The sequence below is a fragment of the Massilia sp. Dwa41.01b genome (assembly GCF_014171775.1).
In the GTDB taxonomy this organism is placed as follows: domain Bacteria; phylum Pseudomonadota; class Gammaproteobacteria; order Burkholderiales; family Burkholderiaceae_D; genus Telluria.
Map to the genome: position 1 here is coordinate 3356460 of NZ_CP050454.1, position 56704 is coordinate 3413163.

Here is a 56704-nt window from a genome sequence, read left to right on the forward strand (position 1 = left end):
CAGGTGCAGGCCGAGCGCAACCAGCATCAGGTTGGCGAGCCAGCAGGCGGCAGCCTGCGCGGCCGGCAGCGCCGTCATGGTCGCCGCGCCCTGCGCCAGTCCGCCCGCCAGCGCGCCGGCCGTCATGTAGCTGGCGATGCGCCCGCCGTTGTAGGCAGCGACGTGCACGCCGGCTCCCGCGCTGCGCGTCGGATGCAGCGTGATGACGCCCGTGCGGGCACGCGGCGGTGCCAGCGACAGCGCGCCGACGATGCCGCCGCACATGCCGGCACAGTGCACGCTGCCGAGCAGGCCGACCAGGAACAGCGGCAAGGGATGGATGTTCATGCGGGTCAGACGGTGCGCGAATAGCGTGGCATCGCCATCGGCTGCCCGAGGTAGCGGTCGAACACCATGCAGACGTTGCGGATCAGGAGGCGGCCGCGCAGCGTGACCGAGATCCAGTCGCCGTCCAGGGTGACCAGGCCATCGGCCGCCAGTTCGCGCAGCCGCGCCAGCTCGGCGGCGAAGTACTTGTCGAAGCTGACCGGGAAAGCCTGTTCGATGGCGGAGATCGACAGCTCGAACTGGCACATCAGCTTCTGGATGATCGCACGCCGCAGGAGATCGTCCATGCCGAGCGCGATGCCGCGCGCCACCGGCAGCTCGTTGTTCTCCAGGGCTTCGTAATAGGCCTCCAGCGTCTTGGCGTTCTGGCTGTAGGTGGCGCCGACGGCGCCGATGGCCGAGACGCCGCAGGACACCAGGTCGCTGTCGGCATGGGTCGAATAGCCCTGAAAGTTACGGTGCAGGCGACCCTGGCGCTGGGCCACGGCGAGGTCGTCGTCGGGCTTGGCGAAATGGTCCATGCCGATGTAGACATAACCGGCCGCGCCCAGGCGCTCGATGCACAGCGCCAGCATGGCCAGCTTGTCGCCAGATGACGGCATGTCCGCTTCCAGGATACGGCGCTGCGGCTTGAACACATGCGGCAGGTGGGCGTAGTGGTAGATCGAGATGCGGTCGGGACTGGCATCGATGACCTTGTCGATGGTCGCCGCCATCGTGACCAGACTCTGCTTCGGCAGGCCGTAGATCAGGTCGATGCTGATCGAGCGAAAGCCGGCTTCGCGCGCGGCGGCGATGATGGCGCGCGTCTCGGCTTCCGGCTGGACGCGGTTGACGGCTTTCTGTACGTCGGGGTCGAAGTCCTGCACGCCCAGGCTGATGCGGTTGAAGCCCTGGGCGCGCAGGCTGTGTACGCGCTCCCTCGAGACCGTGCGCGGGTCGACCTCGATCGAATACTCGCCCACCTCATCGGGCGCGAACCTGAAGTTGCGGCGCAGGTGCGCCATCAGCTCGCCCATCTGCTCGTCCGAAAGATAAGTGGGCGTGCCGCCGCCAAAGTGCAGCTGTTCGACCTCGTTCATCCCGGCGAACAGCGCGCCCTGCATGGCGATTTCGCGCTTCAGGTAGCCGAGGTAAGTCGCCGCCTTCTCGCGGTTTCTGGTGACGATCTTGTTGCAGGCGCAGTAGTAGCAGACCGTATCGCAGAACGGGATGTGCAGGTAGAGCGAGAGCGGCCGCGCCGCGCCGCGGGTGCGCACCGCGGCCACCGCGTGCAGGTAGTCGCGGTAGTTGAAGGTTTCGTCGAAACGGTCTGCGGTGGGATAGGAGGTATAGCGCGGACCGTTCTTGCCCAGACGCGCGATCAGGTCGGCGTCGAAATCGACCGCAGGGGCAACCGCCTGGGCGATCGGGATGACCGCGGCGCCGCGCGGGGTGCTGATGGAGGGATGAAACATCTGGACGACTCCTGCTGCCTGCCGTGCCGCGGGCTGCGGCTCGACTCGATGAGGGAAGTCTATTGATGCTCGACAGCAAAATCCTTGACTTGCATCAAAAATCGCAGAGGGGCCAGCTAGCCGGGGGGTGCCAGGGCTCATGCTCGAAACACAAATTTTCATCCTGCCCGGCCAGGTGCGGACAGGGTCAGACATTTTCCACGCAGATGACATCGAAATGTGGTGGGCTCGTAGCGAAAATGTCAGGCGTGAGCACGGTGGTCGGCTTTACAAGCACTGTCGTTCCGGCAGCAAAATTTCGCACCTTGATCCTGAAGCAGGAATACACGATCGCCGGTACCTGGGAAGGAAAGCCCGTTCCGCCGACAAAGGAAACCCTGACGCATTTCCTGGCAGGTGGTGTCGGCATCGTCAAGGAAGTTCCGAGTACTTCGGTGCCGGGTCACTGCTCGAAAGGGCGACCGATACCGAGGGGCGCGGGTCGATGAACCGGAAATACGACGCGTCCGCCAACGACAACGACTGATCGGCCGGCCGTTCCCTGCTGTGTTCAAGCGCCACGTGCTCGCCGGCGTGAGCGGCATCCTCCGGGTTTCTGCGGTCTCATCAATGATAATATTGCCGCATGGACAATCTTACCCACTCCCTCGTCGGCCTGGCGCTGGGCGAACTGGCCCACCGCGTACTGCCGACCGAAGCCGACCCGGCACGCGCCAGCACGCGGCGACGCCTGCTGTTGAGCTGCGGCGCGCTGGCCAGCAATTTCCCCGACCTCGACCTGGTCCTGACGCCGCTGCTGCCTGATCCGTTCGGCTACCTGCTGCACCATCGCGGCCACACCCACACCCTGCTCTACGCCCCAGCCCCAGGCCCTGCTGCTCCTGGCCGGCCTCTGGCTGTTCTGGGCGAATGCGCGCGCTGCTGCGGGGCAGTTCGGCGGCGCGGTGCGGGCTGGGGGCGACGATCGTCATCGGCCTGCTGCTGCACCCGGGCATGGATGCGCTGAACGTGTACGGCGTGCATCCCTTCGCGCCCTTCGATACGCACTGGTATTACGGCGACATGGTGTTCATTGTCGAGCCGCTGTTCTGGCTGGCGTTGGGTACGCCGCTGGCGGCGCAGGTCGCCCATGCCGGATGGCGGCGCCTCCTGCTTGGCCTGCTGCTGGCGGCGCCCGTGCTGTTCACCGTGTTCGGCTTCCTGCAGCCTGGTTCCCTGCTCGGGCTGGCGCTGGTCTGGGCGCTGTCGCAGTGGCTGACGCGGCGCGCAGGCGAGCGGGCGGCGCTGATTGCAGGCGTGGCGCTGTGCTTCGGTTTCGTATTGCTGCAGGGGACGCTGGCCGGGCTTGCGCGCGACCAGCTGAGCGCCGCGCTGCGCCGCGACGATGCGTCCGTGCATATTCTCGACCTGCCGCTGTCGGCCTTCCCCACCAATCCGCTGTGCTGGGGGACCGTCGCCGTCACCCGTGACGACCTCGGCGGCTACCGCCTGCGCCGCGGCGTGCTCAGCCTGGCACCGCGCTGGGTCGCGCCGTCGGCATGCCCGGCGAAGATTGCCGGCGTGTACGTGAGCGCGGGCGCGGCGGATGTACCGCAGGGCATCGCCTGGGCCGTGGAAACCCACGGCTCGGTGGCGGGGCTGCGCGTCCTGCGCGAGCGCGATTGCCGGATCGATGCCCTGGCTGCGCTTTGCGCGGGCGCCAGTGCTCACCAACGGTAGCGCGACCGACCTGCGCTACGGCCTGCCGGGCGCCCGGAACTTCTCGACTCTGCCCTATGCAGCGCAGGCCGGCAAGCCCTGCCCGGCTCCCCTGCCGAAGTGGGGCTATCCGCGCGCCGATCTTCTCGGCCTGCCCTAGCCGCGCCGCGAGGTCAAGTCCCGCACATTGTCGAGTTGGTAACGGCACACGGCCGTTTCAACCGTCGGGCATGCGAAACAGATAATCCAGTATGCTTACCTGGAGTTACACACATTGCGGCGGACCGGCACGCGAGAGACCGCTTGCGCCTTATTGCAACCCGGGGAGGGAATGGATGGTCTCGAAACGATTGCTCTGTATCTCACCCGATGGTCATGGCGCGGCCGAGGTGCTGTGCGCTGAAATGCCGGGGTGGCAGATCCGCAGTGTCGGCAGTTTCGAGGAAGCCCGCTGCGCACTGCGCGAGGATGCCTATCTTGCCGGGGTGCTGGACCATGTCATCGGTGCGTGGCCCCACGGCGAGGTCGACCGTTTCCTGCGCCAGCACAGCCATGTGCAATGGGTCGGCGTGGTCGGCCGGGACACGCTGGCCGCAGCCAGCTGCCGCGAACTCGTCGCCGACTACCTCTGCGACTACCACACCGCCCCGCTCGACACCCGCCGCCTGGCCCATACCACGGGGCACGTGTACGGCCACGCCTTGTTGCGCAGGTCGCGCCCGCGCCCCGGCACCGCACCCTCGACCCTGATCGGCAGCTGCGCGGCAATGGCGCGCCTGCGCAGCCAGGTCGAGCGCGTGGCCAAGGTCGACGCGCCGGTCCTGATCTGGGGCGAGAGCGGCAGCGGCAAGGAATTGACGGCCCAGGCCATTCACCGCCAGTCGACGCGCGCGGCCGGTCCGCTGGTGCCGATCAACTGCGGCGCCATTCCACCCAACCTGATCCACTCCGAACTCTTCGGCTATGAACGCGGCGCCTTTACCGGCGCGGCGCGCGACAAGGTCGGCCTGATCGAATCGGCCAACGGCGGTACCCTGTTTCTCGACGAGATCGGCGACCTGCCGAAAGACTTGCAGGCGAACCTGCTGCGCTTCCTGCAGGACAAAACGATCAGCCGCCTGGGTGCCACGCGCGCCATTCCGGTCGACGTGCGCGTCATTTCCGCCTCTCACGTGAACCTGCAGCAGGCGGTGGCGCGCGGCGACTTCCGCGAAGACCTGTACTACCGGCTGTCGGTACTGCCCGTCACGGTGCCCTCGCTGCGCGAGCGGCGCGACGACCTGGTCGAACTGGCCGAGCACTTCTTCCACCTGCACGCGGCCGACCGCTCGCCGCACCTGAAAGGCTTTTCCAGCCGCGCCCTGGCGGCCATTGCCGCCCACGCCTGGCCCGGCAATGTACGCGAACTGATCAACCGCGTGCGCCGTGCCATGGTCATGGCCGACGGCAAATGGATCGAGCCGGACGACCTCGACCTGGTCATGCCCTCGCCGCCGATCGAGGCGAAACTGGACGACGCCCGCTGCAGCTCGGAACGCCTGGTCATCCGTGCCTGCCTCGACCGCAGCGGCCAGAACGTGAGCCGCGCCGCGCGCGACCTCGGTGTTTCGCGCACAACGATGTACCGCCTGCTGGCCAAGCACGGCATGCGTTCCTGATCCACCTGCCGTCACACGCTGCGGCGGCGCCCTGCCGCTGCCTGCCCTTCCCACGTCCGTCCCCCCCCCCCGCGCCGGTGGACGGCTGCCGGCGCGGTCGTCCCCGCCAGCCATGTCACGCGCATCCACGGCCGCGTTGTACACCGGCAGCTCTGCCACACATTCGCCCTGGCGTGCGCGCTTCATTACCGCCGCCCGAGGCAGCGCAACGCAGGTGACGGGCGGCTCGCCCGCATGTAGGCTGTATCCCGATCTGTTGGCAAGCAAAATCCTACAAGAAGCTGTCCGGCCCGTCTCCTCCAACGCTGCTACACAACTGCTCCACTTTCGGCTCAGCCATAAAACATTAAATTCCTACCAACAATGTCTTTTCGCAAATATGCGGTTTCTCAGGAGATTTGTGCTTTGAATTCAATTATTTGGGAATGAATCTTCAGGGGTGGCATCGGATTTGCATAAAGGGGTTCAACTGGTACGACTGCCAGTCCGAACTCAACCACACACCCTAGGGGAATTTGCATGAACAAGACCTTGCTCGTTACCGCCCTGTCGCTCGCTTTCGGCCTGAATGCCCAGGCCCAGACGACGGACCCGACCACCGATTCCTCGACCACCGTGACCCAGAGCGGCGGCGGCGCGAACGCCAATGGCGGCAGCGCCAGCATGGATGACAACTCGACGGTCACGACGACGACGACCAGCACGGACGACAATTCGAACCGCAACAACGATTCGTCGACGCGCGACAATTCCGGGCAGAACCGCAGCACCGGTTCGGCCATGGCCAGCGAGATGGGGGCCGCGGCTGCCAACAACGGCGGCACGGCGACCTCGAACTTCGCGAACTCGTTCAACACCTCGAGCGCCACGGCGACCAGCTCGCTGCAGGGCACCGTCACCGGCAATGCAATCAGCAACATCGGTAACGTCGCCAACAACTTCGGTAACGCCAACGGCGGCGGCGCCACCGGCGGCGCCGGCGCGACGGGCACGGGCGGCGGCGCCATGGGCAATGGTGGCAGCGGCGCCACCGGCACTGGCGGCACGGCGGCTTCCGGCTCGACCGGTGGCAATGCGACGACCGGCAGCGCCAGCACCGGCAACGCCATGGTCGGCACGGCGACGGCAGGCGCTGGCGGCGCCGGCGGCCTGGCATCGAACGCCGCGAGCGGCTCGGGTGCCTCGGGCGGATCGGGCGGCAGTGGCGGTGCGGGTGGCTCCAGCGGCAACGCCGGCGGCGGCATGGGCGGCGCCGGCGGTGCGAGCGGTGCCGGTAGCGGCGGCATGGGCGGCAACGCAATGGGCAATGAAGGCGGCAATGGCGGCAACGCCGGCCGCGTGGCCGCCGGCAATGGCGGCATGGGTGGTTCGACCGGGGCCGCCACCGGAGGCAACGGCGGCAATGGCGCCGATGGCGCCGCCGGCGGCATGGGTGGCATGGGCGGGACCGGCGGCAGCGGCGCGGCCGGCGGCGTGGCGACCGTGGGCGGCGCGACCTCCAGCGGCGATTCGAGCGGTGCGGGGGCTACCGGCAGCGGCAACATGGCCAGCAGCGGGGCCGGCGGCGCAAGCACCCCGGATGCCGGCGGCGGCGCCAGCGGCGCGGCCGACGGCGGCACCTCGACCAGCACGGGCGGCACCGTGACTGGCGGCAGCAACACCGCGACCGCGGGCACGGGCACCGGCGGCGCCGGCGGCGCCGGCGCGGCTGGCGGTACGGGCGGCGCGGGTGCGGCTGGCGGGGCCGGCGGCACGGCGGGCTCGGGCGCGACGGCCACGGCCAGCGCTGGCGCGGGCGCGGCCGGCGGCACCGCCACGGGCGGCACCGGCGGGGCGGGCGCGGCATTGACCAGCACCGGCGGCGCAGCCGGCAGCGGCACCAGCGGCACGGGCGGCGCGGGCGGGTCGGCCACGGCCGGCACCAGCACGGGTGGCGCCGGTGCGGCGGCGGGCGCCGGCGGCGCAGGCGGCTCGACCGGCCTGGCCTCGAACACGGGCGGTGCAGGCTCCTCGGGCGGCGCGGCTACCTCGGGCAGCGCCACCAACGGTTCGACCACCTCGGGCGCGGCGACGGCCGGTAACGGCGGCGCAGGCGGCACTGGCGGCACCGGCACCGGCGGCATGGGCGGCGCGTCCGGCGCCAACACGGCGGGCACCGGCACCGGCGGGGCAGGCGGCACGGCCACCGGCGGCGCCGGCGGCACCCAGACTGTCAGCGCGGGCACCTTCGACATGTCGAACACCATGAGCAGCGTCGGCCAGTCGGCCGCCGGTGTCACGGTACTGAGCCAGAACAACGGCTTCTCCTCCCTTGTCCAGCAGAGCGTCAACGTCCAGAGCAACCTGGCCGTCGGCCCGTAAGCGCCAGCGCACTGCCCTTCTACGGATGGGCAGTGCGCCGTTCGCGCATTGCTCGCGCATTGCGCGATAAGCAGTATCGGGACTGCCGCACCTACCGCCTGGCGGTCCCGGGATTTCAGGGAGAAACGATGAAAACGATTTTTGCATGTACCCCCCTGCGCCAGGCCTGGGCGCTGGCGGCGGCAGCCGCTTTCGGCTTGCCCGCCTTCGCGGGTGAACCGCCCTGATGACGGCCGCGGAGCTGAGCGCCATGCCGCTCGTGGACGAGGCCGCCAGCATGCTCGTACCCACGCCGGAGAACGAGCCCGTTCGCCAGGAAACCGCTACGTTCGCGATCGGCGGCGAAACGGCCCAGGCGGTCGACCCGGGCAAGCTCGAGCACCAACGCGGCCGCGCCGATACGGTGCTCAACGACACCAGACTGGGCGGCGACGTCGCCAACAACAGCGCCACCAACGTGAATACCGGATCGAACACGATCGATGCCGGCTCCTTCGCCAACATGTCCGGGATTCCGGTCGTCATCCAGAACAGCGGCGCCAACGTCCTGATCCAGAACGCGACCGTCGTCAACCTGCAGTTCCGATGAAGCGCCGCGCACTTTCCTGGCTTGCCTGGGGCGCCCTGCTGCTGCCGGCGGCGAGCGGCGCCGCCGAGATGGCCCTGCCCAGCGGCATGCGCGTCGGCATGCCCGTGAAAAGCATGAAGGACCTGCGTTTCCAGGCCACGCTGCGCCAGCAGTACGACTTCAGTTGCGGCTCGGCCGCGCTCGCCACGCTGCTGACCCACCACTACGCCACCCCGACCAGCGAACAGGATGCCTTCCGGGAGATGTTCGTCGGCGGCGACCAGCAGAAAATCCGCCGCGAAGGCTTTTCGCTGCTCGACATGCAGCGCTACCTGAAAAGCCACGGCTTTACCGCCAACGGCTTCCAGCTGCCGCTCGACAAGCTGATCGAGGCGAAGCTGCCGGCCATCGTGCTCGTCTCGGACAACGGCTACCACCATTTCGTGGTCGTCAAGGGTGCTGAAGACGGGCGCATCCTGCTGGGCGACCCGTCGCGCGGCACGCGCCTGATGCCGCGCGCGCGCTTCGAGTCGATCTGGACCAACAAACTGCTGTTCGTCATCCACGACGGCCCGCGCAAGCCCGGCTTCAACCAGGACGCGGACTGGCGCAACGCGCCGCGTGCGCCGCTGGACGATGGCCTCGGCCGCGCCGTCGACAGCACCTACGGGCTGCCGAAATTCGGCCCCGGCGATTTCTAAGGAACCACCATGCGGCATGCCTTCACACTGTCCGTCCTGCTCTTGCCCCCTGGCGGGACTATCCCAGCCGCGCAGGCCCGGATGCGCCGCCCGCGCTCTTCGCCGCCGCCAACGCCGTCGACGCGGCCGCGCTCGACGAAGCGCGCGGCGGCTTCATCACCGCCGACGGCCTCACGGTCACGCTGGGCCTGGAGCGGCTCGTTACCATCAACGGCAACGTTGTCGAGCGCACCGAACTGCAGCTGGGCGACATCGGCAAGCTGGCTTCCGGCCAGGCCAGCGTGTCGAGCGAAACGCTTGGCCAATTGCGCCTGATCCAGAACGGCGAAGTGCGCGCCATCACGCCGGACTCGACCACGCTGCTTGGCGGCACCATCATCCAGAACAGCCTGAACGACCAGCTGATCAAGAGCCAGACCGCCATCAATGCGACCGTCAACTCCGCCGGGATGTTGCGTGCGCTTAATTTCGGCGCAAGCCTGAATAATGCCTTGTCAACCGCCCTCGGCCCCCGCTGACGGCCCACCCACATGGAGCGATTTATGCAGACATTCCCGGCGCTACGTCTTGGCGCACTGGCCGTCGGCGCGGCATTGTGCGCCCTTCCGGCGCGGGCGCAGTCCGCCTCGGAACTGGCCGAACAGCTCAAGGCGATGCGCCAGCAGCTCGAGGAGCAGCGCGCCCGTATCGACGAACTCGAGCGTGACGTACGGTCCGCGCGGCAGCAAGCGCCTCTGCCGGCGCCGGACGCCCTGCCAGCGCCGGCGCTCGCGGGCGCTGCGACGCCCGTGGCCTCCGCCGACCTGCTGTCCGCCGCACGCGGCGCCGGACAGGCACCGGCGAATCCGGCATCGGCCTCCCCGCTCGCGGCCGGCTTGAGCGTGCCGGCCCCCGCAGCGCAGCTCGACCTGCTGCGTGGCACCGGCCCCGCGGGCGCGGCGCCGCAATCCCCGCCGCCCGGCGGCACCGGTGGGCGGGCCGGCCAGCGCGCCCACCGCCGCCACCAGCACGGCTGCGGTCGGCCGCGCCCCCACGCGCGATGCGCGCACGCCCGAGGTCGCGCCCATCTTCGAACAACCGGGCGTGCTGACGCCACGCGGCAAATATGTATTCGAACCGGCCCTGCAATATGGCTACTCGTCGAGCAACCGGGTCGCCCTGGTCGGCTATACCGTCATTCCGGCGCTCCTGATCGGCCTGATCGACGTGCGCGAGGTCAAGCGCAACACGACCACCGCCACCGTCACCCTGCGCCGCGGCCTCACCAACCGTGTCGAAGTCGAGGCCAAGCTGCCCTACGTCTACCGCAGCGACGCCACCGTCAGCCGCGAGGTGTTCACCGGCACCGCCGTGGAGCGTGCGTTCGAAACCAGCGGCAAGTCGATCGGCGACATCGAACTGGCCGCGCGCTACCAGCTCAACGACGGCGGCGTCGACAAGCCGTATTTCATCGGCGGCCTGCGCTTCAAGTCGCGCACCGGCAAGGATCCCTTCGAAGTCACCACCGACTGCCAGCGCCGCTGCATCGGCGAGAACATCACCGGCAGCGGCCTGCCGCTGGAGCTGCCGACCGGCTCGGGCTTCTACTCGCTGCAGCCGAGCCTGACCTGGCTGTTCCCGTCCGACCCGGCAGTCTTCTTCGGCAGCTTCAGCTACCTGCACAATTTCAAGCGCGAGGTCTCGCGCACGGTGCTCGGCGGAGAGCAGGAATCGCTCGGCGAGGTGGCACCGGGCGGCGTCATCGGCTTCAATTTCGGCATGGGCCTGGCGCTGAACGACAAGGCCTCGTTCAGCGTCGGCTACGACCACAACTCGGTGGCGCGCACCAAACAGTCCGGACGCACCGTGCCGGGTTCGGTGCGCATGCAGCTCGGTACACTCCTGATCGGCTATTCCTACCGCTTGAGCGACAAGAAAACGCTCAGCGTGGCGGTCGGTGCCGGCCTGACGCGCGATACGCCGGACGTGACGCTGATGGTGCGTGTGCCGATGTCGTTCTGACGCGGCCGGCGGGCCGCCAGCGGCGGGCGTATACCTCAGTTTGCTGCCACATGGTTGCGGCCAGGCTGTTGTCTTGGCGGTGAAGACAATCGTGTCCGCCGTTTTTCTAGGGTGGCCGGCTGGCTGCCGCCGTTGGTGCGGCCGGTTCAGACGCGGCGGTCGTCGCGTCAAGCGTACCGGTCCGGCCGGCTGCGGCCCGGCCAGAAACAGCCTGGCCGGTCGCGGCGCGTCAGCGGCGGACGCAATCACCTCACGGAAAAATGCAATCAGGGCAGGGACATGCCTATCGAAGCAAAAGCGGGTCCGCGCCGCTTCGACACGCTCGCGGATCGCGGCAAGCCGCGGCCCGTCACGCAGTTGCTCGGTCAGATCGGCAATGCTGCGGTAAAACACGCCGATGCCGAGTTCCCTGGCCAGGGTTTGCGTAGCCACGATCGCACCAGTATTGTCACGCTGGATCATCGGCAAGCCGGCAGCCGCCAGCAAGGCCATGCGCGCCGGGTAGTTCAGGTCGTCCCAGTTGGCGCGGCGAAGCTCGCCCCGGTTCTCGCTGGCAAAAGCATGCAGCCAGCCGGCGTCGTAGCGGGAAAATTCCTCGCGCCAGCGCGCGCCCTCGACATTCGCGTGCAGGTGCAGGTGGCGCGGCGCCAGCGCCCCCGCCTTGTCGATCCATTCGCGCCATTGCCCCTGCGTGAAGTCGCCATAGAAATGCAGGTGCACGCCCTCATGGGTCCAGCTCGGCCACGGTGTGCGGATGCAGGCCGATCGGCCGCCCCGGCACCACGGTATGGGGCGCGCCGTCCAGCGCCGACAGCCGCGGCGCCGCAGGTCCGTCGAACTGCGCCTGGCGCGGCAGGTCGCCGTCGAGCACGTGGCAGGGCCGCGTTCGCGACAGGCCCGGCACGATGGTATCGAACCAGTCGCGCATCTCGGGGCTGCTGAAGATGCAGCCATCGGCATGCTGGTAGAGCGCGACCAGCTGCGGCCAGGTTCCCTTCTCCAGGCAAATGAACGGTCCCTCCTTGAAATGCCAGACGAAGGGAATGCCGGACGTGGCGAGCATGACCTCGTGCACGAAGGGTACCGCCTGCCAGTTCAGCAGGCCGTAGATGAGGTCGGGCTGGACGCGGGCAATTGCGCCGCGCCAGTCGTCCATGGGCAGGTCCTCGACATGGCCGAAGGGCAGCGGCCCGACGGTGTTGTACCAGTAGGGCTGGCGCGTCCACAAACCGTAGAGCGTATGCCCTGCCTCCTCCAGCGCGAGGATGCGGTCGGCATTGTAGGCAAGTTCGCCAACGAGCAGGATCTTCAGGCCATCGGGCGCGCGTGGCGTTGGCGCCCGCGCACGTGTGCTCTCGTATTGGCTGAGCTCGTCGATGACGTTGCCCCGTGAAGTACGAAAGCGCAGGGGCTCGCGTACCCGGTAATGCTGGCGAAAAGGATTGATGCCACCCAGCGGCTCCTGCATCAGCTTGTGACGCTGGGCCGGATGGTCGACCCACTCGCAACTGACCTGTCCGGTAGCCACGAAACGGCCGAGCGGCCGCAGCCGGTGCCAAAACAATTGCTCCAGGTCGTCGGATTCAAATCCGCTACGCTCGGTCCAGCGCACTGCACAGCGCCGGTGCAGGCATTGGACGAGCTGCAGCCAGCTGTCGGGGATTTGCCCTGCGGCGTGGCGGTTATAGCTGTGGCGCAGGCCGGAATACGCCAGTATCGCACCGGGGTCCCCATCGAGCGCCGCGCACAGCTGCGCCAGGTGGTCGCGGTAATGGACATCGTCGCTGGGCAGGTAGGCCACCATGGACGCCCGCGCCATCTCGAGCCCGAGGTTAAGCGACTTGCCCAGCCCTTCGTTGCGCTCGTGGCGCACATACCGCACGCGCGGATCGCCGCGCCACGGCGCCAGCGCCGCGCGCGTTGCCGGGCTGGAGCCGTCGTCGATGACGATGACTTCCCAGTCGGCCAGCGTTTGTGCGAACAGGCTGTCCAGCGCCCGCGGCAGGAAGGCTGCCTGCTCGTAGGTCGGCATCAGGACGCTCACGCGTGGGATCGCTGTCGTCATCTGGCGCCCTCGCTGCCATTGGAAGCCCTGGCTTGCATTGGCGCCTGGCGCTGCATGAGGGGTAATGCGGTATGGTGCATGGCCGGCCTCGGGATGGATGACCTGTCCAGCTTAGAGCTGGGTGACGTCGACGGTTTGCGAGGAATCAGGCGTGCCTGGGGAACTGTTCAGTTGCTTGTGGCTCGGCCTTGACAGGCTGAGCTGTCGTGTGGGGCATGCGACGATGCTTATCGTTCGTTCGCGCTGCACGCCGCAAAAGAAACGGGCCCTCAATGAAGGGCCCGTTTCGACATTCTGGAGGCGAGGACAGGAATCGAACCTGTCTGAACGGCTTTGCAGGCCGTCGCATAACCTCTTTGCTACCTCGCCAGAACCAAGAATACAGCTGCCGAGCTGGCGAGCTTTGTGGCGGATCAATGATGGACGAGCTTGGTCGATGTGGGAGCCAGAAATGCAAAAATCGCCGGCGGGCGGCGATTTTCTGCTTGCATTCTGGAGGCGAGGACGGGAGTCGAACCCGTCTAGACGGCTTTGCAGGCCGCTGCATAACCGCTTTGCTACCTCGCCGGAGGATTAGGTACAACTGCCGGGCTGGCGGGTTATTTGCCAACACAACATGAGAAGCAATTGCTTTCTCGCATTCTGGAGCGGGAGAAGAGTCTCGAACTCTCGACCTCAACCTTGGCAAGGTTGCGCTCTACCAACTGAGCTACTCCCGCTTAGGAGTTACTGCCATTCATACACGCCGGTTCGAGAACCTGGAGCGGGAGAAGAGTCTCGAACTCTCGACCTCAACCTTGGCAAGGTTGCGCTCTACCAACTGAGCTACTCCCGCTTGGAGTGTGTTACCGCACCTGCATTACTGCTGCTCCAAACTGGAGCGGGAGAAGAGTCTCGAACTCTCGACCTCAACCTTGGCAAGGTTGCGCTCTACCAACTGAGCTACTCCCGCATGCTGGAAACATTGATTATCGCAGAAATTGTGACAACTTCCAAGACAACCGGTACTGCTGAGTTATCGTCGACTTCAGTGCAAACGTTGGAGCGGGAGAAGAGTCTCGAACTCTCGACCTCAACCTTGGCAAGGTTGCGCTCTACCAACTGAGCTACTCCCGCTTTGTCTGTCGTTTGCTGCGATGTCGTCGCAACAGGCAAGCATTATAGATGATCTGATCCGTACGTCAAGGATGACGAAGAAGTAATCTTACAAATTCCCGCTTTTTTCCTTGATCAGCGGCCACGCGCGGCGCAGATAGTAGAACATCGACCATACCGTCAGCACGCCGGCCACCCACAACAGGATCTCGCCCCAGTAGTGCATATCCAGGCCGAACAGGCGGTCATGGAACAGCAGCATCGGGATCGCCGCCATCTGCGCGGCAGTCTTGACCTTGCCCAGCGAACTGACGGCAACGGACTTGCGCGCGCCGATCTCGGCCATCCATTCGCGCAGGGCCGAGATCGTGATCTCGCGGCCGATGATGATGAAGGCGATGACCGCATCCACACGCTGGAGCTGGATCAACATCAGCAAGGCGCCGGCGACCATCAGCTTGTCGGCAACCGGATCGAGGAAAGCGCCAAAGGCCGAGGTTTCGTTCCAGCGCCGCGCCAGGAAGCCGTCGAACCAGTCGGTGATCGCAGCAACGATGAATACGAGCGTCGCCGCCAGGTTCTGTTCGGGACGCGTCAGCCAGTGTTCGGGAAGATAGTAGACGCCGACAACGAGGGGAATGAGTGCTACACGTAACCAGGTCAGGAGAATCGGGATGTTAAAAGGCATAGAGGTTGAACTGGTTTACCGTTAAAAAAGCGTGCGCCGCTAGTCTACATGGGTATTGCCTTTTGAACCAGTTCAGCTCGGCGGTAGCGAACGGGGCATGGATGCCGGCGATGGCGCAAGGTAGACGGCTCTGCCCGGATGTATGCCTGTCGATAGCGCATCCGCCGCGCATCACCCGCCAATGATACGCCGCGATAGTTCGGGCGGTGGTTGAACGCGTGGGCGGCGCATACGCACGCGAAGCGCACACAGTCGGGCGGAGCCGCCCACCCTGCGGTCAATGCAACTGCCGATAGATCTCTTCGGCGAGCGTACTCGAGATGCCTTCCACCGACATCAGGTCCTCCACGCTGGCGTCGACCACGCCGCGCAGGCCGCCGAAGCGGGCCAGCAGGCGCTGGCGGCGCTTGGCGCCGATGCCTTCGATCTCTTCCGGGCGCGAGGCCTGGCGCGTCTTGGCACGCTTGGCGCGCATGCCGGTGATGGCGAAGCGGTGCGCCTCGTCGCGGATCATGGCCACCAGCATCAGCGCGGCCGATTCCTTGCCCAGCTCCTGGGGCGCGCGGCCGTCGGCGAAGATCAGGGTTTCCAGGCCCACGCGGCGCGCCTCCCCTTTCGCCACGCCGACGATCAGCGAGATATCGAGGCCCAGCTCCTCGAACACCTGGCGCGCCATCTCGACCTGGCCCTTGCCGCCGTCGACCAGCACGATGTCGGGCACGACGCCCTCGCCGTTGGCCACCTTTTCGTAGCGGCGCGTCAGTACCTGGCGCATGGCGGCGTAATCGTCGCCCGGGGTGATGCCGTTGATGTTGAAGCGGCGGTACTCGCCGTTCTGCATCTGGTGATGGTGGAAGACCACGCATGAAGCCTGGGTGGCCTCGCCCGCCGTGTGGCTGATGTCGAAGCATTCGATGCGCAGCGTGTCGAGGTCCTCGCTGTCGAGATGCAAGGTATCGGCCAGCGCGCGGGTGCGCGCCTGTTGCGAACCCTGCTCGGACAGCAGGCGCGCCAGCGAAATCTCGGCGCCCTTGCAGGCCATCTCCAGCCACTGGCGGCGCTGCCCCTGCGGCTGGAAGATCAGGTTGATGCGGTGGCCGCACTGCTCGGCCAGGGCGCTGATCAGCTCGGGATGGTCGAACTCGACGTTCAGGACCAGGGTGCCCGGGATGAACTGGCCCGAGTAATGCTGGGCGAGGAAAGCGGCCAGCACTTCGACCTCGATCGGCTCTTCGCCGAGCGATTCACCGACGTGCGACGGAAAATAGGCGCGGTCGCCCAGGTGGCGGCCGCCACGCACCATCGCCAGGTTGACGCAGGCGCGGCCGCCCTGCACCAGCACGGCGATGACGTCGACGTCGGCGTCGCCCACGTTTTCCATGCTCTGCGCGTGCAGCACCTTGGACAGCGCCTGGATCTGGTTGCGCACGCTGGCCGCCTGCTCGAACTTCAGCTCCATCGCATACGACTGCATCTTCTGCTCGAGGTCTTCCAGCACCTCGCCCTGGCGTCCGCGCAGGAAGCGCGCGGCATTGTCGACGTCGCGCTTGTAGTCTTCCGGCGCGACCAGGTCGACGCAGGGCGCGCTGCAGCGGCCGATCTGGTGCAGCAGGCAGGGACGCGTGCGGTTGGCATACACGCTGTCCTCGCAGGTGCGCAGCATGAACACCTTCTGCAGCAGCTGGATCGATTCCTTGGCGGCCCAGGCGCTCGGGAAGGGACCGAAGTACTGGTTCTTCTTGTCCAGCGCACCGCGGTAGTAACCCATGCGCGGCGCTTCGCCGCTCGAGATCTTGATGTAGGGGTAGGACTTGTCGTCGCGAAACAGGATGTTGTAGCGCGGCTTGAGCGTCTTGATCAGATTGTTTTCCAGGATCAGCGCTTCGGCTTCGCTGCTGGTGACCGTCGTTTCCAGGTTGGCAATCTGCGACACCATCATCGCGATGCGCGGGCTCGACAGGTTCTTCTGGAAATAGCTCGAGACGCGGTTCTTCAGGTTGCGCGCCTTGCCGACGTAAAGGACGTTCCCATTGGCGTCGAAATAGCGGTACACGCCCGGCAAGCCTGGCAGCTTGGCGACGGTTTCCAACACGCGTACACGCGCCGACTCGCTCGGCTTCACCGGTTCCAGGGCGTCTTCCCTGAGCGTTGCTTTCAATTCTTCTTTCATCGCCTGCCAACTGTCCGGCCGCGCGCGCGGCGCGGGCACGGCCTTGTCCTGGTCCTGGTGGCGCGAGTACGGGCCTTCTTGCGCGCCGCGGTTTGGCATCGCCGCGCCGCCAGCGGCCACATAGGCCACCGCCTCGTCCACCAACTGCTCATCCCGCGCAGGCAAGCCCGCGTCGGGTACTGGAACTTCCTTGCCCACTGGTGCTTCGCTTGTCTGTTACTTCGCCGGGTCCTGGGTGACGATCACGAAAGCGACGCCGTAATCGGCCTCGTCGCTGATCGTCACCTGTGCCGTCAAACCGTTCTGGCGCATGAATTCTTCGAGGGCCCCGCTGCAGACGATGGTCGGCTTGCCGCTCGGGGCGTTGAGCATCTGCATCGAGCGCCAGGTCATGGGCATGCGCATCCCCAGGCCAATCGCCTTCGAGAACGCTTCCTTGGCCGAAAACCGGGTGGCCAGGAAGCGCAGCCCGCGCACCGCGTTCTTGGCGCTGCGGGCATGGTATTTTTCAAGCTCCTGCGGGCCCAGGATCTTTTCGGCGAAACGCGGGCCGCTGCGTGCGAGGGCCGCCTCGACACGCGAGATCTGCACGATGTCGGTGCCGATGCCATAAATCATTTCGCCCCCTCCTTCATTGCGTCCCCAGCGACACGCCCAGGCGCGCCGCGACCATGATCGCCTTCATCTCGCGCACCGCGTTCTCCCAGCCGGCGAACAGCGCGTGAGCGACGATCGCGTGGCCGATGTTCAGCTCCGCGATGTCGCGGATGGCCGCCACGGGCTGCACGTTGGTGTAATGCAGGCCGTGCCCGGCGTTGACCACCAGGCCATGCTTGACGCCGGCGGCGACGCCGACCTTGATGCGTTCCAGTTCCGCGGCCGCCTCGGTGCCTTCGGCCTCGGCATAGCGCCCCGTGTGCAGCTCGATCACGGTCGCGCCCGTGCGCGCCGCGGCCTCGATCTGCGCGGCGTCGGCATCGATGAAGAGCGAGACGCGGATGCCCTCGCCTTTCAGCTGCTTCACGGCCGCTTCCACCTCCTTGAAGTAACGGATGACGTCCAGCCCGCCTTCAGTGGTCACTTCCTCGCGCCGCTCGGGCACCAGGCAGACGTCCTGCGGCCTTACCTGGCAGGCGAAATCGATCATCTCCTGCGTCACCGCCGCTTCCAGGTTCATGCGCGTGGCCAGTTGCGGGCGGATCGCCAGCACGTCGGCATCCTTGATGTGGCGCCGGTCCTCGCGCAGGTGCAGCGTGATCAGGTCGGCGCCGGCCTGCTCGGCCAGCAAGGCCGCGCGCAGCGGGTCGGGATAAACAGTGCCACGCGCGTTGCGCACGGTGGCGATGTGGTCGATGTTCACGCCCAGGTCGATGACGGGGCCGACAGGTTGCAGGAAGCTCATGGTTTTTAGAAGTTTATAACTGCATCAGGTCGATCAAAATCTGGCGCGTATTGAGCGGCACGCCGCCCAGGTGATGCGCCAGCAGGAAGCGCATCAGCTGCTTGCTCTGGCTCTGCGTTGCCGGGTCGCCGTAATCCTCGCGCTCCATGTCCAGCAGGGTCTTGCCGGACACCACGGGCCAGACATCGGACACGCGCGCCTCGCGCGCACCGCGTTCCGGATCGACCACGTAGTCGCTCGTGGCCTGCACCACCTCACGCGTCGTCGTCGAGCGTCCCAGGTCGGCGGCCACGCCCGTTTCCTTAAGTAAGGCCCTTTCGAACTTTCGCAAGGCAATTTGCGCCGGTTCGTCGTGGGCCAGCTCGTTCAAGGTCGAAATATAGTGATCGAACAGGGCGCGGTGCGGGTCGTCGCGTGCCAGCAATTTCACCAGCAGCTCGTTCAGGTAGAAACCGCACAGGAGCGCCGTACGTTCCAGCGGCAGCATGCCACCCACCCATTCGGCATCGATCAGGGTGCGCAGTTCTGACTTCCCGCTCCACGACACGGCCAGCGGCTGGAAGGTCTGCAGCACGCCGCGCAACTTCGACAGCGGCCGCTTGGCGCCCTTGGCGACGACCGCGATGCGCCCATGGTCGCGCGTAAACAGGTCGACGATGAGGCTGGTTTCCTTGTAGGGATAGCTGTGCAGCACGAACGCCGGCTGGCCGTTGACGCGGGTATCGCGCACGGGGGTGCGGCTGCGGCGCGCAGCCGCCACCGGCGCCTGCGGGGGCACCGGTGCGGGGACTGGCAGGGGCGCACTGCCCCCGTTGTCGGTATCGAGGTCGGTATCGGGGGGCGTCATGCGTGGGGGTGGTCCTCCGGCTGCGGCTTACTCGTAGCCGTAGGCGCGCAGGCCCGCTTCGTTGTCGGCCCAGCCAGACTTGACCTTCACCCAGATCTCCAGGTACACCGGTCCGCCAAAGAGCTTTTCCATGTCCAGGCGCGACTGCGTCGAGATCTCTTTCAGGCGCGCTCCCTTGTTACCGATAATCATCGATTTATGGGTGTCGCGCTCGACCAGGATGGCGGCAAAAATGCGCCGCAGGTTGCCTTCTTGCAGGAACTGCTCGATGAGGACAGTGCTGGTGTAGGGCAGTTCGTCGCCCAGCAGGCGGAACACTTTCTCGCGCACGATTTCCGCTGCGAGGAACTTCTCGCTGCGGTCGGTGATGTCGTCCGGGCCGAAGACAGGCGGGTTTTCCGGCAGGTGGTTGCGGATCTCGCGCTCGAGCGAGTCGATCTGGAAGCGCAACTTGGCCGAGACCGGCACGATGGCCGTGAAGTCGCGCAAAGCGGCCACTCTCTGGGCGAAGGGCATCAGGGTCGCCTTGTCCTTCATGTGGTCCGACTTGTTGATGACCAGGATCACCGGCACGTTTTTCGGCAGCAGGTCCAGCACTTGCTGGTCGGCCGGGCCGAAGGTGCCGGCCTCGATGACGAACAGGACAACGTCCGAGGCCGTCAGCGTGTTCGAGACAGTCTTGTTCAGCGTTTTGTTCAGTGCATTCGCATGACGCGTCTGGAAGCCCGGTGTATCGACATAGATAAACTGGGCATCGTCGACGGTCTGGATGCCGGTGATGCGGTGGCGCGTAGTTTGCGCCTTGCGCGAGGTAATCGACACCTTGGCGCCGATCAGCTGGTTCATCAGGGTCGACTTGCCCACGTTCGGACGGCCGACGATGGCGATGTAGCCGCAGCGGAAGCCCGCGGTCGCGGCGCCGGCGGTGCCGCGCTCGCTGAAGAAAGCGTTCAGGTCGGCGCCCGCTGCATCCTCCACGGCCTCGCCTGCGTCGTCGGATTCCGTATCGGATTCGTCGTGCTTGCCAGGCTGGTGCGCGGCGGCATGTTGCTCGGCGGCGGCTTCGGTGGCTTCAGCGGCTGGATGTTTCTCGGCCGGGCCGGTGTCGGCGGGCTGGGTATCGGATCGGGTGTTCATAATATTGCTGGGCTCGTTCATGCGTGTTTGGTGGGCGCGGCGGCTGGCGCAGGGCTTCCCGCCGCGTCGTCGCCCGGATGGTGGCAATGCCTGCCAGCTTCAGCTGGGCGGCACGCGGCTTGGCCTTGCGCGCCGAGGCCGGGGTCTTGCGCAGGGCCTGTTCGGCGACCTCGAGCGCCAGGCGCGCCGCCGCCTGTTCGCCGGCACGGGCTGCCGCCGCGGCCGAACACCTGGATGCCGAGCTTGGGTACCGTGCATTCGATCTCGAATTCCTGGTTGTGGGCGGCGCCATGGGTGGCGATGACGTTGTAGGTCGGCAGCGAAATTTTGCGGCTCTGCAGGAACTCCTGCAGCAGGGTCTTGGCGTCCTTGCCCAGCGTGCGCGGGTCGACCGTGTCGAGCAGCGGAATGTAGAAGGCGCGGATCACGTCGCGCGCGGCATCGAAGCCGGCATCCAGGAAAATCGCGCCCAGCAGCGCCTCGAGGGTGTCGGCCAGGATCGAGGGACGGCGAAATCCGCCCGACTTGAGCTCGCCTTCGCCCAGGCGCAGGAATTGCGACAGTTCGAGTTTCTGGGCGATTTCGTAGAGCGACTGCTGCTTGACGAGGTTGGCGCGCAGGCGCGACAGGTCGCCCTCGTCGAGGTTGTTGAAGCGCTCGTACAGGATCGAGGCCACGACGCAGTTGAGGACCGAATCGCCGAGGAATTCCAGGCGTTCGTTATGCAGACTGCTATGGCTACGATGGGTCAGGGCCTGCTGCAAGAGGCCAGCGTCCCGGAACGAATACCCTAAGCGAGTTTGCAGTAACTGAAGATTCATTATGATTAATTGTAGTACGAGCGCGGCGCCGGCGGCGCCGCTTGCCCGCTGGCGCCGAGCGGCCGCTTGCGGAGCATCGATGGTGCAACCCGCGACACGCCAGCGGCGCCCCGCCCATAGCAATGCTTGCCAGCATGGCGCGCCGGCCGCGCGGGAGGCGTCGCGCTTACGTATGGATGAGCACGCCGGTGCGCCTGCACCGGCGTGCGGCGAATCACTCGGCCTTGGCCGCCACCACGCCGCTCGGGTCGGTGGTGCCATCGTAATCGATGACGATGGAGATCCGGTCGGTGAACGGAATGCGCTTCTCGTAGGCGAAGCTCAGTTCCGGGGTGTCGCCATCGCGGGTGATCACGACGTCCTGTCCGCGGACGGCTTCGACGTTGTTGACTTCCGCGTACTTGTCGAAGGTCTTCTGCATGTCGCGCACGGTACCGCCCGCGGCCTTGGCCCGGACGATGCCGTCACGCACTGCGCGAAATTCGATATAGGACGGAATGATCTTGATCGCGACCACGGCGAAGGCGGACAGCACCGCCAGCACCAGGATCAAGCCGGTCAGGGAAATGCCGCGCTGCCTGCTGAATAAAACCTGTTTCGGTTGCTGCATCGTTTCTCCTTGGCGAAGCCGGGGCCTTACTTGATGCCGCCGATGCGCTTCGGATCGCCGAAGTTCATCCAGACCAGGAAGGCCTTGCCGACAATGTTTTTATCCGGAACAAAACCCCAGTAACGGCTGTCCGCGCTGTTGTCGCGGTTGTCACCCATCATGAAATAGTTGCCCTTCGGTACGATACAGGTAAATTTGTCGTAGGAATAGTCGCAGGCCTCGCGGTTCGGGAAATTCTCGACGGCACCCAGGTCGAAGGGACGGCGCGATTCCGAATTCAGGATACGGTGTTCGGCACCCGGCAGCTTCTCGATGAGCTGCTTGTGGTAGACCGGGCGTTCGTCGTCGAGGTAGTCGTCCAGCGGCGTGTAGTCGACCGGCTTGCCGTTCACCGTCAGGCGCTTGTTGTCATAGACGATGGTGTCGCCCGGCACGCCGATGACACGCTTGATGTAATCCTGGCTCATGTCCTTCGGATACTTGAACACCATCACGTCGCCGCGCTGTGGATCGTTGATCTCGATGATCTTCTTGTTGATGATCGGCAAGCGGATACCGTAGGTGTATTTATTCACCAGGATCAGGTCGCCGATCAGGAGCGTCGGCACCATCGAGCTCGACGGGATCTTGAACGGCTCCCACAGGAAGGAACGCAGCACGAACACGAGTGCGATGACGGGGAAGAAACTGCCGGAATACTCGATCCAGGTCGGCTGGCGCAGGTTGGCTGCCTCGATGGCCGCGCGATTCGCGTTATTGTCGACCTTGATGCCGTTTGCCGTCAGCTTGGCATTGCGGGCATCGTATTCGGCCAGCGCCGCATCGGCCGCGGCGCGGCGGCGCCTGGCCAGTACGAAAACGTCGAGACACCAGATAAGGCCCGTGACCACCATGGCCACGAACAGGATGAGCGCAAAATTCCCCAGGATCGGTTGCAGGTTCATTTATCTTCCACTTGAAGGATGGCGAGGAAGGCTTCCTGTGGAATCTCCACCGAACCAACCTGTTTCATGCGTTTCTTACCGGCTTTTTGTTTCTCAAGCAGTTTCTTCTTACGGCTGATGTCGCCGCCATAGCACTTGGCCAGCACGTTCTTGCGCAGCGCCTTGACGTTTTCGCGCGAGATGATGGTGGCGCCGATCGCCGCCTGGATCGCCACGTCGAACATCTGGCGCGGAATCAGTTCGCGCATTTTTGCCGCCACCTGGCGTCCGCGGTAAGGTGCGTTGGCGCGGTGCACGATGATGGCCAGCGCATCGACCTTCTCGCTGTTGATCAGCATGTCGACTTTCACGACGTCGGCGGCGCGGTTTTCCTTGAACTCGTAGTCCATCGAAGCATAGCCGCGCGAGGTCGACTTCAGGCGATCGAAGAAGTCGAGCACGATTTCCGCCATCGGGATTTCGTAGTGCAGTTTCACCTGGCGGCCATGGTAGGCCATGTCCATCTGGACACCACGCTTGCCGTTACACAGCGTCATCACCGAGCCGACATATTCCTGCGGCATGTACAGGTTGACGTCGACGATCGGCTCGCGCACTTCGTTGATCTTCGACGGTTCCGGCATCTTCGACGGGTTGTCGACGCGGATGATGGAGCCGTCGCGCATCTCGACTTCGTACACCACGGTCGGGGCCGTCGTGATCAGGTCCATGTCGAATTCGCGCTCGAGGCGTTCCTGCACGATTTCCATGTGCAGCAGGCCCAGGAAGCCGCAGCGGAAGCCGAAGCCCAGCGCCTGCGACACTTCCGGCTCGTACATCAGGGCGGCGTCGTTCAGTTTGAGCTTTTCCAGCGAGTCGCGCAGGGCGTCGTACTGGTTCGCTTCCACGGGGAACAGGCCGGCGAAGACCTGCGGCTGGACTTCCTTGAAGCCCGGCAGCGGCGCGGGTGCCGGACGGTTCGCCAGGGTGACGGTGTCGCCCACCTTGGCGGCGGTCAGTTCCTTGATGCCGGCGATGACGAAGCCGACCTGGCCGGCGGAGAGGGTGGGCAGCGAGACAGAACGCGGCGTGAACACGCCGATGTTTTCCACCAGGTTCACCGATTCGGTGGCCATCAGCAGGATCTTGTCTTTCGGACGCAGCGTGCCGTTCACCACGCGCACCAGCATCACGACGCCGACATACGGGTCGTACCAGGAGTCGACGATCAGGGCCTGCAGCGGTGTATCGACGTCGCCCTTCGGCGGTGGCACGCGTTTGATCAGGTCTTCCAGCACGTCTTCCACGCCGAGGCCGGTCTTGGCCGAGCAGGTGGTCGCTTCCGACGCGTCGATGCCGATGACGTCCTCGATTTCCTTCTTGGCGTTGTCCGGATCGGCGTGCGGCAGGTCGATCTTGTTCAAAATCGGCACCACTTCCACGCCCAGGTCGAGCGCGGTGTAGCAGTTGGCGACCGTCTGCGCTTCCACGCCTTGCGACGCGTCGACGACCAGCAGCGCGCCTTCGCAGGCGGACAGCGAGCGCGAGACTTCATAGCTGAAGTCAACGTGGCCGGGGGTATCGATCAGGTTCAGGTTGTAGGTCTGGCCGTCGCGCGCCTTGTACTGCAGGGCCGCGGTCTGCGCCTTGATGGTAATGCCGCGCTCGCGCTCCAGGTCCATCGAGTCGAGCACCTGCGCGTCCATTTCGCGATCCGACAGGCCGCCGCACAGCTGGATGATGCGGTCGGCCAGGGTCGATTTGCCGTGGTCGATGTGGGCGATGATGGAGAAGTTACGTATGTTGTTCATTAACAAAGCTCAAAACCAAAAAGGGGCGAAACCGCCTGCGCAATACGAAAAAGGCGCTTCGTGTGGGGCTGGTCTTCCCCAGGCGAGCGCCTTCGATGCATCAAAGCTCAACGTGTAAGCCCATGTACCAGGGACCAACGCTTTTCCAAACCAGGCATTTTACCGGATTTCAGGTTAGAAAGCCCGGATTATGAGGGAGGGGTGGCCGGCTGCGGCTGTTTTGTGCCCGAGGGTGGGTTTTGCGAGGGAATAAACCAGAGGACGCAGGGTGGGCACGGGGCGGCTCGGCGGCCACGCCCACCCTGGAGCGGATTGACGCGTCGTCTATCCTACGCGGGGATGCCCGCGAGATAGTTGCGCACTGCCGCCTCGTCGAGGAAGTAATGGCACAGCTCGGGCTCGTCGAGCCGGCCGTACAGCACCGGCACCAGCTCGTCGAAGCGTTCGACCAGGGCCGGGTCGGCATCGACATCGATCACGTCGACCTGGAACGCTGCCCCTGTTGGCGCGAGCGCCTGCAGGGCGGCGAGCATGTCCTCGCACAGGTGGCAGTAGCTGCGCGAGTACAGGGTAAATGGCGGCACCGGCCGGGTCACTTCGCTGCCGCCGGCTTCACGACCAGGTACTGGGTCGCGTTATCGCGCCGCACCAGCACGGCAACGCTCTTCTTCGGATCGAGTTTGGACGCCAGCGCATTGAACTGGGCCGTATCCTTGATCTCGACATTGTTCATCTGCAGGATCAGGTCGCCGGCACGGATGCCCGCCGTGGCCGCCCTGCCCTCGGACGACTCGACCATGACGCCGCCCTCGATGCGCAGCTGGCGGCGCTGCTCCGGCGTCAGGTTCGACACATGCAGGCCCAGCGCATTCGGCGCGCCACCAGCACGGCCTTGTTCGGCTGCGGCTTGGCGGCGGCCGCCTTTTCTTCCTCGAGCTCGACGATCGTCACCGGCACGTCGAGCTGGGCGCCGCGGCGCCAGACGGTGACGGTCGCGCGGGTGCCGACCTTCGTCGCCCCGACCAGGCGCGGCAGGTCGCGGGTGGTGTCGATCGGCTGGCCATTGAAGCGCAGGATGATATCGCCGACGCGGATGCCGCCCTTCTCGGTCGGCCCGCCCGGCTCGACCATCGACACTTCCGCCCCGCGCGCCTTGCCCAGGCCCAGCGACTCGGCAACGTCGCGCGTGACTTCGCTGATCTGCACGCCCAGGCGGCCACGGGTGACGTGGCCCGTCTTCTTGAGCTGGTCGGCCACGCGCATCACCTCGTCGATCGGAACGGCGAACGAGATGCCGTTGTAGGCACCCGACAGGGTCGCGATCTGCGAGTTGATGCCGATGACTTCGCCGCGCATGTTAATGAGCGGACCGCCCGAGTTGCCGGGATTGACGGCGACGTCGCTCTGGATGAGCGGCAGGTATTCGCCCGTATCGCGCGACTTGGCCGAGATGATGCCGGCCGTCACGGTATTGTCGAGGTTGAACGGAGAACCGATCGCGATCACCCACTCGCCGACACGGATCTTGCTCGAGTCGCCGGTGCGCAGGTAAGGCAAATTGGACGCGCTTACTTTCAGCAGGGCGACGTCGGAACGGCGGTCGGAGCCGAGCACCTTGGCCTTGAACTCGCGGCGGTCGGTCAGGGTGACGGTCACTTCGTCGGCGCCTTCGACCACGTGGGCGTTGGTGAGCACATAGCCGTCGTCGGAAATGATGAAGCCGGAACCGACGCCGCGCTGGACCTCTTCTTCCTGCTGCTGCGGCTGGGGCGAGCGCCGGCGCGGAATCGGCTGGCCGAAGAAGCGGCGCAGGAATTCCTGCATCTCTTCCTCGCCCGGACCGCCCTGCCCGAGGCGCACCTTTTCGGTGGTGCGGATGTTGACGACGGCCGGCCCGGCCTTGTCGATCAGGTCGGAGAAATCGGGCAGGCCGGTCACGACCGGGGTTGGCACGGGTGCCGCCGCCAGCGCCGGGGCCGGCAGGGACAGGCCCAGGGATACACCGGCACACGCCGACAACAGGGCCGACAACACTACGCTCGCAGTTTTGCTTGTCATGGGAGTCAAGAGTCAGGGACGGGAATTGACGTTATGGTAAGCCAAAAACCGCCCGCTTGTCGCGCAGGCCGCTGGGATGGCGCGATGGATTGAATGAGCCTGCCGGATCCGAAGGGAGGGCAGCAGCCCAGCCGGCGGAGCCAGCCGCGCCTGCACAGGGCGGCGAGAGCACGGGCAAGGGCGAGAAATGCGCGAAACGCGCAGGGATGGGGAGACGTGGTCTCCGCATCGGCGCGCGGCGGTGCGCATCGATGCGGAGCGAAGGCGCGCGGGGCGGCAATCCGCGGCGCCGGACGCGCGAGTCAGGACGCCTGAGTCAGGACGATGGCGACGATGCGGTCAGGGCCGCCGGCGCGCCAAGCTCGGCCTCGAGGCTGCCGGCGCGCTGGCCGTGCAAGGGCTCGGCGGCAAGGCGCGCAGCCAGGCGTTCGGAAAAGCCGGGGGAAAGGTCGATCGACGCTTGCGCGCGCAGCGTATCGCCGATCCGGTGGTACACTTCCCACGCTTGCTGACCGTCATCGGTGCGCAGGGCAAGGGAAGCCAGTTCGAGGTCTTCCTTCGGCAAGGCGCCGTCGGCAAGAGCTGAAATGTGCTCGCGATTCTTTTTCTTGGTGTCCATCGGTGGTTCCATCACGGTAGCCGTGTGATCAAATATGCCCTGGTTTTAGAACGCCGACCATTCTTCCGCAGCTTGCAGCCGTCTCGCCCCCCCGCGGAGCGATATGTGATTGACGGCGTGCTTGCCGTGGAGCTGCTGTCAGGCGCTCTCAATGCGATCATCGCTACCTACCGACGTTTGTCACCCGGAAAATCGAGCAAAGGCTTCAATTTTTCTGCAATGACTTCGCGTGCGCGAAAAATCCTGCTGCGCACCGTGCCGATCGGGCACGCCATCACTTCGGAGATTTCCTCGTAGCTCAAACCCTCAATTTCTCGCAATACAATCGCTGTCCGCAATTCCAGCGGTAGCGCTTCCATCGCGGCATTGACCGTATACGCGATCTGCTTGCTTGCCAACACCGACTCAGGTGTATTAATGTCGCGCAAGCTGTCCGCATCGTCAAACGCTTCAGCACGTTCCGTATCTGCCTCGGTAGAGGTCGGTGCGCGCCTGCCCTGTGTGACGAGAAAATTCTTGGCTGTATTGATTCCAATTCGATACAGCCACGTGTAAAACGCCGATTCGCCGCGGAAGTGGCGCAATGCCCGGAATGCCTTGATAAAGGTTTCCTGCACCACGTCTTCGGCTTCGGCAGGGTCGTGCACGAGGCGCGACACCAGGCGCATCAGCCTGCGCTGATACTTTGCCACCAGTAGATCGAACGCCCGCCGGTCACCGGCCTGGACGCGTTCAACCAGCAGTTGATCACCCTCGCGTTCTGTCGTCACTGACCGTGTCCCGTTAACCGCAGCAGACCTTGGGGACTCGGACAACCCGCCCTGCGTCGGATATTCAGGAGCCAGACCTGGCGATGCGCGCCGTTTTTATTCTGACTGGCGGGCTCTGTGCCCACACCCAAACTCCTCCCGCTCGCTGGTTTCCCGAGGTGCCCCTTGTCTAAGAGTTGGCCGGCTGCAATAAGTTCAAAGTATTTCGTTCGTCGTTGCCTCAGGCCCAAGGCGCCCGCACAAGGTGCCCACCGCGACCCGCAAGGCCTGAAAATCGCCCGCCGCCAGGCTGTCGCGCAGGACCGGCACCACCCGCGTGCCACCGTGCCCATCGCCCAGCCGGAGCAACATCAGGCGCGGCCAGACCAGCGTTCCGGGCAAGAGCGTGACGACGATGCCATCGGGCGCCACCGGATCGGCTCCCATCTCCTGTTGTACCGTCAGGCGCATCGCACCGGTTCCAGATACATCAATCTGGTGCGGCTTTGTCGCGCTAACGCATCCGTACAGCAAGAACGACGCTGCAAGCAGGAAAAAGGCCGCGCACAAGCCGGGGTAAGCGATGCGCGAAAGCATCGCCGGCACGGCCACCGCGCAGGCGAACTGCAGGAGCGCGAACAGGCCGAGGCAGGCGCGCAGCTGGCGCGACGGTGCCACGTGCACGGACACGGCGATGGACATGAATGAAGGAAATACGGAAGGAAATGCGGAACGCCTGCCGGCGCGCGGGCTGCGGCAGGGTCAGGCGCCCACTCCCTTTGACAGGAGCGGGCGCGGCAGGTTCAAACCTTGGAGAAGATCAGGGTACCGTTGGTACCGCCGAAGCCGAAGGAGTTCTTCACGGCGTAGTCGATGCGCATGTCGCGGGCGGTGTTCGCCACGAAATCGAGATCGCAGGCCGGATCCTGGTTGAAGAGGTTGATGGTCGGCGGCGAGACCTGGTTCTTGATCGCCAGCACCGTGAACACCGACTCGAGGCCGCCGGCGCCGCCCAGCAGGTGGCCGGTCATCGACTTGGTCGAGTTGACGGCCAGTTTGCCGGCGTGGTCGCCGAAGGTCCGCTTGATGCCCTGCACTTCAGCCAGGTCGCCCAGTGGCGTCGAGGTACCGTGCGCGTTCACGTAGTTGACCTGGTCCGGATTGATGCCGGCATTGGCCATCGCCGAGACCATGCAACGGCTTGCGCCGCTGCCGTCTTCCATCGGCGCCGTGATGTGATTGGCATCGGCACTCATGCCGAAACCGACCAGCTCGGCGTAGATCTTCGCGCCGCGCGCCTTGGCATGCTCGTACTCTTCCAGCACCATGACACCGGCACCCTCGCCCAGCACGAAGCCGTCGCGGTCGCGGTCCCAGGGACGCGAGGCCGTTGCCGGATCTTCATTGCGCGACGACAGCGCACGTGCCGAGGCGAAACCGCCCAGGCCCAGCGGCGAAATGGTCGACTCGGCACCGCCAGCGATCATCACGTCGGCATCGCCGTATTCGATCAGGCGGCCGGCAGCGCCGATGCAGTGCAGGCCGGTGGTGCAGGCGGTGACGATGGCCAGGTTGGGACCACGCAGCCCGAACTTGATCGAGAGGTCGCCCGAGATCATGTTGATGATCGACGCCGGCACGAAGAACGGGGAAATACGGCGCGGACCGCGCTTGTCGTACTCGTCCTTCTGTTCCTCGATCCGCGGCAAGCCGCCAATCCCGGATCCGACCATCACGCCGATACGGTCGCGGTTTTCATCGGTCACTTCCAGGCCGGAGTCCTGCAGTGCCTCGATGCCTGCCGCCATGCCGAAATGGATAAACGTATCCATGTTACGGGCTTCCTTGGCGGGAATGACATCCTCGATGTTAAAGCCCTTGACCTCGCCCGCGAAGCGGGTCGAGAACGGCTCGGCATCGAACTTGGTGATATTGGCAATGCCCGACTTGCCGGCCAGCGCCGCGCTCCACGCATCGGCAATGTTATTGCCGATGGGTGAAACGCAGCCCAGTCCGGTAATGACGACGCGGCGGTTGCGTGAACGGCTCAAGCGATTCTCCCGAAAACGAAAGTCAGCTTAGGCCTTGACGTGCGCCGTGGCGTAGTCGATAGCCTGCTTGACGGTGGTGATTTTCTCGGCCTGCTCGTCAGGGATTTCCATTTCGAACTCGTCTTCCAGGGCCATCACCAGTTCGACGGTGTCCAGGGAATCGGCGCCGAGGTCGTCAACGAACGAGGACTCGATTTTGATGTCGGCTTCTGCAACACCCAGTTGCTCAGCGACGATTTTTTTAACGCGTTGTTCGATATCCGACATGTTATGGCTCCATTAGGTATGTGTTGCGGAAAGTGCGCGCATTTTATCAGGTTTGCGCGCTGAAAAACTATTTTCGGCGTCTGACGCTAATTCAGCCGAAACGTCTGTTAAAAGATGAGATTCCACCGGGAACGGATGACCTTATTCTACGATCATACCCGTCCTGTCAGCGCACCCATCAATTCACAGGTTTAATTCATGTACATGCCGCCGTTCACGTGCAGCGTGGTACCGGTGACATAAGCGGCCGTCGGGCCGGCCAGGAAGGCGACCGCATGGGCGATATCCTCGGGCTGGCCAAGGCGGCCCAGCGGAATCTGGGTCAGCAGCGCTTCGTGCTGGCCTTCGCCCAGGCCTTTGGTCATGTCGGTATCGATGAAGCCCGGAGCGACGCAGTTGACGGTGATGTTGCGGCTGCCGATCTCGCGTGCCAGCGCACGGGTCATGCCGGCCACGCCGGCCTTGGCGGCGGCATAGTTCATCTGGCCCGGGTTGCCGGACGATCCCACCACCGAGGTGATGTTGATGATGCGGCCATGTTTGGCCTTCATCATGCCGCGCAGCACCGCGCGCGACAGGCGGCCGACGGCCGTGAGGTTGGTCGCAATGACGCTGTCCCACTCCTCGTCCTTCATGCGCATGGCCAGGTTGTCCTGGGTGATGCCGGCATTGTTGACCAGGATCGAGACGCTGCCGAAAGTCTTTTGCACTTCGTCGATCAGGGCCGTGCAGCGTGCCGCGTCGGTCACGTCGAGGACCAGGCCCTGCCCGCCGAATTCGGCCAGGTAGGCGCCGATGGCTTCGGCGCCGGCGGCGCTGGTGGCGGTGCCGACGACCTTGGCGCCCCTGGCGGGCCAGTTCGAGTGCGATGGCCTTGCCGATGCCGCGCGAGGCTCCGGTGACGAGGGCGACTTGGTTCTGCAGATTCATGTGATTCCTGTTCTTAACGATGACAACGGGTGGCGCTTCACGCGCCCTTGATGCTTTCAAGCACGCGTTCGAGCGAGGCCTGGTCGACCAGCGCGTCGCCCATCAAGACCGGATCGATCCGCTTGGCCATGCCGATCAGCGTCTTGCTCGGGGCGCATTCGATGGTGTGCGTGATCCCGGCGGCGGCCATTTTCTGCATGATCTCGACCCAGCGTACGGGGCCGGCGGCCTGGCGCACCAGGGCGTCCTTGATCGCTTCCGGGTCGGTGGCGATGGCGACATCGACATTGTTGATCAAATCGATGCGTGGCGCATGGAATTCCAGTTTTGCCATGTAGTCGCGCAGGCGGTCGGAAGCAGGTTTCAACAGCGAGGAGTGGAAGGGCGCCGACACCGGCAGTTTCATGGCACGCTTGGCGCCCTTCGATTTCGCCAGTTCGCAGGCACGGTCGATCGCGCCCAGGTGGCCGGCGATCACGGTCTGGGTCGGCTCGTTGAAGTTCACGGCTTCCAGCACCTCGCCCTGCGCTACCTCCTGGCACAGCGCGCGCACCGCGTCGGCATCGATGCCGAGCACGACGGCCATGCCGCCCCCTGCCCGACCGGTACCGCTTCCTGCATCGCCTGGGCGCGGAAGCGCACCAGCGGCACGGCATCCTTGAAGTCGATCACGCCGGCGGCGACCAGGGGGCCGAGTATTCGCCCAGGCTGTGGCCCGCCACCATGTTCGGGGTCGGACCGCCAGCGGCGATCCAGGCACGGTACACGGCCACGGCCGCGGTCAGCATCACGGGCTGGGTATTGGTGGTGAGGTCGAGTTCTTCCTTCGGGCCTTCGGCGATCAGGCGGCCCAGGTCCATGCCCAGGGCGTCGGATGCTTCGCGCACGGTCTGCTCCACGACCGGGTTGCCGGCGAAGCCGTTCAGCATGCCAACCGCTTGCGCGCCCTGGCCGGTAAACAGGAATGCGAATTTGCTCATCTTATTGTTTTCCTTGTAAAAATCGTGCAAAAGCGAACGCAGGCAGCGCGCGCGTGGCGGGCCGCCCTTTCGCGGGCCGCCCTTTCGCGGGCCGCCTGTTCTCCGGTCCGCAACTTACATGCGGGCGAGCACTGCGCCCCAGGTGAAGCCACCGCCGACGCCTTCCATCAGGATGTTGTCGCCTGCTTTGATACGGCCATCGCGCACGGCAAGGTCGAGCGCCAGCGGAATCGAGGCGGCCGAGGTGTTGCCATGCTCGTCGACGGTGACGACCATGCGTTCAATCGGCAGGCCCAGCTTCTTGGCCGTGCTCTTCATGATGCGGATGTTCGCCTGGTGCGGGATCAGCCAGTCGACGTCGGCGGCCTGCAGGCGGGCGGCGTCGAGTACCTCGGCGGCCACTTCCTCGAGCACATGGACTGCGAGCTTGAACACGGCCTGGCCATCCATGTGCAGGAAACCGCTGTTGGCCGCGCCCTGGATGCCAGGCGGAATCGACAGGATGTCGGCATGGGCGCCATCGGCATGCAGGCGGGTGGCCAGCACGCCCGGCTCTTCCGAGGCACTCATCACCACGGCGCCGGCACCGTCGCCGAACAGCACGCAGGTGGTGCGGTCCTCGAAATTGAGGATGCGCGAGAACACTTCCGCGCCGATGACGAGCGCGTTGCGGTACATGCCGGCGCGGATGTAGGCGTCTGCCGTGGCGACCGCGTACACGAAGCCGCTGCACACGGCCTGCACGTCGAAGGCGGCGCACTTGTTCTCGATACCGAGTTTGCGCTGGACGACGCAGGCGGTGCTGGGGAAGCTGCCCTGGAAGTCAGGGGTGGAACTGGCGACAAGGATCAGGTCGATCTCGCCAGGCTGCTTGCCGGCCATCTCGAGCGCGCGGCGAGCAGCCTCGACGCCGAGGTCGGACGAATTCTGTCCGGCCGCGGCGTAGTGGCGCGCGGAAATGCCGCTGCGCGAGCTGATCCACTCGTCCGAGGTTTCGATGCCTTTTTCTGCCAGCTGCGCAGCCAGCTCGTCGTTGGTAATCCTGCGTTCCGGCAGGTAGCTGCCGGTGCCGATGATTTTGCTGTAGACAGTCATTGCGTCTCCACCCTTGGTCAAGCGTGAATCAAACCTGGCGCTGTGCGTCAGGAGTCTCTGGCATGAGTTCGGCGATCATCGCCGACAGTTGCTCTTGTACATTGTATTTCGCCGCATCAAATGAACGTTTGATCGCCCACTCGAAGGCATACGCATTCGCGCCGCCGTGGCTCTTGAACACCAGGCCCTTCAGGCCCAGGAGACCGGCGCCGTTGTAGCGTTCCGGGTTCAGCTTCTTCAGTGCACCGCGGGCGATCAGCGCCCCCAGCATCGACAGCAGGCTGCTCTTGAACACCGACTTCATGTAGCGCGACAGGCCTTCGATGGCTTTCAGCGTGACGTTGCCGACGAAACCATCGCAGACGACGACGTCCGCCGTGCCCTTGAAGATGTCGTTGCCTTCGACGTTGCCGTGGAAGTTCAGGGCGCCGCGTTCGTGGTCGGCGCGCAGCAGGCTTGCCGTGTTCTTCACGACCTCGTTGCCCTTGATCTCTTCCGTGCCGACATTGAGCAGGCCGATGCTGGGCTTGCGTCCTTCCATGGCCGCGAACAGGACCGAACCCATGATCGCGAACTGGTGCAGGTGGTGCGGCTCGCAGTCGACGTTGGCGCCGAGGTCGAGCATGTAGGTCGGGCCGTTCTTCTGGTTCGGCAGGATCGAGCAGATGGCCGGGCGGTCGACGCCGGCCATGGTCTTCAGGACATAGCGCGATACGGCCATCAGGGCGCCCGTGTTGCCGGCCGAGACGCAAGCGGCGGCGCTGCCGTCCTTGACCAGCTCGACCGCAACGCGCATCGAGGAGTCCTTCTTGCGGCGCAGGGCCACTTCGACGGGGTCGTCCATGGCCACCACTTCCGAGGCGTGCTTGATGGACAAACGGGGATTGTTTTCCGCGTGATGTTTCTTGAGTTCCGCGCGCAGCGTGTCTTCGAGGCCGACAAGGATCAGCTCGGCTTCAGGCTGCTGCTTCAGGAAAGAGAGGGCTGCAGGAATCGTAACGGAAGGACCGTGGTCTCCGCCCATGCAGTCGATGGATATTTTAATTGTCATCTGGGGTAATACCGCGGCTCACGCAAGGCGGGCGGCTCGATGCATGCGCCCGATGGCGCCATGCCGGCTTGGAAAGGCAGCCGTGATGCTGCGCAAGAATGTGCAGCCGATAATAACGAAACGGCGAAATAAAAAGCGGCGCCACGCACTCAACATACGTCGCACCGCTTTCATGGTACAGAAAAACAAGACGGCGATTACTCGTCGTTCTTGGTCTTCAGGACTTTGCGACCACGGTAGAAGCCGTTCGGGCTGATGTGGTGACGCAGGTGGGTTTCACCGGTGGTTGGCTCGACTGCCAGGTTAGGTGCAACCAGGAAATCGTGCGAACGGTGCATGCCGCGCTTCGATGGGGACTTCTTATTCTGCTGAACTGCCATGATGACTCCTAATACTAAAGTTCTAAAATTCTAACACATTCGATTTGCAAACAACATGCGCATCGAGTATCCCACCGGCAATCTTACGACCGCCGACCTGTTTGAAACGCTGCCTTGACATACTCGACTGTGCACGCGTTTGACACGTTTCTGACGTACTGCTACTGCAAACTGCTGGAACTGCTTATTCGGATTTCAGGCTCTTCAAGCCCGCGAAGGGCGATACCTTTTCAGACTTCAGTGTGTCCAACAGCGTAGTGTCGGGACATTGCACATGTTTCGGTGCCTGCGGCAGGGCCAGCAGGGCTTCGTCCTCGAGCAGCTCGCGGATATCGGCAGCGTGGCTGCCGACGATCACGTCGATGCTTTCGTCGTCGAGGACCTCTTCCATGCCGTCCGCTTCCTCGTCGTCGCGTCCCAGCACCAGCTGGGTCGACGAATCGATACGGTAATCGAACGGGGTCAGGCAACGCTGGCATACCAGCTGGACCGTACCTGCCACCGACAAGGTCATCGTCGGATAGCCTTGCGGGGTCGTGCCGCCGTCGATCGCCCAGGCGATCTCGCCGCTGGCATTGGCGCAATCGGCGGCGAGGCGGGTCATCTCGGCAACCGGGGTAGTCCCTTCGCGATGGCCGTTGTTACGGCAGAACTCAAAGGCGTCGATGACAAAAGCGCTCATTGCAGAAAACGTCCCCGGAAAACCTGCGATAATAACAGGGTTATCCCCACGCAGTCAAAGACTTGGCGCGTTTTTTTGGGAGTCGCGGCCGTGACTGTTGCAGTGTGGCGTTCGGCGTCGCCGGCGCTTGCCCGCATGTCATCGTATCCATCGGATTTGCTTGCCGCGACGGGTTATTTATCTGTTTTGCTTATATATCTGCGCAACCGCGACCAACATGATACCAAGTTCCACCACGCCGCGCCTGATTCTCGCTTCGGGCTCCGCCTACCGCCGCGAACTGCTGGCGCGCCTGCGGCTGCCTTTCGAAGCGATCGCGCCCGACGTCGAGGAAACCCCGCTGCCCGGTGAAGCGCCTCAGGACACCGCCCTGCGCCTGGCCAGGCCAAGGCGCAGGCGATTGCCGCACGCCACCCCGGTGCGCTGGTGATCGGGTCCGACCAGGTTGCCACGCTCGACGGCGAACAGATCGGCAAACCCGGCGACCACGCGCGCGCCCTGGTGCAACTGCAGAAGATGCGCGGGCGCGAAGTCGTGTTCCATACGGCGCTATGCCTGTGGGATGGTCGCGCGGCAAACCCGGCCGGGGCGCTTCAAATCGAGAACGTCCAGGTTTTCGTGCAGTTTCGCGACCTGCCCGATGCCGAGCTGGACGCCTACCTGCGCATCGAGCAGCCCTACGATTGCGCCGGCAGCGCCAAGAACGAGGGGCTGGGCATTGCCCTCCTCGAACGCATCGCATCGAACGACCCCACCGCCCTCACCGGCCTGCCCCTGATTGCCCTGACTGGCATGCTGCGCCGCGCCGGCGTGGCCTTCTTCGGCATTGACGAACGTCTGGCAAAACCGTCATAGCTGCGTTGCAGCTCCTCGCCGTACCGTCGTACTGTCTTCGTCGCTGCGCCTTGCTCTGACAGTTTTGTCAGGCGTTCCAAACCTTTTCTGATTACTCCATGCCTGGCACTCTCTACCTGATTCCGAATACCCTTGGTCCCACCGACGCCGTCTCCGGCGCCCTCTCCCACGTCCTGCCCGGCCAGGTGCAGGCGATCACCTCCCGGCTCGGCTATTTCGTGGCCGAGAACGCCAAGACGGCACGCGCCTTCCTGAAACTGGTCGCGATCGACCACCCACTGGCCAAGCCGCTGCAGGAAATCCGCATCGCCGAACTGAATGTGAACACGCCGCCGGCCGCGCTCGCCGACTTGCTGGCGCCGCTGCTGGCGGGCGAAGATGGCGGCCTGGTGTCGGAGGCCGGCGTGCCGGCGGTGGCCGACCCGGGCGCGGACCTGGTACGCCTGGCCCACCAGCACGGCGTGCCGGTGCGGCCGCTGGTCGGGCCGTCGTCCTTGCTGCTGGCCGTCATGGCAAGCGGCCTGAACGGCCAGAGCTTCGCCTTCAACGGCTACCTGCCGACGGATGCGGCGGCGCGCACCAAGCGCATTCGCGAGCTGGAAGCGCGCTCGCGCGGCGAAAAGCAGACGCAACTCTTGATCGAAACGCCGTATCGCAACGGCCAGATGCTCGAGGCCCTGGTCGCCAGCTGCCAGCCGGGCACGCTGGTGTGCGTGGCGACCGACCTGTCGCTGCCGAGCGAGACGGTGCGCACCCAGACGGCAGCCAAGTGGAAGGCACAGCTGGCAAGCGGCAAGATGCCGGACTTTCACAAGAAGCCGACCGTGTTTTTGTTCCTGGCGTAAGGTGTGGGGCTCTACCCAGGTGCCTGACCATCCCCGCCTATATTAGAACGCGTGCTCGGCTGCCGACAGCGGCGCCGCCTACGCGTTCGACTGCCGACAGCGGCGCCGCTTAGGCGTTCAAGCAGCGGCTGCTCCGCCGTATCGCCCCAACGACCGCACTCAAGCCGCTTCGTGCACCAGCTCGCTCACCCAGTCGAAGGCAGCCAGTTCGATCTCGCGCACCTGCTTCGAGGTCAGGCCGAGCTTGCGCAGTTCGGCCGTGAACTGGCGGCCTGTGTCAGCCTTTTCCAGGCGTTCGACCACGTTGAGCATGGCGCCGAAGTCGCCCCCGCGTTCGAGCAGGGCGGCGCGCACATCCGCAGTCAGCTCGACATTGTCGAGAATGTCGGCCATCGGCATCGAAAACAGCGCATCGGCCAGGGACATGATGCCGACCGTGAATGCGCGCTCGGCGGCGGCGATGTCGCCCGGGCGCACCTGCAGCGACATCAGTTCGAGCAGCTTGCCGCGCGTGGTGGCCAGCTGCAGCAGCGGCGAATTCAGTTCCACCGCGCTGCCGGGCATGGTGTAGAGCAGGATCTGCAGCCAGCGCTGCAATTGTTTGCGTCCCAGGCGCGCCAGCGCGTCGGCAATCGATTCGATCCGCTCCTCCGGCACCGTGGCACGGCTGTTGACCAGGCGTAGCAGGTTCAGGCTGATCAGGGCATCGCGCTTGACCGCGGTTTCGATGACGTTGTCGTCGGCGTCCGAGTTGACCAGCTCCAGCAGGCTCAGGATCACCAGCTCCGACGGCGTGATGCGGCGCCCGCTGAGGATCACCGGCCGCGCGAAATAGTAACCCTGGAAATATTCGAAGCCCAGCTCGAGGCAGCGGCGGAACTCCTCGACCGTCTCGACCTTTTCCGCCAGCAGCTTCTTGTTGGCGGCGAGCATGGAGGCGGCCAGCGGCGCCAGCGCATCCGGGGCGATGCCCTGCAAATCGATCTTGATGACGTCGACCAGGCCCAGCAGCTGGTCGACTTCCTCGCTGTGGTTCACCACATCGTCGAGCGCGAACTTGAAACCGAGCTCCTTGAGCTCGGCCACGCGGGCCAGCAACTGCTCGGTCGGCTTGACGGTTTCGAGGATTTCGAGGATAACTTTATGTGGAGGCAGGAAACGTACGAAATCGCTCATCAGGACGACATCGTCGACGTTCACGAATGCCAGCTTTTGACCGACCACCGTCTCCAAACCAAGCTGGGACGCGTGGGAAATGACGGCGGCGGTGGCCGCCGCGCCATCGGTCAGACGCGCGTCATCATGCTCGGCCGCGGCGCGAAACAGCAGTTCGAAGGCAACCAGATGCTGGTCGCGTCCAAGGATAGGCTGGCGCGCCAGGAAAAATTCGTCGGACGGCACGGTTGCTACCGCCCTTACTTCGGCATGCATGAGAGCTCCTGAAAACAATTGCTGCGCAGCAGGCGCAGCAAGAGGCACGCGCGGCACGCGCACCTTTTCCGACTATACACCAAAACGCCAATCTTTACATTTTTACATCGAAACGGCACGCTTTCGCTTAGCGTCGCTGTTGCGCAAACGCGCCGCTATGGATGCAACGTCCAGCTGGCGCGCACGGTGGACAGCCGGCATGCGTCCGGATCGCGAAAGCTGGGAATCGACTGGAACAGGCTGGCCCTGACCCACGCTCGCTGCAGGCAGGTAACCAGGAGCCAGTAAAGGAGGGAAATTGCTGCGGCCCGCGGAAAGCGCAAAGCCGCGAGCGGCACAAAAAAAGCGGCGCATCCGGGGCGTGATCCGCTGTTGAACAACGGGAACCCATTCATGGGCCGCTGCCAGGAACGCAGGCCATGCAAGCCCGGGCCTGGCCGGCAGCGAGAAAGGCGGCAACCCGGGCAACAGGCTCCGCTTGAAAAGTTCAGCGTTTGCCGCGCGTGCCGCTACGTGCCTGGCCGCCTTCTGGACGCGCTGCCGGCCGTGCGGCGTCGCCGCGACTGCCACGATTGCCGCCATCGCGCGCTTGCTGGTCGGCATAGCGCGCGTGGCGCGGTTGGGGCGCGGGACGGATCGAAACGTTCATCCGGGCGGGCACCGCCTTCGCGGACGCGCGGCGCCGGTTTGGCATCGGGACGCGCCGCCCCTCCCCCGCTCGGGCGCGAAAAGCGCTTGGCACGCGCCGCGGTGCCGGCCTTGTCGGCACCGGCACCGTCCGGCCGTTTTGCCTCCGGCTCGGCACGTTGGGGTGCCGCCTGGCCCGGCAGGCGCAAGCTGCCCACGCCCGACAGCGGGCTGGCACGGCGCGCATTGCCGACCGGCTGGCGCGCACTGCCGCCGGCACCGACCCGTCCTGCCGCCGCGCCCGTCACCTGGGTGCCGCGCTCGATCAGGAAGCTCGCGCCGGCATCCTTGCCCAGCACTTTCACCAGGTAAGGCATGACTTCGCGCAGGAGCGGCTCGAGGGTGTAAGGCGGGTTGAGGATGAACATGCCGCTGCTGTGCAGGCCGAATCCGTCCGGGCCCGGCGTCGATACGGTCAGCGTGACGTGCAGCCACTCCTTGGCCGGCAGGCGTTTGAGCCTGTCGGCGAACTGGCGCGACTCCATGCGCTGCAGCACCGGATACCAGACGGCATAGATACCCGCCGGGAAGCGGCCGAGCGCTTCTTCCAGCGCGTCCTTGACCCTGCGGTAGTCGTCTTTCACCTCGTAGGGCGGGTCGATCAGCACCAGGGCGCGGCGCGAAGGCGGCGGCAGCAGGGCCTTCAGGCTCAGGAAACCGTCGCCGCGCTCGATCATGACGCGCCGGCCACGGCTGCGCTCGCCCTGCTCGGCCTTGTGCGCCTCGGCCTTGCGGAAGTTCTCCGCCAGAATCTTGCTGTCGGCCGGATGGAGCTCGAACAGGCGCAGGCGGTCGTCCGGCCGCGTCATCTGGTCGGCCACGTAGGGCGAGCCCGGGTAGTAGCGCATCTTGCCGCTGGGGTTCATCGCCTTGACCAGGTTGACGTACTCGGCCAGGGCCGGCGGCAGGTCGGTGCGGGTCCAGAGCGGACCGATGCCGGTGTCGAACTCCGCGTTCTTGGTGGCGTAGGAACTGTCGAGCGCGTACACGCCGGCGCCCGAATGGGTGTCGATATAGGTGTAGGCGGTGTCCTTCTGATTCATGTACAGGTGCAGTTGCGCCTGGACGAAATGCTTGAGGACGTCGGCGTGATTGCCAGCGTGAAAGCCGTGGCGGTAGCTCAACATAGGGGAATTCCAATCAAAGAGGTCAATGCGGCGGCCGCGCGAGGCGGCGCAATACCGTCATTATCCATCACAACCGCGCCATGCCGTAAATAATCGCGGCTGGAAAGAAAAAGCCGCGGCTCCGAGGCCGCGGCTTCTTTATTGCACGGCGCATCCGGCCAGGGCCGACGCGCCATGCCTCCCCTTCAAGGAAATCAGGCGACTTTTTTCTCGTCGAAGAACTGTTCGTCTTCCGTCGAGCCATGCAGCGCCGTGGTCGAGCTCTGGTTCTGCTGGATGGTCTGGGTGACGGCATCGAAGTAGCCGGTGCCGACTTCGCGCTGGTGCTTGACTGCGGTGAAGCCCTTCTCGGCGGCGGCGAATTCCGCTTCCTGCAGTTCGACGAAGGCCGACATCTGGCGGCGGGCATAGCCGTGGGCCAGGTTGAACATGCCGTAGTTCAGGGCGTGGAAGCCGGCCAGCGTGATGAACTGGAACTTGTAGCCCATCGCGCCGAGTTCTTTCTGGAACTTGGCGATGGTGGCGTCGTCCAGGTTCTTCTTCCAGTTGAACGAAGGCGAGCAGTTATAGGCCAGCATCTTGCCCGGGAATTTGGCGTGGATGGCTTCGGCGAACTGCTTGGCGAAGGCCAGGTCCGGCTTGCCGGTCTCGCACCAGACCAGGTCGGCGAACGGCGCATAGGCCAGGCCGCGCGAAATGGCTTGCTCGATGCCTGGACGGGTCTTGTAGAAACCTTCGACGGTGCGCTCGCCGGTGCAGAATTCCTTGTCGTTGTCGTCCACGTCCGAGGTCAGGAGGTCGGCCGCTTCGGCATCGGTACGGGCGATCACCAGGGTCGAGGTGCCCGACACGTCGGCCGCCAGGCGCGCCGCGGTCAGCTTTTCGACGGCTTCGCGGGTCGGCACCAGTACCTTGCCGCCCATGTGGCCGCATTTCTTGACGGAGGCCAGCTGGTCTTCGAAGTGCACGCCGGCGGCGCCCGCTTCGATCATCGACTTCATCAGTTCGAAGGCGTTCAGCACGCCGCCGAAGCCGGCTTCCGCGTCGGCCACGATCGGGGCGAAGTAATCGATGTCGTCCTTGCCTTCCGACCATTGGATCTGGTCGGCACGCTGGAAGGTGTTGTTGATGCGGCGCACGACCATCGGCACCGAGTTGGCCGGGTACAGCGACTGGTCCGGGTACATTTCGCCGGCCAGGTTGGCGTCGCCGGCAACTTGCCAGCCCGACAGGTAGATCGCCTTCAGGCCGGCCTTCACCTGCTGCATGGCCTGGTTGCCGGTCAGTGCGCCGAGGGCGTTGACGAAGGGCTCTTCGTTAACCAGGGTCCACAGCTTCTCGGCGCCGCGCTTGGCCAGCGTGTGTTCGATCTGGACCGAACCGCGCAGACGGACGACGTCCTCGGCGGTGTAGTTGCGCACGACACCCTTCCAGCGTGGGTTGTTGTCCCAGTCGTTTTGCAAGGCTGCGATCTGCTGTTCACGAGTTGCCATTTGATTCTCCTGATAGTGAAAATGCTGAGTTGCTAAGTGAAATCCGTTAGACAAATCATAGCCCAGCTTGTGCAGAGCACAATTACTCTTATATAAGACATGAGAATATTTTTTTATTCTTATGTTTCAATGGCTTACCGCTTGTTTTTCATGATGCGCAATGAAATTTCTCAAAATGGGAATACCGCTGCCGACTTTTCTGCTGCGGCTTTTCATGAGATGGCAATGGTCTTTCACGATGTGAAATATTGAGCTGAGCAGCAGGCGCGAACGGCCGGCGCGGCCGTCGCCCCTGTCTTGAGGTCGGGCATCGCCGCAGGCAGCGGTGCACCTGACAAAAAAAGGGCGCATCGCTGCGCCCTTCCCGTTGGCTTGATACCAGCTTACTTCGCCAGTTCCACCTGCGGCTGCTCGCCGAAGACCAGCTGGCCGGCCCGCACCCGCACGGGAATCGTGTCCTTCGGCCCGAAGCGGCCGGACAGGATCGCTTTCGAGAGCGGGTTCTCGATCTGCTGCTGGATGGCGCGCTTGAGCGGACGGGCACCGTACACCGGATCGAAACCGGCTTCCGCGATCTTTTGCAGGGCATCCTCGTCGATGTCGAGCGTCATTTCCATCTTGCCCAGGCGTTCTTCCAGGCCACGCAGCTGGATCTTCGCGATCGCACCGATGTTCTTCTCATCCAGCGCGTGGAATACCACGATGTCGTCGATGCGGTTGATGAACTCGGGACGGAAGTGTCCGCGCACCTCGGCCATCACGGCCAGCTTCACCACCGCCGGTTCGTCCGTGTCCATCGACTGGATCTTGTGCGAACCCAGGTTCGAAGTCATCACGATCACCGTGTTCTTGAAGTCCACGGTGCGGCCCTGGCCATCGGTCATGCGGCCGTCGTCCAGCACCTGCAGCAGCACGTTGAACACGTCCGGGTGCGCCTTCTCGATTTCATCGAGCAGGATCACGCTGTAGGGTTTGCGGCGCACCGCTTCTGTCAGGTAGCCGCCCTCCTCGTAGCCGACATAGCCCGGCGGCGCGCCGATCAGGCGTGCGACCGAATGCTTTTCCATGAATTCGCTCATGTCGATGCGGATCATCGAGTCCTCGGTATCGAAGAGAAAAGCTGCCAGCGCCTTGCACAGCTCCGTCTTGCCCACGCCCGTCGGCCCCAGGAACATGAAGGAGCCATAAGGACGGTTCGGGTCGGACAGGCCGGCGCGCGAACGGCGGATGGCGTCCGACACCGCCTCGATGGCCTCGTCCTGGCCGACCACGCGCTCGTGCAGCTTTTCCTCGATGTGCAGCAGCTTGTCGCGCTCGCCCTGCATCATGCGCGAGACGGGAATGCCGGTTGCGCGCGAGACCACTTCGGCGATCTCCTCGGCGCCCACCTGCGTGCGCAGCAGCTTGGGCTTTTCAGCCGCGCCATTGTCCTGGCCGGCCACTTCCTCGGCATGCTTCAGTTGCGCTTCCAGCTGCGGCAGCTGCCCGTACTGCAGTTCCGAGACCCGCTGCCAGTTCGACTGGCGCTTGGCTTCCTCCATCTGGTGGCGGATGCGCTCGATCTCTTCCTTGATGTGGGTGGTGCCCTGCACTGCCGCCTTTTCCGCCTTCAGGATCTCCTCGAAGTCGTTGTACTCGCGTTCCAGGCGCGCGATTTCCTCGCCGATCAGGTCCAGGCGCCGCAGCGAGGCCTCGTCGGTTTCCTTGCGCACGGCTTCGCGCTCGATCTTCAGCTGGATCAGGCGGCGCTCGAGCTTGTCCATCACTTCCGGCTTGGAGTCGATCTCGATCTTGATTTTCGAGGCCGCCTCGTCGATCAGGTCGATCGCCTTGTCGGGCAGGAAGCGGTCGCTGATGTAGCGGTGCGACAGCTCGGCCGCCGCGATGATGGCCGGGTCGGTGATCTCGACCTTGTGGTGCAGCTCGTACTTCTCCTGCAGGCCGCGCAGGATGGCGATCGTCGCCTCCACGCTCGGCTCGTCGACGATGATCTTCTGGAAGCGGCGCTCGAGCGCGGCGTCCTTCTCGACATACTTGCGGTACTCGTCGAGCGTGGTGGCACCCACGCAGTGCAGTTCGCCGCGCGCCAGCGCGGGTTTCAGCATGTTCCCCGCATCCATCGCGCCTTCGGCCTTGCCGGCGCCGACCATGGTGTGGATCTCGTCGATGAAGACGATGGTCTGGCCCTCGTCCTGGGCCAGTTCCTTCAGCACGGATTTCAGGCGCTCCTCGAACTCGCCGCGGAACTTGGCGCCCGCCAGCAGGGCCGCCATGTCGAGCGAGAGCACGCGCTTGCCCTTCAAGGAATCGGGGACTTCGCCATTGACGATGCGCTGTGCCAGGCCTTCGACAATCGCCGTCTTGCCCACGCCCGGTTCGCCGATCAGGACCGGGTTGTTCTTGGTACGGCGCTGCAGCACCTGGATGGCGCGGCGGATCTCGTCGTCGCGGCCGATGACGGGATCGAGTTTGCCCAGGCGGGCACGCTCGGTCAGGTCGAGCGTGTATTTTTTCAACGCCTCGCGCTGGCCTTCGGCATCCTGGGAATTGACGTTCTCGCCGCCGCGCACGGCCGAAATCGCGGACTCGAGCGACTTGCGTGCCAGGCCATGTTCGCGTGCCAGGCGGCCGGCGTCGGACTTGTCGTCAAGTAGCGCCAGCAGGACCATCTCGCTGGTCAGGAACTGGTCGCCGCGCTTCTGCGATTCGCGGTCCGCGAGGTTCAGGAGGGCCATCAGTTCGCGGCCCGGCAGCACTTCGCCGCCGGTACCGGAGACTTTCGGCAGGCGCTCGAGAGCGCTCTTCAAGGCATTGGTCAATGCGCCGACATTCACGCCGGCGCGCTGCAGCAGCGAACGGGGACCGCCATCGTCCTGGTTGAGCAGGGCGACGAGCAGGTGCACGGGTTCGATGTACTGGTTATCGTTGCCGACCGCGAGGCTCTGGGCATCGGCCAGCGCTTCCTGCAGCTTGGTCGTCAGTTTATCTTGTCGCATTTCTGTTGCTCCCTAGAAGTATGGTGGGCGGACATTCGACGATGTCGCAGGCCCTTATCTAGGGAACAAAATTGGGGTCAAGGGAAACTTTTCAAGATCTCCGGCAAATCGGGACGCGGGCCGGGCCGACGAGGGGTGCTTACAGCGCCGGCCAGCGCTGGACCAGACCGATCAGATGCACGATCCCGAAACCGAGGCAGATGAGGGAGCTCCAGACGACGAACGGGGTCATCGGCTGTCCCATGGCGTGCATCGCCGGCGCGAAGGCGACCGCGCGCACCAGGTAGATGGCCGTGATCAGGACCAGGGCCGGGCAGCAGCGGCAAGGGCGGGATGGCGCCGGCGCCCGCGAGCGCATACGCCGACCAGGCGCCGAGCACGGCGGCGATGGCCAGCGTCACCGGGCCGGCATGATGCGTCCCCGGGCGGCTGCAGCGGCCATGTCTTCGCCGGCGCCAAAGAAGCGGTACCAGGCGGGTCCGCCGGCGATGATCGCCAGGTGCAGCAGGGCCGCGCAGGCGCTGAGCGCGGCGCCGGCCAGGAGATACATGTTGGGGGCTTGCGGCATCGAGTTCATGGCATGCGGGTGCGTGGTTCCGGGCGCGGGCGCGCGCAGCCGCGGCGCCCGGCAAGCCCGGGCTCACTCCTCGTACGCCTTCGCGCTGCCCGGCACCATCGCCAGGTCGCGCACGTTCTTTTGCTATGCATCTTTCTTTTCGTAAACATCCCGCTTTTCAGACTTTTCTCTCCCGCAAAAATGGCTCGGTGTGGATAACTTATGTCCGGTAGCGGCGAAAAACTGTAAACAAGTCGCGTGAAAAAAAGTTGTTTACAAATACGCGGACGCGCTCCCTTGCGGCTGGGAGTGCCCACGCGCAATACGTTGCCTTACAGCCACTTTGGACGCGCGGGTCGGCGACGGCGTACTGGGGTGGTCCCAGTAAGGACATCGCGCTAGATACCATAGTTTCATGCTACGACCTGATGCTACCGCGGACTGCTATATTCCTTGACGATGACTCTGAGGGCAAGGTAGATTAAGTCGCCTCAATACCTAGAACGCCTCGCGATAAGATGCACTTTACTTAAATGGCGTACGAGAGAGTCTTCTAGCTACAGCAAACTTCCGACCAATTCGACTCTTGGTTATGTAGTTACAAAACCTAGAAAAGTGGCTGGATAGATTTCGCGCCCAGCTCAACCAGTTCAAACTCAATTCCTCTTGTGACTTCCTTGAAAACCTCAGGGGACTCATCAAACGAAGCAGCTACAATTCCTTGAAGCAATGGAGCACCAACAATCTGCAATAATAGTGCTCGCTGACTAGATTGCGCCATTGAATGCTGTCCCGGCTCATCAAACAACAGAATACCAGGATGGCGCCCACCGCCGCCTGGCAAGGACGACGCTTGATGTAATGCTAGCAAATAGCTAAGTATCAAGCGCACAAAATCACTTGCACTGGAGTCTGCCTTAATATCTGTCTTAATTTCTCGCAGTTCGATATTCTGTAAAAACGGAACCAAGGTTTCGTCGTTCACATGGATGTCTTTGACCTCAGCACTCTCATATTCGAATGAGCTTGCGTTAGCACGAAATAGTTTTTCGAATACCCGAATCTTTCGTTTATCCTCGTCGGAATAATACTCCTTTGGAACCATCTTTCGTCGGCTCTGATTGGCTTGGAGCTGTTTAGCGAGCATTTGAAACTTGTCAATCAACTTGGCAAGCTCCGTTTGTACGGTTTGCAGTCGCTCAATCTCCGTCTCGATTTGAACCTGCCTGCGGATTAGCGCTCGCGATTCAACAGCATCGGTAGCCACGTCAGAACGAAGCGCAGCAAGCCATTCACGGGTCTCACTCATTTTTCTGCTCAAATCGTGGATGAGTGCGTCGCTCTCCGCCGCTGCATTTCTGCCGCCCGCAATCTGCCGCTCAAGCATTCGCGCCTGTTTTTCCAAGTACAGGACGTTCGTTTCGAGGTCCATTTGGGGCCCCTCAATTAACCCAGTGAGCAGTGAATCTTCCACCGTCTGATGACATGTCGGGCATCGGTCACTCGCTAGCGCTACTTCGAACTCTTCAGCACCAAGCTTTCTTAATTTAAGAGCTGTCCTGTTGCGAGCAAGGTCATCCGCAGCCTCTCTGTAGAGTAACTCATACTCTTTCACAGATGCCCTTTGGTAGGCCTGCGTACTCACAGCCGTATCATACAAATTTGCTAGCCGGAAAAGCTCCTTTTTGCCGAGGTCCAACGCAGATTCAGCTTCGCTCGATTTCGGTTCCGGGCCAGTGGTAGTTCGCTGTTCAATTCTCTCGTGCTCAGACTTTAGTTTCGCTATATACGTGTGCAATGGGAACAGCTCGTCACCATCTCTCTTTTGCACTACAATTTCGCTTGTGAGAAAGAGTGCAGAGACTTTGGAGGGAACATTCGCAACATCAAAGCTGTTATCTTGGCTAATGCTCTGCAAGGCCTGAAAGGCGGAGTCCCACGCCGTTGCAATCACCACTGATTCGGCGTTCAGACGGTTGCGCTCAGCATTAGTCGAAAATACATCAAGGTCAAGTAAAAATTCGACGACACGAGTGCGCGCGTCTCTTATACCGAAGAACGGGATGTTTGCAATATAGTCAGTCCATCCCCGCTTCTGCTCAACAGCGATAGCAGCGAAGATTGCCTGCAAATAAAGCTTTGTACTACCGCCGCTAGTAGTCGGAACACTAGGAAGTTCATAACCCAAGAATTTCTCGAGTAGATTATGAAATCCTTCAGCCTTTTGTGCGCCGCCGGCATCATGCAAATAGGTCGGGCGTATGCGTGAGGTGTGCGGCCGGTCAGTAAGCCAAGTCCCGTCTAAGACCTCAATCAGCTTAGAACTCTTCTGCGGGTCACGAATTGCCCGGCGAAATGTGAGTACCTCACCTGAGCCATTCGTAACCTCCAAGTAAACCTCGGAAGCAAGCACCTCAATACGGCGCCCGTCATACATGAAGTGGTCCTTGGTCGCATATGGGAGGATAGCTTCGTTTTTTCCGCCAGCGATTTCTTCCATCCCGAGCGCATACAGAAGACAAAGAAAAAGCGTACTCTTGCCTGATGAGTTGTTACCTCTAATAATAGTTAATTTTTTTCCGAACTTTACGAAGAATCCGAAATCGCCTTCGCCAGTTGCCACCCGCAACTTAACCGCGTTAATGCGCATTTTAGTTCCAATCTTTAACGACTTTATCGACCATTGCTTCTGTAATACCCTTACCGATGACAGCCAAATCCGTGCGCTCTTTGGAAAATATTTCAGCGTCTTTCAAGGCTTCTTTAATGAAACTCGAGCCGTGGTCAGTCAACTGATATCCGTTTGAAATCGATTCTATGAATCGCTCAGCAATAGCGTAACGCAATGCGATTGCCAAAGCGGGGTCAAACCCCCATGCTGGAACTAACAAAGTACTGCGAGCTGCTGCCTCACGCAACGCAACAATTCGTCGTTCTGATTTAAGTGCCCAGTTAAAAAGATGCAGTCGGAGTACACTTGACTTCTTCCCGCGCGAGAAGTGCAAGACAAGAAGTATTTGGGCAATTTTGTAAAGTGGCCGGTGCTCAGGTAATACGGGTGTCGGGCGGCGTATGAATTTTAGTTTGGCCATGCAATTCAGTCGAAATCTAGTTCACAAACTGCAAGCCATCGAGCTACGATGTGCCGTGAGACTCGTTCTGCTTCCGTTAAATCGACCTGCGGACTTAACTGTGTCGTAATCCTGTGCGTCAGGCCATCTCTTACCCTGGCAACTAATTCTTCCGCCGGTCCAGACCAAGTGTCAGTGAGTTCAGTCACCGCCAACTCATATTCGCTTACAATACGCATTAATTTGATGTACACCGCTGGAGCTAAGCTATTTATTCGACCTAACACTGCGCCGTGCTCCAAGAAAGCCGATTGAGTCTGGTCAAACAGTGAATCTAGTCTTCGCTGAAATTGAGGATGAGCGGATTTTGGAGCGAGTCGGACTTCGGTTTTGCGTCGCAAATTTGCTTCATATTCTCCCGGGGGGCCACTGAGACTCGGCAACAGCCGAGGACCGACGTCAAAATTTAACGCCTCTCCGTTCAATGAGCGAATAGCATTAATTTCTGTATGGTAGTAGTCTGCATCACGCAAATAAATCGTGAACGCTGGGTCGAGTATCGGTAGATTCCAAGAACGTACCTCCAACTCTTTCGTTCTCGCGTGCGATATAAGCTTATGACGGTCAATCTCAGGAGTTACGAAGTGCCACTCACGGATTTTTAGTGAACCAATCCGCTGAGCAATTTCGCTCGAATAGGTACGAAGTTTCGCAAGGTCGGTCGTAATTTTATCCCGCTGCTTTTCGTATAATTCAGTAGGGTTATAATTGTGGTCCGGGCAGTAACACTGAAAGCCTATTCCACTTTGAAGTGTAAAACCCTCGAGACCAAAGTCACCTGGAGAAGCCGGGATTTCGTGGTATCCTGCGCTTTCATATTTTCTTTTGAAAACGAGCTGGCACAGACTTTCCCAGGATTTGCCATCGAATAGCCCGATTTTGGTTACTAGCATGCTGCTCCATTTCGAATACGCGACGACCTGTCGAACTCACAATAGGCTTTAGAAGACAATCTACTAACGAAGTCTATCGACAGACCACTGAAATGTCCACAAGTAACATTGGCTTGACGGCAAGTCCAGTGTTATATCCCTGCAGGCTGATTGCGATGCGCCTCAGCACCTGCTAGCGGCAAACCATGAAAAGTGACATCAGCACGTCGTTAGGTGGCACAACGAAGTCGGTCTTTTTCGTTTGCTCAGGCAAGAGAAGTGGCCCGGGGCCATGGCATTCGGACCAGAAGAGGTAGTACAAGCGTTGCTTGATGAATCCTCCTGTATTGATGACACAAGCTCGCCAGTTCCCTTGTGAGGTTCGGAGCTGCTCATCTTGACGCAGGCGCCCTCGACCGAGCTGTCACTATTTGCCATCTGTTCGCACCTGCCGTGGACGTGCGCCGTTGGCTAGAAGGTCGTAACAAAAACCACCGTCTCATCAGGTAATGGCAACTTGGCGTTGAAAAACTAGCTAGCGTTGAAGTCGCTCGATAAACATTTCCCAGAAGTACTCTGAGGCCCCCTGCTCTGATAACTGAGAATTTTGGTTGCCACGATGGAACTGCATACCCATCGGTTTGAAATGCATAGCTTGACTGTCGGACTCAATAGTAAGCATTTCGTTGAACGAGTTTGCCCCTGCGTCGGCGCCATATGAAAATGCTAGCGATGAAGAGCCCCTGCCAAGACCACCGATGCGTATCGAGCACTCAGCGACGGTTTTCCCTTCACGATAGACAACCGCAGAGAACGCTTGACCGCTCAGCGGCTGGAAGCGTACTTGGATGCCTGTGTTGCGAGCGGCAAGCTCTTCTAGCGAGGCGCTGAAAAACTTAGCCATGAATTCAAACGTGTCGTGCAAGAACTTATCACGGTCAAAGTCCGTGAAGTCCTTCTTGAGTCGCAGATTGCTAGACCTTGGCCTTTCCTGCGCTGACTGCTCCAACGCCTGCGTGGTACTAAATGCAGCCGGTTGGCCGACATCTGCCGCAGGCCGCGCGATGCCCCACGCTGACTCGCCCCTTTCTTTCGACGTTGTAGCTGTTGGGGTTGCACGAGCCATATCCTCGATTGCCGTGCGAATCTGACGGGCTACGTCCGTCCACGCCTCTGCCTGATTCGGCCATGTAGTCACAGCTTTACCATCTTTCGGGACAGCGAGCAGTTTGCCGAACGGTGCGGGATGCCAGTCACATGGTTCAAGAATCACAGGAATGACGCGGGCGCTGCCTTCAGCATGCCTCTCAAGAGCTCTCTTCATCTCAACGGAAAAGCAATACCAAGAGGCAATAAAATCCGCACTTACCAGCAAGAGAATAACGTCAGCGGTCTCGAGATTTTCCTTAATAGATGAGTCTAAATCAGAGCCAGCCGTAATTCCGCGGTCGTGCCATGTCTCGATTAACCCTTGATGTTTCATCATGGAGAGGTGCACTTCGAGCCGGTCCCGCAGCGCCTCGTCGGCATGACAGTAAGAGAAAAAAAGTTTAGCCATCGTTGATTCTCTTAAGCAGTTGTATGGTGTCGTTTGTGGCAGCCGCTGTCGGTGGCCGAGGCGACATCGCTCAGGTTCTGCAGAATGCCGCACTGCTGGACGAGATGAGGTTGCTCACACTGATGACGCAACGTCATCAGTTGCTTCTCCAGACTTTGAAGCTTCTGCATTTGGATGCGGACTAGCTCGATGTGGTGGTCAAGCAAGTCATTGACGCCTTGGCATCCGCTGGTCGGCTGCGCTTGGAGCTCTAAGAGCACGCGGATATCAGGGAGTCCCATCTGTAACGACCGACAGTGGCGGATGAACTGGAGCCTCTCAAGATGCGACGCCATGTATTGTCGATATCCGGAGTCGCTACGCGACGGCTCCGGCAGCAGTCCAGCCTTCTCATAGTAGCGAACGGTCTCGACGTCGCACCCCGTTTGCTTAGCCAACTCACCAATGCGCATAAATCCTCCAAAACGCTTGACCCCGTAGTTACTACAGGGTTTCTAATGGAATCATACTCGAATTTGAAAGTACTCACATGACCCCCGAACGTAGCAAGGATTGCTGTTCCCTAGCTCCTGCTGATGCTGCTCAGGCGCCTACTTTGGAATTACGTGAGCAATCGGTTGCGGAGGTTGACTCGGCAGATGAGCTGGCGACTGCTTGCTGCTCAAACGACAGTGCAATCCCGCATGCACTAAGCCGCTTTTCGTCGAATTCGCCCTTAGACGATGGAACGGAAAATCGTTCAGCCAGCCCGGCAGCTGCCTCATGTTGCGCGGCGAACGGACAAGCCACAACGACCGCTGAGGACGCGCCCTTGCCGCCTGTAGGAGCGGAAGTTGTGCGGTATCGCATCTCGAACATGGACTGCCCCACCGAGGAGCGGCTCATCCGTAACAAGGTCGAGCCGATAAAAGGCGTTCTTCAACTCGACTTTAACCTCATGAGTAGAACGCTTACGGTCCACCATGAGCTCATGAGTCCAGACCCCATCTCCGCTGCCCTACGGTCTGTCGGAATGAACGCGGAGCTAGTCGACGAAACTGCAGCGACTCAGCGTAACGATGGCGCGTCGGCGGGCCTCACGACGAGTCAAAAATCCCTGTTAGCAGTGTCTGGAGTCACCGCAGCGGCTGCGGAAGCGTTTGCTTGGACAACACACACGGACTCCTCCCCCCTCGTGATAGCCCTGGCGTTTATTTCTATCGCCACCGGCGGCATTCCAACTTTGAGGAAAGGGCTAATCGCGCTACGAACCCTCACTCTTGATATCAATTTCCTGATGAGCCTCGCGGTCATCGGCGCAGTTGTAATCGGTCAGTGGCCAGAGGCCGCGATGGTCGTCTTCCTCTTCGCTGTCGCCGAGCTAATCGAAGGCCTATCACTCACCCGGGCGAGGAACGCCGTCCACAGTCTCCTCAAGCTCGCACCTGACGTGGCAAACCTTCGGTCACCTAACGGTGAACTGCGCGAAGTACCGGTCGAAGCGGTACAAATCGGCGACGTCCTTCTAGTGAAACCTGGTGACCGCATCCCGCTAGATGGCGTCGTCCAGGCCGGCGAGTCCTCAGTAAACCAGGCACCTATTACAGGCGAAAGTGTACCTGTCGACAAAGGAGCCGGTGACCAGGTTTTTGCCGGAACCATCAATGAGCGAGGAGTCCTGGAAGTCAAGGCAACGTCGGACAGCCGAAACAGCACCCTCGCCAAAATCGTTCGAGTAATCGAGGAAACGCAGAGCAATCAGGCGCCGACCCAGCGTTTTGTCGACGTTTTCGCGCGTTACTACACTCCTGCCGTGGTTCTCCTGGCGTTGTCGGTCGCGCTAGTTCCGCCTCTGGTATTTGGAGGAGAATTTGTCCCATGGCTCTACAAGGCCCTAGTCCTTCTGGTCATCGCCTGTCCTTGTGCCCTGGTCATCTCTACGCCGGTGACCATCGTGAGCGGCCTCACTGCTGCAACAAGGATGGGCATCTTGGTGAAAGGTGGCCAGTTCCTTGAAACCGGCTACAGACTTCGAGCTATGGCTGTAGATAAAACCGGTACGCTAACGACCGGCCGGCCGAAAGTCACCGAAGTAGCTACGATGTCGTCCCTCTCAAGCGAAGACGTTCTGCGTATTGCCGGTAGTCTGGACATGAATTCGTCGCATCCCTTGGCGAGTGCGATTGTCGCTGCCTCCGTGTCAAATGGCGCACCGATGCCCGTATCGTCCTTTGAATCGCTGCCAGGACGTGGAGTTCGGGGCACCGTCGGCGGAGTGGCATACCACTTGGGTAACCAGCGATTGATAAGGGAACTGGGCCTCATTACTCCCGCGGTAGAACAAGTCCTCGGCAGCCTCGAAGAAAAAGGGAAGACGACAGTCATCCTGGCCGACTTCGCGTCAGTTCTAGGGGTGATTGCAGTGGCCGATTCAGTTCGTCCGGAAGCCGCGCTGGCAATTGACCGGTTGAAGCAGATGGGCGTTACCACTGTAATGCTCACCGGCGATAACGAGCGAACAGCACAGCATGTAGCAAAGCTAACTGGGATTGGCACTGTTCTCGCGCAGCTTCTGCCGGAGCGGAAGCTAGAAGAAGTAGCAGAACTTCAAAGGCAATTCGGTATGGTTGGCATGCTTGGTGACGGCATTAACGATGCTCCAGCGTTGGCCAAGGCAGACATCGGGTTTGCTATGGGGGCTGCCGGCAGCGATACCGCCATCGAGACTGCAGACGTTGCGCTCATGAACGACGACCTTACAAAACTTGCTTCGTTTGTTTCCCTCAGCCGCTCGACCCATGCGATTCTGATTCAGAACATAGTCCTTGCTCTCGGCATCAAAGCAGTCTTCTTTGCTCTTGCGCTAGCTGGTTCTGCGACGTTGTGGATGGCCGTGTTCGCTGACGTCGGAGCAAGCTTACTGGTCGTCTTCAACGGACTTCGCCTGCTGAAACCTAGCAAAGCTAGGTCGTAGACCGCGCCGATATTGTGAGCCCACACTTTGCCTTAACCATACTTATGCTATCGTCCGCACCGTGAAAAGACTTCTCCTCATCCTGTTAATGTTCGTGCTGCCTGCCCAGTATTCTTGGTCAGCCGCTGCCTCATATTGCCAGCACGAGACCGGAGCTAGTCTGCATTTCGGGCATCATGCGCACGAGCATAAGGCGCAGCTCGGCGAGGCTGACGACGATGGAGAGATGGAAAAAGCGCATGCGGACTGTGAATATTGTCACCTCTTCTCTCACGCATTTTTCACCTCTGTGTCTGATGGACCTCCAGTCCCTGACGCACGTCAGCATGCGGCGCACGGAGCACTGAACTACTCATCACATATCCCAGAGGGCCCCTCAAAGCCCGACTGGCATTTCGTCGCCTAACAGCGACGAGACTCCCTCCGTTAGTCCCTAACAAGGGGTCCCGTCGAATTTCGTCCAAATTTCGGAGAATTCGATGTATCGACCAATCATTCCACTTCTTGCGGTGGCATTGAGCTGTCCAGCTCTCGCGCAAATAACGGCACGCCCGCCTGCGCAGCTCGGGCATACGATGCCGTCAAATGCTGCAAACCAAACTCGTGAAGCGTCAGGCGCGTTATCCCTACAAGCCGCGCTTCGCTTGGCACTGCAGGCCAACCCTGAACTCCGCGCAGCGGAACATGAGGTCCTAGCCGTAGAGGCGGCCACCATGCAGGCCCGGGCATTACCGAACCCAACTCTTGAGATTGGAGTCGAGGGCACCAGGCGCGAGACAAGAGAAACTACTGTTCAGCTCAGCCAACCGCTTGAACTAGGCGGCAGACGTTCCAGCCGTGTGAGCGCAGCTGAACGGGCCCAGGACGCGGCACGGGCGGACCTGCGCGTCAGCCGAGCCGCGGTCCAGGCTGACGTCATTACGGCATTCATGAACACAGTGGCGGCACAGGAGCGTTTGCGACTTTCCCAGGAATCGCAAGACGTCGCCGACAGAGTGACAACTGCGGTCTCCAAACGCGTCCAAGCAGGGAAAGCCTCGCCCGTAGAGGAAACCCGGGCACGTGTCGCGCAGTCGTATGTTCGTCTCGAGGTCTCCAAAGCGCAGAGTGAACTAAACAACGCTCGGCTTGCCTTGGCCTCTACGTGGAAAAACCTCTCTCCGCAATTCCAGCATGCCGTTGGCACGGTATCCAATCTCCCAGAGCTTCCAAGCTGGGAGGTGCTAGCTGCTAAGTTCTCGTCCTTGCCTGCAGTACTGCGCGCTCGTGTCGAAGTGGCTCGTCGCGAGGCCCTCGTCGCAGTTGAACAGAGCCGGCGTACTCCCGACGTCGCCATAACGGCCGGCGTAAAGCGGTCAGCTGAGCTGGGTCGAAATCAGGCAGTCTTTGGCCTGTCGGTACCTCTACCTCTATTCGATAGGAACCGTGGAAACGTCCTTGAAGCACTGCGTCGAACAGATGTTGCAAAGGATGAGTTCGAAGCTGCGGAGACCAAGACCTACAACGAACTTACCCAGGCGTACGAACGACTGCGCGTGTCTCGTCACGAGGCTAAGGTACTCGCCTCCGAAATTCTTCCGGGTGCCCAAAGCGCATACGACGCTGCCGTTAAGGGCTTTGAGTTCGGCAAGTTTGCCTATTTCGATGTGCTAGATGCCCAGCGCACTCTTATCCAATCGAAAGCGGATTACCTGCGTGCCTTCACCGAATCGCATCGTGCTGCCGCGGACATCACACGTATTACCGGCGTAGACATGCCGAACATCGAACACTAAGAGAAGAAAATGGACAGCAAAATTTCAAAGAAACAGCTGGCATACATCGTCGGCATCGTAGCCGTGGGCGTCGTCCTGGCGCTTCTCATTATGTTGACCAAGCCTCGGGCTCCAGCCGCCGAGGCAGGTGAGTCAGAGCATGCGGAGGAACAGGTTGTGAGTAAGGCGGAAGGCAAAGCCGGTGAAGACGCTCATGAAGCCGAAGAGGCGCATTCCGACAGCGTCAAGCTCACGGACGCTCAAATCTCAGCTTCAGGAATCAAGGTGTTAAAGGCCGGGCCAGCTACGATTCGTTCTACGCTTACTCTTCCGGGAGAGATTAAGTTCAATCAGGACAGGACGGCACAGGTTGTCCCACTCCTTGAGGGAACCGTACAAGCTGTACACGCGGACATCGGTCAATCAGTGAAGAAGGGGCAAGTGCTGGCCGTTATCGCGAGCGTGGAACTCTCCGACCTGCGTAGCCAACTGTTCACCGCCGAAAAGCGATTATCGCTTGCCAAAACGACCCTCGCGCGCGAGAAGAAACTGTGGGAAGAAAAAATCTCGGCAGAGCAGGACTATCTGCAGGCCCGCCAAGCGATGCAGGAAGCAGAAATCGACTATCGCAACGCGGAGCAAAAGCTGCGCGCTCTCGGCTCCAGCGCCTATTCCAAAGGCGGGTTGAACAGCTACGAACTCCGGGCTCCCTTCAACGGTGTAGTCGTAGAAAAGGCCGTCTCCATGGGTCAATCTGTCAAAGAGGACTCATCCCTCTTTACCATTGCCGACCTCGCCACGGTCTGGGCAGATGTCGCGGTGCCGGCCAGTGACCTTAGTAACGTGCGTGTTGGCGAGCAAGTCACGGTTAAAGCAAGCGCGCTTGAAACTGAGGCCGTCGGGAAAATCGCATACGTCGGCTCACTGCTCGGTGCTGAAACTCGCACTGCCACCGCCCGCGTTGTCCTTCCCAATCCCGCCCTATCCTGGCGTCCAGGATTGTTCGTCAACGTCGAGGTACAGCTTCAGTCGAATCAGCGGGAAGCCCAGGTCACGGTTGCAGCGGCTGCGCTTCAAACTGTTGAAGAGAAGCCGACGGTATTTGTCCGTGTGCCTGGAGGCTTCCGAGCGGAGCACGTGACGCTGGGCCGTAGAGATACTGCCACGGTCGAGGTGACGAAGGGGCTCGCCCCAGGAACCGAGTACGCTGCCGGCAACAGCTTCGTAATCAAAGCGGAGCTGGG

The 56704-nt window shown here is 62.6% G+C and carries 49 protein-coding genes, 6 tRNA genes and 5 pseudogenes (2 of these 60 only partly in view); 15 read left to right on the forward strand and 45 right to left on the reverse strand.

What is annotated here, in order from left to right:
- Together G4G28_RS15360 and hemN are read right to left on the reverse strand one after the other, a co-directional pair.
- Window positions 1-327, reverse strand: partial view of a sulfite exporter TauE/SafE family protein gene (locus G4G28_RS15360; RefSeq protein ID WP_183107553.1) — the 5' portion only. 426 nt of this gene lie to the left of the window's left edge; only the first 327 of its 753 coding nucleotides appear in the window; it begins with the start codon at window positions 325-327; its stop codon lies beyond the left edge, outside the window.
- Window positions 328-332: 5 nt separating this feature from the next.
- Entirely contained in the window at window positions 333-1784 is a 1452-nt protein-coding gene (gene hemN / locus G4G28_RS15365; RefSeq protein ID WP_182988933.1) for an oxygen-independent coproporphyrinogen III oxidase, read from the reverse strand.
- A 625-nt stretch (window positions 1785-2409) separates the two neighbouring features.
- Here hemN and G4G28_RS26515 point away from each other — a divergent pair.
- From G4G28_RS26515 to G4G28_RS15390, 7 genes are all read left to right on the forward strand, one after another.
- Window positions 2410-2790: a metal-dependent hydrolase gene (locus G4G28_RS26515; RefSeq protein WP_229507669.1), complete on the forward strand. Its 381-nt coding sequence runs from the start codon at window positions 2410-2412 to the stop codon at window positions 2788-2790.
- Entirely contained in the window at window positions 2694-3503 is an 810-nt protein-coding gene (locus tag G4G28_RS15370) for a metal-dependent hydrolase (RefSeq protein WP_229507670.1), read from the forward strand. The genes G4G28_RS26515 and G4G28_RS15370 overlap by 97 nt, the downstream gene beginning before the upstream one ends.
- Window positions 3487-3642, forward strand: coding sequence for a hypothetical protein (locus G4G28_RS26520; protein ID WP_229507671.1), 156 nt, complete (start codon window positions 3487-3489; stop codon window positions 3640-3642). Before G4G28_RS15370 ends, G4G28_RS26520 begins: the two co-directional genes overlap by 17 nt.
- Window positions 3643-3817: 175 nt before the next feature.
- The gene (locus tag G4G28_RS15375) at window positions 3818-5140 is read left to right on the forward strand and encodes a sigma-54 dependent transcriptional regulator (protein ID WP_183107554.1); all 1323 of its coding nucleotides are present in this window, start codon (window positions 3818-3820) and stop codon (window positions 5138-5140) included.
- A gap of 519 nt (window positions 5141-5659) precedes the next feature.
- The gene (locus tag G4G28_RS15380; protein ID WP_183107555.1) at window positions 5660-7501 is read left to right on the forward strand and encodes a hypothetical protein; all 1842 of its coding nucleotides are present in this window, start codon (window positions 5660-5662) and stop codon (window positions 7499-7501) included.
- A gap of 226 nt (window positions 7502-7727) precedes the next feature.
- Complete coding sequence (locus G4G28_RS15385; protein WP_229507672.1) at window positions 7728-8090, forward strand: hypothetical protein; 363 nt, start codon at window positions 7728-7730, stop codon at window positions 8088-8090.
- The gene (locus G4G28_RS15390) at window positions 8087-8770 is read left to right on the forward strand and encodes a C39 family peptidase (protein ID WP_182988936.1); all 684 of its coding nucleotides are present in this window, start codon (window positions 8087-8089) and stop codon (window positions 8768-8770) included. Before G4G28_RS15385 ends, G4G28_RS15390 begins: the two co-directional genes overlap by 4 nt.
- On the opposite strand, the gene G4G28_RS15395 is transcribed toward G4G28_RS15390, so the two are convergent.
- Window positions 8767-9075, reverse strand: a complete 309-nt coding sequence (locus G4G28_RS15395) for a hypothetical protein (RefSeq protein WP_183107556.1) — start codon at window positions 9073-9075, stop codon at window positions 8767-8769. The two genes, G4G28_RS15390 and G4G28_RS15395, sit on opposite strands and share 4 nt — an antisense overlap.
- Here G4G28_RS15395 and G4G28_RS15400 point away from each other — a divergent pair.
- On the forward strand, window positions 9052-9288 hold the full coding sequence (locus tag G4G28_RS15400; protein ID WP_183107557.1) for a hypothetical protein: 237 nt from the start codon (window positions 9052-9054) through the stop codon (window positions 9286-9288). The genes G4G28_RS15395 and G4G28_RS15400 overlap by 24 nt on opposite strands.
- Before the next feature lie 42 nt (window positions 9289-9330).
- Here the strand turns inward: G4G28_RS15400 and G4G28_RS15405 are convergent, their stop codons facing one another.
- Window positions 9331-9498 carry a hypothetical protein gene (locus G4G28_RS15405; RefSeq protein ID WP_182988938.1) on the reverse strand — a complete coding sequence of 56 codons (168 nt, stop codon included), beginning with the start codon at window positions 9496-9498 and terminating at the stop codon, window positions 9331-9333.
- Window positions 9499-9685: 187 nt separating this feature from the next.
- Between G4G28_RS15405 and G4G28_RS15410 the strand changes: the two genes are divergently transcribed.
- Window positions 9686-10771 carry an acetate kinase gene (locus G4G28_RS15410; protein ID WP_229507673.1) on the forward strand — a complete coding sequence of 362 codons (1086 nt, stop codon included), beginning with the start codon at window positions 9686-9688 and terminating at the stop codon, window positions 10769-10771.
- A gap of 724 nt (window positions 10772-11495) precedes the next feature.
- On the opposite strand, the gene G4G28_RS15415 is transcribed toward G4G28_RS15410, so the two are convergent.
- From G4G28_RS15415 to G4G28_RS15560, 30 genes and pseudogenes are all read right to left on the reverse strand, one after another.
- A complete protein-coding gene (locus tag G4G28_RS15415; RefSeq protein ID WP_202033851.1) occupies window positions 11496-12836 on the reverse strand; it encodes a glycosyltransferase family A protein in 1341 nt (446 codons plus the stop codon).
- A 295-nt stretch (window positions 12837-13131) separates the two neighbouring features.
- Window positions 13132-13205, reverse strand: a tRNA-Cys gene (locus tag G4G28_RS15420).
- 124 nt (window positions 13206-13329) lie between these two features.
- A tRNA-Cys gene (locus G4G28_RS15425) sits at window positions 13330-13403 on the reverse strand.
- A gap of 76 nt (window positions 13404-13479) precedes the next feature.
- Window positions 13480-13555: transfer RNA gene (locus tag G4G28_RS15430), tRNA-Gly, on the reverse strand.
- A 40-nt stretch (window positions 13556-13595) separates the two neighbouring features.
- Window positions 13596-13671: transfer RNA gene (locus G4G28_RS15435), tRNA-Gly, on the reverse strand.
- Window positions 13672-13712: 41 nt separating this feature from the next.
- Window positions 13713-13788: transfer RNA gene (locus tag G4G28_RS15440), tRNA-Gly, on the reverse strand.
- Window positions 13789-13876: 88 nt separating this feature from the next.
- Window positions 13877-13952 (reverse strand) — tRNA-Gly (locus G4G28_RS15445).
- A gap of 88 nt (window positions 13953-14040) precedes the next feature.
- Window positions 14041-14619 (reverse strand): CDP-diacylglycerol--glycerol-3-phosphate 3-phosphatidyltransferase, encoded by a 579-nt coding sequence (pgsA, locus tag G4G28_RS15450; protein WP_182988939.1) that lies wholly within the window; start codon window positions 14617-14619, stop codon window positions 14041-14043.
- A gap of 277 nt (window positions 14620-14896) precedes the next feature.
- Window positions 14897-16888 (reverse strand): excinuclease ABC subunit UvrC, encoded by a 1992-nt coding sequence (gene uvrC, locus G4G28_RS15455; RefSeq protein WP_229508098.1) that lies wholly within the window; start codon window positions 16886-16888, stop codon window positions 14897-14899.
- Between the two features lie 117 nt (window positions 16889-17005).
- Window positions 17006-17407 (reverse strand): holo-ACP synthase, encoded by a 402-nt coding sequence (acpS, locus tag G4G28_RS15460; protein WP_182988940.1) that lies wholly within the window; start codon window positions 17405-17407, stop codon window positions 17006-17008.
- A 13-nt stretch (window positions 17408-17420) separates the two neighbouring features.
- A complete protein-coding gene (locus tag G4G28_RS15465) occupies window positions 17421-18191 on the reverse strand; it encodes a pyridoxine 5'-phosphate synthase (protein WP_182988941.1) in 771 nt (256 codons plus the stop codon).
- A 13-nt stretch (window positions 18192-18204) separates the two neighbouring features.
- Window positions 18205-19038: a DNA repair protein RecO gene (gene recO / locus G4G28_RS15470; protein WP_183107558.1), complete on the reverse strand. Its 834-nt coding sequence runs from the start codon at window positions 19036-19038 to the stop codon at window positions 18205-18207.
- Between the two features lie 27 nt (window positions 19039-19065).
- Entirely contained in the window at window positions 19066-20175 is a 1110-nt protein-coding gene (gene era, locus G4G28_RS15475; RefSeq protein WP_229425113.1) for a GTPase Era, read from the reverse strand.
- A gap of 72 nt (window positions 20176-20247) precedes the next feature.
- Window positions 20248-20996: pseudogene (gene rnc / locus G4G28_RS15480) on the reverse strand (ribonuclease III); the annotation flags it as partial.
- A gap of 214 nt (window positions 20997-21210) precedes the next feature.
- Window positions 21211-21606, reverse strand: coding sequence for a DUF4845 domain-containing protein (locus G4G28_RS15485; protein ID WP_182988943.1), 396 nt, complete (start codon window positions 21604-21606; stop codon window positions 21211-21213).
- Between the two features lie 26 nt (window positions 21607-21632).
- Window positions 21633-22550, reverse strand: coding sequence for a signal peptidase I (gene lepB, locus G4G28_RS15490; protein ID WP_182988944.1), 918 nt, complete (start codon window positions 22548-22550; stop codon window positions 21633-21635).
- Complete coding sequence (gene lepA / locus G4G28_RS15495) at window positions 22547-24340, reverse strand: translation elongation factor 4 (RefSeq protein ID WP_182988945.1); 1794 nt, start codon at window positions 24338-24340, stop codon at window positions 22547-22549. Before lepA ends, lepB begins: the two co-directional genes overlap by 4 nt.
- Before the next feature lie 329 nt (window positions 24341-24669).
- The gene (locus G4G28_RS15500; protein ID WP_229425642.1) at window positions 24670-24873 is read right to left on the reverse strand and encodes a glutaredoxin family protein; all 204 of its coding nucleotides are present in this window, start codon (window positions 24871-24873) and stop codon (window positions 24670-24672) included.
- A 59-nt stretch (window positions 24874-24932) separates the two neighbouring features.
- Window positions 24933-26398 (reverse strand): annotated as a pseudogene (locus G4G28_RS15505) (DegQ family serine endoprotease).
- Window positions 26399-26714: 316 nt separating this feature from the next.
- Entirely contained in the window at window positions 26715-27017 is a 303-nt protein-coding gene (locus G4G28_RS15510) for a sigma-E factor negative regulatory protein (RefSeq protein WP_183107559.1), read from the reverse strand.
- Between the two features lie 167 nt (window positions 27018-27184).
- Window positions 27185-27787 carry an RNA polymerase sigma factor RpoE gene (gene rpoE, locus G4G28_RS15515; protein ID WP_182988948.1) on the reverse strand — a complete coding sequence of 201 codons (603 nt, stop codon included), beginning with the start codon at window positions 27785-27787 and terminating at the stop codon, window positions 27185-27187.
- Window positions 27788-27982: 195 nt separating this feature from the next.
- Window positions 27983-28468, reverse strand: coding sequence for a hypothetical protein (locus G4G28_RS15520; RefSeq protein WP_182988949.1), 486 nt, complete (start codon window positions 28466-28468; stop codon window positions 27983-27985).
- Between the two features lie 101 nt (window positions 28469-28569).
- Window positions 28570-29817, reverse strand: coding sequence for a beta-ketoacyl-ACP synthase II (gene fabF, locus G4G28_RS15525; RefSeq protein ID WP_182988950.1), 1248 nt, complete (start codon window positions 29815-29817; stop codon window positions 28570-28572).
- 27 nt (window positions 29818-29844) lie between these two features.
- Window positions 29845-30084 carry an acyl carrier protein gene (acpP, locus tag G4G28_RS15530; RefSeq protein WP_020653257.1) on the reverse strand — a complete coding sequence of 80 codons (240 nt, stop codon included), beginning with the start codon at window positions 30082-30084 and terminating at the stop codon, window positions 29845-29847.
- Between the two features lie 191 nt (window positions 30085-30275).
- Window positions 30276-31014 (reverse strand): annotated as a pseudogene (gene fabG / locus G4G28_RS15535) (3-oxoacyl-ACP reductase FabG).
- A 37-nt stretch (window positions 31015-31051) separates the two neighbouring features.
- A pseudogene (gene fabD, locus G4G28_RS15540) lies at window positions 31052-31994 on the reverse strand (ACP S-malonyltransferase).
- Between the two features lie 114 nt (window positions 31995-32108).
- On the reverse strand, window positions 32109-33089 hold the full coding sequence (locus G4G28_RS15545) for a beta-ketoacyl-ACP synthase III (protein WP_182988953.1): 981 nt from the start codon (window positions 33087-33089) through the stop codon (window positions 32109-32111).
- A 28-nt stretch (window positions 33090-33117) separates the two neighbouring features.
- Window positions 33118-34140, reverse strand: a complete 1023-nt coding sequence (gene plsX, locus G4G28_RS15550; protein ID WP_182988954.1) for a phosphate acyltransferase PlsX — start codon at window positions 34138-34140, stop codon at window positions 33118-33120.
- A 197-nt stretch (window positions 34141-34337) separates the two neighbouring features.
- Window positions 34338-34520, reverse strand: a complete 183-nt coding sequence (rpmF, locus tag G4G28_RS15555) for a 50S ribosomal protein L32 (RefSeq protein WP_028104096.1) — start codon at window positions 34518-34520, stop codon at window positions 34338-34340.
- A gap of 184 nt (window positions 34521-34704) precedes the next feature.
- Complete coding sequence (locus G4G28_RS15560) at window positions 34705-35202, reverse strand: DUF177 domain-containing protein (protein ID WP_182988955.1); 498 nt, start codon at window positions 35200-35202, stop codon at window positions 34705-34707.
- Window positions 35203-35419: 217 nt separating this feature from the next.
- On the opposite strand from G4G28_RS15560, the pseudogene G4G28_RS15565 reads away from it, so the two are divergent.
- Window positions 35420-36057 (forward strand): annotated as a pseudogene (locus G4G28_RS15565) (Maf family nucleotide pyrophosphatase).
- A gap of 98 nt (window positions 36058-36155) precedes the next feature.
- Window positions 36156-36902: an SAM-dependent methyltransferase gene (locus tag G4G28_RS15570; RefSeq protein WP_183107560.1), complete on the forward strand. Its 747-nt coding sequence runs from the start codon at window positions 36156-36158 to the stop codon at window positions 36900-36902.
- Window positions 36903-37061: 159 nt separating this feature from the next.
- Here the strand turns inward: G4G28_RS15570 and G4G28_RS15575 are convergent, their stop codons facing one another.
- The 11 genes from G4G28_RS15575 to cadR form a co-directional block, all read right to left on the reverse strand.
- Entirely contained in the window at window positions 37062-38333 is a 1272-nt protein-coding gene (locus G4G28_RS15575) for an EAL and HDOD domain-containing protein (RefSeq protein ID WP_182988957.1), read from the reverse strand.
- Window positions 38334-38842: 509 nt separating this feature from the next.
- The gene (gene rlmJ / locus G4G28_RS15580) at window positions 38843-40147 is read right to left on the reverse strand and encodes a 23S rRNA (adenine(2030)-N(6))-methyltransferase RlmJ (protein ID WP_183107561.1); all 1305 of its coding nucleotides are present in this window, start codon (window positions 40145-40147) and stop codon (window positions 38843-38845) included.
- A 194-nt stretch (window positions 40148-40341) separates the two neighbouring features.
- Window positions 40342-41640, reverse strand: coding sequence for an isocitrate lyase (gene aceA, locus G4G28_RS15585; RefSeq protein WP_182988959.1), 1299 nt, complete (start codon window positions 41638-41640; stop codon window positions 40342-40344).
- A 383-nt stretch (window positions 41641-42023) separates the two neighbouring features.
- Window positions 42024-44636 (reverse strand): ATP-dependent chaperone ClpB, encoded by a 2613-nt coding sequence (clpB, locus tag G4G28_RS15590; RefSeq protein WP_182988961.1) that lies wholly within the window; start codon window positions 44634-44636, stop codon window positions 42024-42026.
- A 139-nt stretch (window positions 44637-44775) separates the two neighbouring features.
- Window positions 44776-44994 (reverse strand): hypothetical protein, encoded by a 219-nt coding sequence (locus tag G4G28_RS26525; protein WP_229507674.1) that lies wholly within the window; start codon window positions 44992-44994, stop codon window positions 44776-44778.
- 39 nt (window positions 44995-45033) lie between these two features.
- Window positions 45034-45213, reverse strand: coding sequence for a hypothetical protein (locus G4G28_RS26530; RefSeq protein ID WP_229507675.1), 180 nt, complete (start codon window positions 45211-45213; stop codon window positions 45034-45036).
- Window positions 45214-45799: 586 nt separating this feature from the next.
- Window positions 45800-47842, reverse strand: a complete 2043-nt coding sequence (locus tag G4G28_RS15600; protein WP_182988962.1) for an AAA family ATPase — start codon at window positions 47840-47842, stop codon at window positions 45800-45802.
- A gap of 1 nt (window position 47843) precedes the next feature.
- Window positions 47844-48284, reverse strand: a complete 441-nt coding sequence (locus G4G28_RS15605) for a hypothetical protein (RefSeq protein ID WP_182988963.1) — start codon at window positions 48282-48284, stop codon at window positions 47844-47846.
- Between the two features lie 5 nt (window positions 48285-48289).
- Complete coding sequence (locus G4G28_RS15610) at window positions 48290-49216, reverse strand: hypothetical protein (RefSeq protein WP_182988964.1); 927 nt, start codon at window positions 49214-49216, stop codon at window positions 48290-48292.
- A 514-nt stretch (window positions 49217-49730) separates the two neighbouring features.
- On the reverse strand, window positions 49731-50753 hold the full coding sequence (locus tag G4G28_RS15615; RefSeq protein ID WP_182988965.1) for a toll/interleukin-1 receptor domain-containing protein: 1023 nt from the start codon (window positions 50751-50753) through the stop codon (window positions 49731-49733).
- Between the two features lie 11 nt (window positions 50754-50764).
- Entirely contained in the window at window positions 50765-51205 is a 441-nt protein-coding gene (gene cadR / locus G4G28_RS15620) for a Cd(II)/Pb(II)-responsive transcriptional regulator (protein WP_182988966.1), read from the reverse strand.
- Window positions 51206-51282: 77 nt separating this feature from the next.
- Between cadR and G4G28_RS15625 the strand changes: the two genes are divergently transcribed.
- The 4 genes from G4G28_RS15625 to G4G28_RS15640 form a co-directional block, all read left to right on the forward strand.
- Complete coding sequence (locus G4G28_RS15625) at window positions 51283-53706, forward strand: cation-translocating P-type ATPase (RefSeq protein ID WP_182988967.1); 2424 nt, start codon at window positions 51283-51285, stop codon at window positions 53704-53706.
- A gap of 61 nt (window positions 53707-53767) precedes the next feature.
- On the forward strand, window positions 53768-54112 hold the full coding sequence (czcI, locus tag G4G28_RS15630; protein WP_182988968.1) for a cation efflux protein, CzcI family: 345 nt from the start codon (window positions 53768-53770) through the stop codon (window positions 54110-54112).
- A 73-nt stretch (window positions 54113-54185) separates the two neighbouring features.
- The gene (locus G4G28_RS15635; protein WP_182988969.1) at window positions 54186-55481 is read left to right on the forward strand and encodes a TolC family protein; all 1296 of its coding nucleotides are present in this window, start codon (window positions 54186-54188) and stop codon (window positions 55479-55481) included.
- A 9-nt stretch (window positions 55482-55490) separates the two neighbouring features.
- On the forward strand, window positions 55491-56704 hold the 5' portion of the coding sequence (locus tag G4G28_RS15640; protein WP_182988970.1) for an efflux RND transporter periplasmic adaptor subunit. 28 nt of this gene lie beyond the right edge of the window; 1214 of the gene's 1242 nt are visible here — the first part of the coding sequence; its start codon is at window positions 55491-55493; its stop codon lies beyond the right edge, outside the window.

What these genes read in the sequence shown, in the direction of transcription:
- hemN (WP_182988933.1), bottom strand. Translation starts at nt 1,784, where the DNA reads ATGTTTCATCCCTCCATCAGCACCCCGCGCGGCGCCGCGGTCATCCCG.
- G4G28_RS26515 (WP_229507669.1), top strand. Translation starts at nt 2,410, where the DNA reads ATGGACAATCTTACCCACTCCCTCGTCGGCCTGGCGCTGGGCGAACTG.
- G4G28_RS15370 (WP_229507670.1), top strand. Translation starts at nt 2,694, where the DNA reads ATGCGCGCGCTGCTGCGGGGCAGTTCGGCGGCGCGGTGCGGGCTGGGG.
- G4G28_RS15375 (WP_183107554.1), top strand. Translation starts at nt 3,818, where the DNA reads ATGGTCTCGAAACGATTGCTCTGTATCTCACCCGATGGTCATGGCGCG.
- G4G28_RS15380 (WP_183107555.1), top strand. Translation starts at nt 5,660, where the DNA reads ATGAACAAGACCTTGCTCGTTACCGCCCTGTCGCTCGCTTTCGGCCTG.
- G4G28_RS15385 (WP_229507672.1), top strand. Translation starts at nt 7,728, where the DNA reads ATGACGGCCGCGGAGCTGAGCGCCATGCCGCTCGTGGACGAGGCCGCC.
- G4G28_RS15390 (WP_182988936.1), top strand. Translation starts at nt 8,087, where the DNA reads ATGAAGCGCCGCGCACTTTCCTGGCTTGCCTGGGGCGCCCTGCTGCTG.
- G4G28_RS15415 (WP_202033851.1), bottom strand. Translation starts at nt 12,836, where the DNA reads ATGACGACAGCGATCCCACGCGTGAGCGTCCTGATGCCGACCTACGAG.
- pgsA (WP_182988939.1), bottom strand. Translation starts at nt 14,619, where the DNA reads ATGCCTTTTAACATCCCGATTCTCCTGACCTGGTTACGTGTAGCACTC.
- uvrC (WP_229508098.1), bottom strand. Translation starts at nt 16,888, where the DNA reads ATGCCAAACCGCGGCGCGCAAGAAGGCCCGTACTCGCGCCACCAGGAC.
- acpS (WP_182988940.1), bottom strand. Translation starts at nt 17,407, where the DNA reads ATGATTTATGGCATCGGCACCGACATCGTGCAGATCTCGCGTGTCGAG.
- G4G28_RS15465 (WP_182988941.1), bottom strand. Translation starts at nt 18,191, where the DNA reads ATGAGCTTCCTGCAACCTGTCGGCCCCGTCATCGACCTGGGCGTGAAC.
- recO (WP_183107558.1), bottom strand. Translation starts at nt 19,038, where the DNA reads ATGACGCCCCCCGATACCGACCTCGATACCGACAACGGGGGCAGTGCG.
- era (WP_229425113.1), bottom strand. Translation starts at nt 20,175, where the DNA reads ATGAACACCCGATCCGATACCCAGCCCGCCGACACCGGCCCGGCCGAG.
- G4G28_RS15485 (WP_182988943.1), bottom strand. Translation starts at nt 21,606, where the DNA reads ATGCAGCAACCGAAACAGGTTTTATTCAGCAGGCAGCGCGGCATTTCC.
- lepB (WP_182988944.1), bottom strand. Translation starts at nt 22,550, where the DNA reads ATGAACCTGCAACCGATCCTGGGGAATTTTGCGCTCATCCTGTTCGTG.
- lepA (WP_182988945.1), bottom strand. Translation starts at nt 24,340, where the DNA reads ATGAACAACATACGTAACTTCTCCATCATCGCCCACATCGACCACGGC.
- G4G28_RS15500 (WP_229425642.1), bottom strand. Translation starts at nt 24,873, where the DNA reads ATGCTCGCCGCCCTGCAGGCGCTCGCGCCAACAGGGGCAGCGTTCCAG.
- G4G28_RS15510 (WP_183107559.1), bottom strand. Translation starts at nt 27,017, where the DNA reads ATGGACACCAAGAAAAAGAATCGCGAGCACATTTCAGCTCTTGCCGAC.
- G4G28_RS15520 (WP_182988949.1), bottom strand. Translation starts at nt 28,468, where the DNA reads ATGTCCATCGCCGTGTCCGTGCACGTGGCACCGTCGCGCCAGCTGCGC.
- acpP (WP_020653257.1), bottom strand. Translation starts at nt 30,084, where the DNA reads ATGTCGGATATCGAACAACGCGTTAAAAAAATCGTCGCTGAGCAACTG.
- G4G28_RS15545 (WP_182988953.1), bottom strand. Translation starts at nt 33,089, where the DNA reads ATGACTGTCTACAGCAAAATCATCGGCACCGGCAGCTACCTGCCGGAA.
- plsX (WP_182988954.1), bottom strand. Translation starts at nt 34,140, where the DNA reads ATGACAATTAAAATATCCATCGACTGCATGGGCGGAGACCACGGTCCT.
- rpmF (WP_028104096.1), bottom strand. Translation starts at nt 34,520, where the DNA reads ATGGCAGTTCAGCAGAATAAGAAGTCCCCATCGAAGCGCGGCATGCAC.
- G4G28_RS15560 (WP_182988955.1), bottom strand. Translation starts at nt 35,202, where the DNA reads ATGAGCGCTTTTGTCATCGACGCCTTTGAGTTCTGCCGTAACAACGGC.
- G4G28_RS15570 (WP_183107560.1), top strand. Translation starts at nt 36,156, where the DNA reads ATGCCTGGCACTCTCTACCTGATTCCGAATACCCTTGGTCCCACCGAC.
- G4G28_RS15575 (WP_182988957.1), bottom strand. Translation starts at nt 38,333, where the DNA reads ATGCATGCCGAAGTAAGGGCGGTAGCAACCGTGCCGTCCGACGAATTT.
- rlmJ (WP_183107561.1), bottom strand. Translation starts at nt 40,147, where the DNA reads ATGTTGAGCTACCGCCACGGCTTTCACGCTGGCAATCACGCCGACGTC.
- aceA (WP_182988959.1), bottom strand. Translation starts at nt 41,640, where the DNA reads ATGGCAACTCGTGAACAGCAGATCGCAGCCTTGCAAAACGACTGGGAC.
- clpB (WP_182988961.1), bottom strand. Translation starts at nt 44,636, where the DNA reads ATGCGACAAGATAAACTGACGACCAAGCTGCAGGAAGCGCTGGCCGAT.
- G4G28_RS26525 (WP_229507674.1), bottom strand. Translation starts at nt 44,994, where the DNA reads ATGCGCTCGCGGGCGCCGGCGCCATCCCGCCCTTGCCGCTGCTGCCCG.
- G4G28_RS26530 (WP_229507675.1), bottom strand. Translation starts at nt 45,213, where the DNA reads ATGAACTCGATGCCGCAAGCCCCCAACATGTATCTCCTGGCCGGCGCC.
- G4G28_RS15600 (WP_182988962.1), bottom strand. Translation starts at nt 47,842, where the DNA reads ATGCGCATTAACGCGGTTAAGTTGCGGGTGGCAACTGGCGAAGGCGAT.
- G4G28_RS15605 (WP_182988963.1), bottom strand. Translation starts at nt 48,284, where the DNA reads ATGGCCAAACTAAAATTCATACGCCGCCCGACACCCGTATTACCTGAG.
- G4G28_RS15610 (WP_182988964.1), bottom strand. Translation starts at nt 49,216, where the DNA reads ATGCTAGTAACCAAAATCGGGCTATTCGATGGCAAATCCTGGGAAAGT.
- G4G28_RS15615 (WP_182988965.1), bottom strand. Translation starts at nt 50,753, where the DNA reads ATGGCTAAACTTTTTTTCTCTTACTGTCATGCCGACGAGGCGCTGCGG.
- cadR (WP_182988966.1), bottom strand. Translation starts at nt 51,205, where the DNA reads ATGCGCATTGGTGAGTTGGCTAAGCAAACGGGGTGCGACGTCGAGACC.
- G4G28_RS15625 (WP_182988967.1), top strand. Translation starts at nt 51,283, where the DNA reads ATGACCCCCGAACGTAGCAAGGATTGCTGTTCCCTAGCTCCTGCTGAT.
- G4G28_RS15635 (WP_182988969.1), top strand. Translation starts at nt 54,186, where the DNA reads ATGTATCGACCAATCATTCCACTTCTTGCGGTGGCATTGAGCTGTCCA.